Genomic DNA, 57,671 nt, shown 5'->3' with positions numbered 1-57,671 from the left:
CCGCTATGGCGTCAACTCCGGAATTGTTTTAGGAACGGTGGCTTATCCATTCCTGAAGGTGCACGAGGGGAGTCAGTCATACTGGTTGTATACCAACTCGTTTAACCGCATGTCGTATTTTGAATTCATTTCGGATCGCTATGTGGGTGGCTTCCTGGAGCACCACTGGCAGGGCTTGCTTTTCGACCGGATTCCTTTGATCAAAAAACTGAAATGGCGTTTGGTTACGGGAGGGCGTATTACCTACGGGGCAATCAGTACGAGACACACTGCTGCAATGATTATTCCTTCCTTCACGAAGCAGTTCGGAAGTATTCCCTATGCCGAAGCTTCCGTGGGTATCGAAAACATTTTCAAACTGGGCCGTGTAGACCTCGTGTGGCGCATCACACACCTCGAACAGGGAATTCTTCCACTGGGAATCCGTGCAAGGTGGTCGTTTATATTCTAAATTACGAATGTTTGATCAGACCAATTTAAAGATTCAACGAGTTCAAGGTAGTTAAACTCAATTCTGAACATTTGAACATTCGTTTATCAAATTCGAAAAAAGGTTAAGTTCAACAAAGGTTTTCGCTGAAAGACAAATCGCTATTGATTATCCTAAATTACTGCCGCACTAACGTTTGTTGTAATTTAGTCTTCAAAAGCGAAGCTTTTTCTTATTTTCGCAAAGTGAAGTTACATACACACGATATCAAAAAGACCTATAAAGGTCGCCATGTTGTAAAAGGTGTTACCATTGAGGTAAACCAGGGGGAAATCGTCGGGCTGCTCGGGCCAAACGGAGCCGGTAAAACGACCTCATTCTACATGATGGTAGGTTTGGTGAAGCCGGATGAAGGCCACGTATTCCTGGACGACCTGGAAATCACACACTACCCGATGTACAAACGTTCTCAGCTCGGAATCGGTTATTTGCCGCAGGAGGTTTCTGTTTTCAGAAAACTGAGCGTGGAAGACAATATTCTGTCTATCCTGGAACTTTCGGATCTCAACAAAGCTGAACGCAAAGAAAAGATGGAGCAGCTGCTGGAAGAGTTCAGTTTGACCAAAGTGCGCAAAAACTTAGGAAACCGCCTTTCCGGAGGTGAAAAGAGACGAACCGAAATTGCACGCGCTCTTGCAACGAACCCGAAGTTCGTCTTATTGGATGAACCTTTTGCCGGGGTGGATCCGATTGCAGTGGAAGACATCCAGAGCATCGTATCGGATTTACGAAAACGGAATATCGGAATCCTGATCACAGATCACAACGTGCAGGAAACGCTCTCTATTACGGATCGCGCCTATTTGTTATTTGAAGGAAGTATTTTGAAATCCGGAACGGCAGAAGAGCTGGCTTCGGATGAGCAGGTTCGGAAAGTGTATCTGGGTCAGAATTTTGTCCTACGAACGAAAAACAATCAGCCATAAAAAAAGCCTCCGTGGGAAGAGACTTTTTGGTTTGTTTGTTATTTTGACGCTAAATCAGTGTTTTCTGTGTTATTCACACTTCCATAAGCATCACAATGTCCTCTTGATGATCCGCAAGATGCCACAACCACCGCTAGAACTGCAGCCATTGCTGCGTAGGCAAAAAATTTCTTCATAGTTATCCGCTTTGTTTTGAGTTTACAAGTTGTTGTCTTGGGTACAAATCTATCACTTTTAACGAAATAAGACATAAAATATTATTCACATTTCTATTTTTATAACGTTGATTAAATGTGATTTAATTGAAAACCGAACTCTTTTTTTAACATCTAAAATGCAAAACGTAGATAAACCAACGGTTTTACCTACGTTCCGCTCGTCCAAGAACCTTGTTACTCATTCACATTTTTTATCACTTTATTTTGGTGTGTATCGTTCATAGAACTGTAAGCGTCGCAATGAGCTTTGGTTTTACAGGATGCTCCGGCAAGAATCAACAGAGCAAGAGCCAGCATTCCGAGTAATTTCTTCATGATTGTTTGTTTTACAGTGAATATGAATTGTGACTTCTATACAAACTTACTATTTTCATCGTTATATAGCTAAGATTTTTAATTATTCTCAACAGGAAATCATTGATATTGAAGTATTTCAAACGGATTTTACAGCAAAATATCCCCTCTGGTCTGCTGGTCATGCTGGTTTTCTTTGCAATCCCGGTACTTCATGCGCAAAAAAAAATCACTTTTTCCGACCCGGATTTCAAGGAAATCTGCAAGCGGAACAGCTTCACTTACACCGATACGATTTCACTTAAAAACCAGCTCAACGACATCCGCTTTTTAGCATACAAAAAAGGCTACCTGAGTTTCGATATCGATTCCATCATCCGGATTGACAGCTTAAACAGCGAGGGGTATTTCACCCTGGGACTGCGCTACAAAAAGCTCAACCTGTCTATGAGTGCCAAAAGCCGGAGCGCGTTGCGGGAAATCGGGATCAGTCCGCGCACCATCGAGACCCTTCCTCCTACTCCGTTAGAAATTACTAAAAACCTGCAAAATATTCTCAACCAGTTTGAAACATCGGGTTATCCCTTTGCACAAATTTCATTCGAAGATTTGCGGACTGAAAAGGAAGCACTGTATGCAGAACTGATCATCAAACCCAATTCCAGGGTGAAGTGGAACGAAGTAATTGTAAGTGGAAACAAGGTGAAACTTGCCAAAAGATACCTCGAAAACTTCCTGCACATCGAAAAAGGAGACTGGTACGACCAAAGCCAGGTGAAACTCATCGGCACGCGGCTCGCACAACTCACATTCGTCAAGCAAATCAAACCCGCCGAAATCCTGTTTACCCCGGAAGGAGCAAATTTGTACCTGTATATCGAAACCAAACCGGTCTCCCTCTTTAACGGGACCATCGGATTGCAGCAGGATCCTGTGAAACTGAAATACCAACTCACCGGAGACCTGCGTCTGAAATTACAGAATGCCTTCAAACACGGCGAATTGTTCGACCTCAACTGGCGTTCCATTCAACCGGGAAGTCCGCAGCTGAAAATCCAGGCAGCCTACCCGTTTCTCTTCAATACGCCTTTCGGACTCGACGGACAGTTTTCACTTTTCAAACGCGATTCAACTTTCCTGGAACTAAAGACAAGCCTGGGCGTGACCTATTTTGTATCGGGCGGAAAAACCCTCACCGCATTCTATAAAAACCAGCAATCCAACCTGCTTGGAGCCAGCACTACTTCCAGTACGTTGTACGGTACAACCAAAAGCAATGTCTACGGTCTTTCTTTCAAGAATCAAACGGTGGACTACCTTCCCAATCCGCGGAAAGGGTTTATCTGGTACCTGGAAGGAAATGTCGGGAAGCGCTCACTCAAAAAAGATTCCACGACTAACAATTACCTGATCTACGGCGGAAAACTCCAGATCGAGTATTATCAATCCCTCGGGAAGCGTTTTGTGATCAAAGGCGGAATCATCAGTGAAACGTTCTACACGAACAACATTCAGCAGAATGAGTTGCTGCGCTTTGGCGGAAACCTTACCCAGCGCGGGTTTATGGAAGACGAATTGCTAAGTACTTACCGCGCCACTTTCACTATTGAACCGCGTTTCATCATGGATCAAAATTCCTACCTGTTTGTGTTTTACGACCAAAGCTGGTATGAACGGAATGTGCAGAGTTATGTGCACGATGCTCCGAAGGGATTTGGTGCGGGACTTTGTTTCGGAACCAACATCGGGATTTTCTCATTGACCTATGCACTCGGACAACAGTTCTCCAACCCGATTCTGTTCCGGGATTCGAAAGTACATTTCGGCTATGTGGCTTATTTCTAACATTTCATTGTAGAAGGTTAAAAAAGGGGGAATCGTAAAAAGCGTTCAAAAACGTTAATGGATCCGGAATCAATGGAACATTCCCGATCCTGATCGCAAAATTGCCATATTGCCATATCGCAATATTACGATCAATCTCCATCAAAAAAAGACATCTTGCACCAAAATACAGAGAACACGGAAGGTCTTAAACCCTTCACCTCTATTCTCGCACAGAAACAAAACCACCTAACTATTTACAAACTGATCAAAATCAACAAAATCAACACGTGACTCAATACATGGGGTTGTCCATTCCTTTTTTTGCTATCTTACTTCCACTATGAACTACTTATCACTATCAAACAGGTATTGGAAACCCATTGTACGAATGGCTTTCATCCTTTTGTTTAGTCTGAATATAAACGCCCAGAACATGGTGGTTATCGGTACTGTTTCAAACGATCAAAATCAAAAAATAGTTGGTGCAGAAGTCAAACTCGGACAGCAAAACAGCAAAACAAATTCAAAGGGAGCATTTTCATTCAAACTCACTAAGTTTCCTGCTCAACTAACCATTAAACATGCTCTTTACAAAGAATATATCGACGTTGTCCGTGTACCACTACTCAATCAAAAAGACACCATTTTTCTGGATGTAATCCTTGAAAACAACGTGACTGAACTGGAAGAAGTCACTGTGAACTCCTCCCGCGTGATCTGGGCCTACCAGAAACCACACACCCATATTATTGATTTTGCGTTAATGGATGACGAAATCCTGTTGCTTTGCAGCGAAAATCACCAATACTTTTTAAGAAGACTGGATTCTCTCAGCCAGAAAATGACCGACCTTCCAATCAAAAAAAATCCGCAAAATCTGTATGAGGATTGTACCGGTGAAATTCATCTGGTTTATACCGATAGTCTTTTCGAATTAAAATTATTTGGAAAATCTACCATCCTATCGACAGGCTATCCTTACGTTCAGGCGATGGAAATTTTAAGTCCCTGTGTTATTTCCAACGCAAACAATTTCATTGTAAAAGCACTCGGGCCACATAAAAAACTAGTGAAATACACCACTATTGACCGAAATACAAAACAAACGGAATTACTTTACATCACCAGCGACCGGGAGCAAATGCGCGGTCTGGACGATTATGCCAAAGCCAATGACATTCCGGTTCCACTTGCCAATCCGAATTACAAATACAGTCCCCCTATCGCCAGTGGTCTGACCGACAGGCAAAAATGGCAAAACCAGCAATTTTACAGACAAATACTTTCAAAAGAATTGTACACTCCGATCTTTGAGATCAATGATTCCCTTGTCATTTTTGATCATTTCACGGATAGCGCCCTGGTTTTTAAACCGAACGGAGATTTTGTCCGGTCTTTTCAAATCAGTTATCATTATTTTGAAAACTGGAAAAACGAACTGATTGTCAACGAAGAAAAAACAAAAATCTACGCCAAATATGAAACTGACGGTCTGGTAACACTCCGTGAAATCGACCCTTCTACCGGAAAAGTCCTGAATACAACCCTCCTGGAGAAACACATTCATCCCCTGAGCATTCAGATCCGGAACAATAATGCTTTTTACATCTATAAACATTACCTGGATGATAGTATTCACTACTTGTACAAACAGGCACTGAAACACTAATTCCTACCATTGAATTCAACACATCATGAAACAAATCTACCTCATTTCGATCGTCCTTCTGCTCTTCTTCACCGGGTTGATCACCGAAAACAATTCCAGCTGGTCCCAGGCGGAAGTCCTTGTGAAAGGAAAAGTAACTACCGAAACAGGAACTCCTGTAAAAAATGCGATTATCAAATTAGGAAATACCGATGGACATACCAACTCAGATGGTATTTTCATTCTCAGAAACAGCACATTTCCGGCACAATTAACCGTTAAACACCCCTTGTTTTCGGAGTATGTTGACATGATTGCTTTTCCGGAAAGATGGAGAGATACGCTTCAGGTATTGGTTGTCATGCAGGGAAAAGAAACAGCCCTCGATGAAGTGACGGTTACAAACAAACCAATATTCTGGGTTTACCCGAGAAAACAGGCCAATGTGCTGGATTTTATTTTACAGCCCGATGATGGAATCATTCTGTGCTGCAGTGATGAAAAAACATACTTCATGCGTGGTTTGGATGCCCAGGGAGAAAAACTGTTTGAAACTCCCATCCGCAGACACCCAAGACAATTATTCCGTGATTGCATGGATCGAATTCACGTCGTTTACTCAGACAGCATTTATGAGACTTCCATCATCAACAATTCCATCGGTGCTTTCCAAGTCACATCAGCATCCAGGTTATTCGCCTACAATCTCCTGAAAACCTGCGTTTATAAAGACGAAAAAACACTGGTAAAATACAATTACTATGATCAGGATCAACGCATTGAATTCGTCTCCTACAACATTCAAACGCAAAAGAAACAGGTCATGTATGTCGGCGAAGACCGCAAACGATTCAAGCAACTCAGCGAATTCGCGCGGAACAACAGCATCTCCGGAGAGCAGCTATTCCATAGCTTAACCGTAGAAGAACTGAGAGTAGCGCGCAGACTATGGAATAATACAAAGTTTTATGAGCTTGTTTTAACAACACCGGTTTACGTTCCCTTATTTGAATTAAATGATTCTCTTGTCATTTTTGATCATTTAAACGATTCAGCGGTTGTTTTCACCAAAGCTGGTGTCCGCGTGAGGTCTTTTCCCATTCATTATAATCATTTCAAAGGCTGGAAAAACGAGCTTGTTACAAACCTGGAAAAAACCAAAGTGTATGCCCGTTATGAAATCGACGGATTGACCACATTGCGTGAAATCAACCCTATAAACGGGAAAGTGGAACGCAAAATTCAATTGGAAAAGCACATTTACCCGAAACACCTCCAAATTCGCGATGAATTCATTTATTACATCTACGACGATTACCTGGATCAGAGCATGCACTACCTGTATAAGCAGCCAATCAGGTGAATTTAAAAAGCATGCTGATTTTTCCGATTTACGCGAAACAGGAGATTGACGGCCTGATAACGCTCCGTTAAACCGACTTCTCCTACGGGGAAAACCCTGAATACAAACCTTCCGGAAAAGCACCTGCACCCCATGAGCATTCAGATCCGGAACAATTGCGATTTTTACATCTATAAACATTTCTCAGACAACAGGATTCATTATATTTACAAACAAGCCTTAAAAGCATTCAATCCATTCACCTGGAAAATTCACAATTATGTCACCTTGTTCAAATCGATTCAGAACTCTTTTTTTACTGCTTGTTGTAAATTGTGTTTTAGTGACTGATTTCAGTTGGGCACAGCTTGAGATCGTCATCAAAGGAAAAGTGGTGAATGAATCCGGCGCTGCAATCAAAAACGCGTCTGTCCAAATCGACATTCAGAATACCCGAACCAATTCGGAAGGTTACTTCTATGTCCGGAATCAGAATTTTCCGGCGCAGCTTACGGTGAAAAGCAGTTTGTATGACGAATACCAGGACATCCTGCTTTTCCCGGAGAAATGGAAAGACACGATGACGGTTTTCGTGGTGATGGCCCCTAAATCCACCCAACTGGAAGAGGTAACCATCAATGCCAACAGTAAATTCTGGGTTTATCCGCGTAAACAAGCCAATGTCCTCGACTTTAAACTGGAACCAAACGGAAATATCCTGCTTTGCTGCAGCGATAATCATCATTATTTCCTGCGTCATTTGAACGGGTCCGGCGACAACGTCTACGAAACAAGCATCCGGAAACACCCCAAACAGATTCGGTCGGATTGTAACGGGCAGTACCATTTGGTTTACAACGACAGCATCTACGAAACGTCCATCATCGGTGAATCGGTCGGATTTTTTTCTCCCGTGCCTTACAGCAGAGCAATCGGAATGCTGGACAACTGTTCTTACGCAGATGATACTTCGATTATTATCCGCACCTATATGAACCAGAAGCAGCACCTCGAATACATGCTGATAACCAAAAAAACACATGTCCGCAAAGTAATTTATGTGAGTGAAGACCGGCATAAAAAACGCCAGTTGAAGGATTACGAACGGGAAAACAAACCAACCGTACAGGAAATTCTCAAACAATCGGATGCCAACCACAGCGACCGGCTTTCCAACAGAAAAGACGATTTAAAAAAAGCAAAAGATCGCTGGAACACCCAGCAGTTTTATGATCTCATTCTTTTGAAACCGATTTACGCCCCTTTATTTGAGTTGAATGATTCGCTGATTATTTTCGATCATCCGAACGATTCTGCTATTGTCTTCACCAAAACGGGAGTCCGCGTAAGAAGTTTCCCGATTTCCTACCAGTATTTCAAAGACTGGAAAAGCGAACTGATTCCCAATATGGAGAAAACGGCGATCTATGCCCGGTTCGAAAAAGGAGGTATCACCAGCTTGAGAAAGATTAACCTGATGACCGGAAAACCGGAGGAAGAAGTGAAAATCAAGGAACATATTTTCCCGGAGCATATCCAGATTCAAAAGGATTTCATCTACTACCTCTACAAGGATTACCTCGATCTGAGTATGCACTATATTTTCAAACAGCACTTAACGAATCACTAAAGATTGCACGCCAACTTGCAGACTATGCTAATTTTGCATATCTTCAAGTAAGAGATGAAAGAACAAACGGAATCCGTCAGCAATCCCGCTGAATTTACAGAACGATTTATCAATCAGACAAACAGTCCGGTGTTCCTGACCGGGAAAGCCGGAACGGGAAAAACAACCCTGCTCCGGAAAATTGTTGAAACAACCCATAAAAATACGGTGATTGTTGCTCCAACCGGCATTGCGGCGCTGAACGCAGGCGGCGTAACCATCCATTCGTTCTTCCAGCTTCCGTTCAGCTCATTCATCCCGGATTTTGTTTCGGAAGGATTGGTTAGCGGGAACACCAAATTTGAATCGAAAGAAACGCTGAAACGCCATTTTCATTTCAACAAGACACGTCAGAACCTCATTCGTAGTGTCGAACTGCTGATTATCGACGAGGTGTCCATGCTGCGTGCCGACCTGCTGGATGCCATCGACTGGACGTTACGGAATGTGCGCCGAAACAATGATCCGTTTGGTGGCGTGCAAGTGCTTTTCATCGGGGATTTGCTCCAGCTCCCGCCCGTTATCAAACCGGAGGAGTGGAGTTTACTCCAAAAATATTACCGCGGCATTTTCTTTTTCAATGCGCATGTACTGCAGGAACAGGCTCCGGTTTACATCGAACTGGATAAGATTTTCCGGCAGGATGACCAGTTGTTTATCGATCTGTTGAACCACTTGCGGAACAACCAGATCACACTGGAAGATCAGCAACTGCTCGAAAAATATGTCGACCCGAATTTCGATTCCACGAAAGAAGAAGGCTACATTACCCTCACGACACACAATTCGAAGGCTGATCAGATCAATGCGACTGCGTTGCATTCACTCCAGGAAAGATCCCGGACATACTCTGCCGAGATCAAAGGTGATTTTCCGCCGCATTTATTTCCGCTGGAAAAAGACACCGAATTGAAAGTCGGAGCACAAATCATGTTCATCAAAAACGATATTTCCTTCGAAAAGAACTTCTACAACGGGAAGATGGGTGTGATCCAATCGCTCACAGCCGATGAAGTTCAGGTGTTCTTCAAAGATGAAAAACGCAGCATCATTGTAGAGAAATACGAATGGAATAACATCAAATACACGCTCAACGAGCAAAGCGGTGAAATCGAAGAGGAAGTGCTCGGAACCTTCGTCCACTACCCGATCAAACTCGCCTGGGCTATCACGATCCACAAGAGTCAGGGTCTCACATTCGATAAGGCTGTTTTGGATGTATCTCAGGTTTTTGCTCCGGGTCAGGCCTACGTTGCATTGTCGCGACTTCGCAGTTTGTCCGGATTAGTCCTGCTCAAACCGCTTTCCATGAACGGACTGGTCAACGATCAGCAGGTTGTTTCCTATTCTTCCAACAAAGCGGCGGAAGACGTCATGCAACTCTACCTCGATCGTGAAACCGCTCGGTTCATTTACCAAAGTCTGGTTCAGGCCTTCGACTGGTATGATTACACCACCAAATGGGCCACGTTTGAATTGGGGCTCAAACTCCAGGGACCGAAGACCGAAAAAGGGAAAGACAAATCCTGGGCTGCCAACCAATTGCAAACGGTTCAAAGTACTTTTGATGCCGCACGCAAGTTTCAAAACCAGCTGGCAAACCTCTTTTCCAAAGACCAACCGGAATGGGCGTTCATCAACGAACGGGTTCAGGCCGCATATCAATACTTTTACAAGCCGTTGGATGCTCAGGTCTATTCGATCATGAAACGTCGTTACGAGCTCTCTAAAATCAAAAAAACGAAGCAATACGCCGAAGAACTCGAAGAACTCGAACAAGAAGTAGTGACGGTGGTGCACCGTTTGATGAAAGCACGCTTGTTAATGGAAGCGGTTGTGAACCAAAAACCATTTACGAAAGACACGATCAAAGCACCGGAACTGACCAATTACGTTCTTTCGAAAGCACAAAGTATTCAGCAGGAACTGAGCGCAAACCGATCCATGCTGGACGAAATGATCGACGAGGACTACAGTGATGTAGTGAAACTGAGCAAACCCCAAAAAGCGAAAGAAGAAAAACCGGTCAAAAAAGACACCTACGAACACACCCTGGAGCTATTCCGCGAAGGAAAATCGATGGAAGAAATTGCGCGCGAACGCCAGCTGGGAGTTTCCACCATTGAAGGGCATTTTGTGAAACTGATCCGCCAGGAACAGATCGATGTGACGGAAATCCTGGATCCGAAGCGCATCAGTGAGATTGAAACGTACCTGGAAGGCACTGAAGGGAAAACACTTGGAGTGATCAAAGAAGAGTTGGGCGATAAAGTGAGTTATGGTGAATTGAAGTTGGTCCAGGCGTCGAAGATGGTGTAAAATCAGCGCTGCAGCACCTGTAAAATCAGAGGGTTCGCAATATGGCGATATGGGAATTTCGCATCCGGAAAAACAAAAAAATCACAGAGCCCAATACCCTGTGATTTCACCAAATTACCATAAACTTACTCTCCAACAAGTTCAAACCAACAGAACTTATTTTCCTATAGAATACAATCTTCCGAAAAGGTAACAAAAAACCCTGACGTTCCTTTCGGAGGCCAGGGTTTCCAAGCTGTTTAAAGTGCTTCTTACAATTCAAAAGCAGCTTTTACTTTATCTACAAAATCTAATTTCTCCCATGTAAACAACTCAACTTCTTTCACAACTTGAGTTCCATCCGGAGCATTAAATGTTTTCTTCACTACTTCGTTCTTACGTCCCATGTGTCCGTAAGCTGCAGTTTCAGCGTAAATCGGGTTTCTCAATTTCAAGCGCTGTTCGATTGCGTAAGGACGCATATCGAAGATCTCAGCACATTTCTTCGCGATCTCACCGTCTGTCAGATTCACTTTAGAAGTTCCGTATGTGTTGATGAACAAACCACATGGTTGTGCCACACCGATTGCGTAAGAAACCTGTACCAATACCTCATCACACAAACCAGCACCAACCAGGTTTTTAGCGATGTGGCGTGTTGCGTAAGCTGCAGAACGGTCTACTTTAGACGGATCTTTTCCGGAGAACGCACCACCACCGTGAGCACCTTTTCCTCCGTAAGTATCTACGATGATCTTACGACCTGTCAAACCGGTATCTCCGTGAGGTCCTCCGATTACGAATTTCCCTGTAGGGTTGATGTGGTAAGTGATTTGATCGTTGAACAACGCCTGCAATTCCGGCTTCAATTTCGCTTTCACACGTGGAATCACGATGTTGATAATATCTTCGTTGATTTTCTTCAACATTTCTGCTTCTGTTCCAAAGTCATCATGCTGTGTAGAAACTACGATTGTATCGATGCGTTGTGGCACATTGTCATCAGAGTACTCAATGGTTACCTGAGATTTTGCATCCGGACGCAGGTAAGCGATCACATGTCCTTCATTGTTGCGGATATGGGAAAGCTCCTGTAGGATTTTATGCGCCAAATCCAATGCCAATGGCATGTAGTTTTCAGTTTCTTTGGTTGCATAACCGAACATCATTCCCTGGTCACCAGCTCCCTGAGCTTCTGCTTTCGCTTCAAAATCATCGTTTGAAACTTTGCGGTCAACTCCCTGGTTGATATCAGAAGACTGGTCATGAATTGCTGAAAGAATTCCACAAGAATTCGCTTCAAACATATATTCTGACTTCGTATATCCAATTTTACGGATTACCTCACGGGCAATCGTTTGAACGTCCAAATATGTATTCGTTTTTACCTCTCCGGCCAAGACTACCTGACCTGTTGTTACTAAGGTTTCGCAAGCGACTTTTGACGTCGGGTCAAAAGCCATAAAGTTATCAATTAGCGCATCTGAAATCTGATCCGCTACTTTATCCGGGTGTCCTTCAGAAACTGATTCTGAGGTAAACAAGTATGACATAGTCCTTGAGTATAAAAATTATGGGGGCGAAATTAGTGAAAAAAAAGAAAATGATTCCCGAATGTTGAAAAAACAAGTGTTAATATTCTACAAAAGTGATAGACTATTCATTTCATCCCTGATCTGCTTCATTTTATGAGACAACAAATCATTCTTTCCGTTCATCCGATTCAAAAATTGTATCTTCGAATTTCAGAAGTATGGTTTCAGTAGCACTTTTTTCCGTTTCAGTACTCTTCCTGGCACTTGCAGTGTATTGCAGGATGCTCTACCTGAGATTGAAGGAAACCCGGAAAAACAACCGGGAGTTGACACTCAAAAACCACGAACTGAACACCCGGGTTCATTCCAACGAGCTGAGTTCGATCCGCTACAAACTGAACCCTCACCTGTTCAAAAACGCATTGAATTCCATCCAATCCCACGCATACCAGACCTATTATTCGATGGACAAACTGTCGGGCGTGCTCGATTATGTGTTGTATGAAAGTGATCAGCCCCTGGTGAGCTTGCGGGAAGAAATGGATTTTGCAGCCAATTTCATCGAGATTAACCGTTTGAAATTAAGCCCGCTTTTCGACCTGCGCATCCGCAATACGATCAACCTGGACGACGAACGTATCGGGAACCTGAAGATTTTGCCGCTGATTACCATCGACCTGATTGAAAATGCATTCAAACACACTGATTTCCAGAAAAACGAATCATTCATTTCCATTCACCTGGAGATCAACAACGGAGAATTCCTCCTGGAAGTCAGCAACCGGATTTCCGAGCGCGCTCCCCTGAAAAAAGAACGCAGCGGACTCGGTTTGAAAAACCTGGAAGAACGATTGAACATTGCGTATCCCGGAGCATATCAACTCACACTGAACAATGAAAAGCCCGTTTTTCATGCTCAGTTAAAACTGCGATTGAATGGATAAAACACTGCGCGTTGTATTGCTGGACGATGAATTGCTGGCGCTGGGTTATCTCAGAACCTTGTGTGAATCCATTCCCGGAATTGAAGTTGTGAAAGCCTTCGCCGATCCGCTTCTTTTCCTGGAAGCAGTCAAAGATTTGAACTTCGACTTCTGCATTTCAGACATCGTGATGCCGAGCCTCACCGGGCTGGAAGTAGCTGAAAAACTGAAAGCAACACCGATTATTTTCACCACGGCGCACAACGAATATGCCGCAGACGCATTCGACATCGAAGCAATCGATTACCTGCGAAAACCGGTTCAGCGCGAACGCCTGGTGCGGGCAGTGGAAAAAGCGCGCCTGCAGATCGAACAGCAGAAAAAACAAGCTGCCTGGACGGTGAATACCAATAAAGGAAAGCTTTCTATTCAGCAGGCACAGATTGTCTCTTTTTCGACCGATACGTACGACCGGAGAGACAAGTTACTCCTGCTCGAAAACGGAGATCAGCTCGTGGTCAAAAACAAATCATTTGATCAGCTGCTCCAGGAACTCGAAGCCGTTTCATTCATCCGGATTTCCAAATCGGAGGTGATTTCGACGGATTTCATCCAGGGTTACCAGGGTGATTTTGTCATCAGTAAAGTCCGGAATGAAGAAGGAAAATACCTGGAGTTCAACCTGAGTGAAAATTACCGGAAGTCCTTCCTGGAAGCATTCCAGAAGCAGTAAATCCGGACTTGGTACATTAAATCAAGGTTTCAGTACATTCTCTAAATACAGGAACTTCCCTTCCGGATCAAGCACCTTATTTTTGCTAAAAATTTCAAGATTATGCGTAACCTCAAGAATCTGTTATTCTACATTTTGACAATTGGCGGCTTTGCTGCTTTGATCTTTGGTGTCATTGTTTCCGGACAGTCATTGGAACCAGGTAAAGTAACCACTTTCAAACCCCAAGTCACTGCCTCCACCTGGCAGCAATTTACCGAAACGTATTATCACAACCTCACCCATCCGCTGGCAATTTTACTGCTCCAAATTATCACAATCATAGTCGTAGCCCGCATTTTCGGGTTTTTCTGTAAAAAAATCGGACAGCCTTCCGTGATCGGTGAAATCATTGCCGGGATTTTCCTCGGACCGTCATTCATCGGAATGTATTTCCCGGAATTCTCGCATTTCGTATTCCCGGATAAATCCATGGACAACCTGAAATTCCTGAGTCAGATCGGATTGATCTTATTCATGTTTGTTGTTGGAATGGAATTGGAGTTAAAAACCCTGAAAAACAAAGCCAACGACGCGGTTGTCATTAGTCATGCAAGCATTATCTTCCCGTTCACGCTGGGAGTTGGACTGGCTTACATGATCTACTCCGAATTTGCTCCGGAAAATGTCAACTTCCTGTCTTTTGCACTTTTCATCGGGATTTCCATGAGTATCACAGCCTTTCCGGTACTTGCACGGATTGTACAGGAACGCGGACTGAGTAAAACCAAACTCGGATCGATCGTGATTACTTGTGCGGCCGCTGACGATATTACTGCATGGTGTATCCTCGCTGCTGTAATTGCCATTGTAAAAGCCGGTTCCGTTTTGAGTGCAATCTACATCATCTTCATGGCGATTGGTTACGTTCTGATCATGCTGAAACTGGTACAGCCATTCCTGAAACGCATGGGCGACAAATATTCCAACAAGGAAAGCTTGAGCAAACCGGTAGTAGCGATTTTCTTCATTACCCTGCTTATTTCAGCATTTACAACAGAAGTCATCGGGATTCACGCATTGTTCGGAGCATTTCTGGCTGGGGTAATCATGCCTTCCAACATGAATTTCAGAACCATTTTCATTGAAAAGATCGAAGATGTTTCTGTTTTATTACTCCTTCCGCTCTTCTTTGTATTCACCGGGTTGCGTACACAAATCGGCTTGCTGAACGACTGGCATTTGTGGTCGATTGCCATCCTGATTATTGCAGTTGCAACTATCGGAAAATTCCTGGGTTCTGCGCTTGCAGCCAAATTTGTGGGACAAAACTGGAGAGACAGCCTCATTATCGGAGCCCTGATGAACACCCGCGGACTGATGGAATTGATCGTTCTGAACATCGGGTATGACTTAGGAGTTCTTTCTGACGAAATCTTCGCGATGCTGGTAATTATGGCTTTGATCACCACATTTATGACCGGTCCGATGCTGGATCTCATCAACCGATTTCTTCCTGAGAAAAAATCACAGGAAGAAATCAGCAGTACACAGGAACTTTCCACGAAATACTCTATCCTGCTTTCATTCGGAAGTCCGGAAAGAGGCAGAACCCTGCTGCGTCTGGCAAACAGTTTCATCCGCAAATCACCGGAAAACGCCAATGTAACTGCACTTCACGTTTCACTGAGTAACGACCTGAACCAGTTCAATGCAGAAGAATACGAACGGGAAAGTTTCGCACTGATTACGGAAGAATCCCAAAAACTGCACATGCCGGTTGTGACCTTGTTCAAACCTACGGTTGATATCGACAAAGAAATTACTGATACGTCAAATGCGGGGAATTTTGACCTCTTGCTCATCGGGATCGGAAGATCGGTGTTTGAAGGATCGCTTTTGGGAAGAATTCTCGGATTCACGACTAAACTCATTAACCCGGAGCGTTTGTATGAAACCATTACCGGTAAAGAACCGCTTTTTGAAAACACCATTTTCGACGAACGCACACGCCAATTGATCAAAAACGCCAAGCTTCCGGTGGGAATCGTCATCGACAAAAACCTGGAAAAAGTGGAGAATGTCTTCTTACCGATCTTTTCCATTCACGACAGCTTCCTGCTGGTATATGCACAAAAATTGATTCACCACAGCGATGCACGTGTAGTCATTATCGATTCTTCCGGAATTGTAAAAACACACCCGGAACTGAAAGAATCCATCCGCATGATCGAACAAGTAGCACCCAACCATATCTCGCTTCAAACAGAACCGCGCCTCGACAAAGAGTTCATGGTACAACAGGATCTGATGCTGATCAGCCACGACAGCTGGAAAAAAGCAGTTGAAACGCAGAGTTTATGGCTAACAAACACCCCTTCAGTACTTATTCTGAAACCTTAACCGGTTATTCAAAACAGTCATATTAGAGGAAAACGCAGTTTTAAATTCATCAGAATAAGGCTGAAGGGGATTTTTTCGATTTCCATCATTTCAACAAAAAAAGCCATCCGTCAATGGACGAATGGCTTTTCAATTTTATCGTGTTTCGGATTATCTCGTAAATCCGCTGGTGTACTCATTCAGCTCTTCAATACTTGATTCAAATTTGAACGCATCATTCAACTGGTAGTAATTCCCGATATCGTATGTATATCCGTAAGCATATTTCGCCAAATCCAAACGCGTATCTTCGAAGCTGAACAACATCATCAGGCGTTTTACCTGGCTGCTTTTCATACAGTTGGTATTGATCACTTGTTTCGCCATAGTCAGTTTGGAATCGTCAAAGTTTTTGGCTTCGATAGACTGTACAACCTGGTTGAAACGGGTTTCATCCATCGGGTAACCGTTACATCCTACATTTCCGCTGTATCCAGGCATCACATATCCTGTTTGCTGCACTGTTCCAACCGTCCCAACTGTTCCTGTATTGGTATTCGTTGAAGTGGTCGTCGTCGAATACGTGGTAGTCGTGCTTTGACTTTGTGTATTCATTCCGTTTTCACTCACCTGGATATTCATGTTGATGTTTCCACCACCATAACCCGGGTCATTCACATTGATTCCCATGTTGATTCCGCCGGCATTTCCAGGATTGTTCGTTGTTGTAGAAGAGCTGGAAACAACAGTTGTTTGAGTAACGGTTGTTGCAGGAGGCGTGGTGTGATAAACAATCACTTGTTGATTCGCCATCGGACGCGGAGCTTGTGCAATCGGAACTTCACTCATCCATCTCAACACCACTTCACCTTTGTTATTACTTTTAATGGAGTAGGTTGTTTCCGTACCTTGTTCGAAGTTGATTGTTTTATCAATTTCCGGCGTAATTCCATCCGTGAACTTCACTTTCACTTTGTAAAAAGGCTGGATCAGGTTCGTAACACGTACATTCGTTTCAGGATTCGCATTCTGCTGAATTCCGTTCAGGATGATGTAAAACTGCTGACCTTGTTCGGAGAAGAAAACCAGGTTGGTGTTCTGTTGCGCCTGCGTCAGCTGCGAAATAAATAATAGAGCAAAGAGGGTAAAAAAGTGTTTCATTGTTATACGTTTAATTTAAATGCGCATTTCAAAAACGATGCCAAAAGCATGCTGTCAAGTTGTAGCATTGGTTTAAAAGGCGTGCAAAAATAGTAAAAACAATGTGTTCTTCTCCGGGCCGGACAGCAATTTACGAACGGACATTATGCTCTGCTTTTCAATTTTAGCCAGAAGATTTTTTGATTTCAACAAACGAAACCGTTAATTCGCCAAAATTGCGATTACTTTTGTATCGTTATTACCTGGAATAAATGAGTGGATTATTTGAGCAATTTTCGAAAGAATTCCAACACCTGATCGGTCAATTCAAATTGCCGCTTGAAAATCCAATCCTTACATTTTCCATCCTGCTCCTGATTATTTTGTTCTCTCCGATCATTCTCAGAAGAGTCAAAATTCCGGCTTTGATCGGTTTGATTATTTCCGGAGTGATCATCGGGCCGAATGGGTTTCAGCTCATTTCGGAAGCAAATATGAAAACGGGATTCGTGAATATGTTTGCGAAAATCGGCTTGCTCTACATCATGTTCATGGCAGGATTGGAACTCGATATGCAGGAATTCAGACGCTACCGGAACAAATCACTCGCATTCGGGGCACTGACCTTTTTCATTCCGCTTTTGCTGGGTTACCCGACCTGCCGGTACGCACTGGGCTTAAGTGAAATGGCCAGCTTGCTCACCGCAAGCATGTTTGCAACACATACGCTGGTTGCCTACCCGATCGTTTCCAAATTCGGAATTTCCAAAATGCAGGCCGTTGCGATTGCAGTGGGTGGAACGATTCTCACCGACACTGCCGTTTTGATCATTCTTGCGGTCATTTCGGGTTCCGATAACGGCGTGATCAACACCAGTGTATTGATTCACCTCGCCATTACGCTTTCCATCTTCAGCCTGATCATGTTCTGGGGAGTTCCGAAAGTTTCCCGCTGGTTTTTCAGCAAACTGGAATCCGAAAAATCTTCGCAGTTCATCTACGTACTTTCCATTTTGTTTTTCGCGGCATTTTTGGCAGAAGTAGCCGGAATCGAAGGTATTATCGGGGCGTTTGTGGCCGGCTTGGTGATGAACCGGCTCATTCCGCATTCATCTACCTTGATGAACCGCGTGGAGTTTATCGGGAATGCGTTGTTCATTCCGTTCTTCCTGATTTCCATTGGGATGGTGGTGGATGTGAACGTTTTGGCAAACAACCCGTGGGCATGGGCAGTAGCCGGAATCCTGAGCACTTTTGCCATTTTCAGTAAATTCCTTGCTGCCCTGATTACACAACTCATCTTCCGTTTGAGCCGGCCGGAAAGACAAATCATTTTCGGACTCAGCACGGCACATGCGGCGGCAACGCTGGCGGTAATCAATGTCGGGTATACGATGGGAATTCTGAACATCGAAATCGTGAACGGAACCGTGATCCTGATACTCATTACCAGCATGACGGCTTCGTTTGTAACGGAAAATGCCGGAAAAAAGCTCCGCATCGCCCAAACGAAAAACGAACCGCTCGAAGGTCCTTCCATGCGGAGCCAGCATGTTTTGGTGGCTGCCAACGAATTGAAAGGAAATGAATCATTGCTCGATTTCTCCGTCCTGATTACAGATAAATCCGTGATGAACCCGATCTCCGTGGTGAGTGTTCTTGAAAATGACGAAGAAGCTGAAATGCGCATCCGGCGTTCCCGCAAACACATCGATGATTTCATTACGCACTACAACAGCGGCGAAATCAATGTGCACGCCATGGCAACGATCGATCACAATCTTTCCAGCGGAATTGCGCGCGTTTCAAAAGAACTGGTAGCGGATATCGTATTGATCAATGACAACTCCAAAATCAATTTCCTCAAGCGCCTGATCAGTGATGACCGGGAACATTTGCTGAGCGTCTGTGAGAAAACCGTTTTCTTCTGCCGCTTAAATCACGCTTTTTCGAGTTACCGCAAAATATCCGTAGTTTGTCCGGTTTATGCGGAATTGGAAGAAGACTGCAAGCAATGGCTGGAGCGCGTTTTACGGATTTCGAAAGAACTGAATCTCGACATCGACGTATACAGCACGCGGGAAACATTTGAAAAACTCAAGGCGTACCGCACACATCGAAAATACAATGCCGATCTGACACATTATCCGGTCGAATCGCCGGAAGATATTCTCCCGAAACTGGCTCATTTCGGCGAATATCACTTGTTTATTTCGGTGTTTGCCCGTTCCGGGTCGGTTTCTGCTTTCACCGGAATGGAATCGCTTCCGCAACGCATCGAGAAGGAAAACCCGAACCTGGATCACGTGTTTGTTTATCCATCGCAAAGTCTTTCTGATTTGTCGTATGCCGCATATGATGATATGAACGGAAGTCCACTGGCTGCCGGTGTTGAAACCATTCAGCGCATTTCCAAAGAAGTTGGCGGCATGTTTAAGAAAGGCGAAGAGTAACGTATTTTCGATACTTTTCTTATTATTGTCAGAACCAAATCACCGCTTATGTTTCGAATAACAATCCTGGCAGTCATTTCCCTTCTGATCCTGGCATCGTGCGACCAAAACAACCCCGCACAAAAAACAATCCCGGCAGAAAAACAACTTGCTTTCCCGCAGGTTTTCGATACCTTTCAGATAGATCAATTCTTCCGTCATTTTCACGAGGAAAATCCGGTTTGGTGTTCAACTGCAGCGTATCGGTTTCACTACATCGGGCAGCGAAAAGACAGCATTTACCTCCTTCCCATGGTTCGTTTTCAACTTCCGATCTTACCTCCGATTGATGAAATAGAACAGCAAACCGAACCCGAAGAAACACCCTTTTCAAAATACTACATTGAATGGGATGATGAACGTGATTCCAAATACACGTTGGGAACCGAAGCCGACATTGAGATTCGCTTCGATACGAAACGGAAAATTGCCGGTTCGCACCCTGTTTTACTGACCAATACAAGCAAAGACACTTGTTTGATCGGGTATGGAGATTACCTGCCATTGATCCTGGAAGCAAGGAACATCCATGGGGAATGGAAACCGATTCAACAACGGTTTATGTACATGTGTGGAAACGGTGTCGGATCGATTCTTTTACCTCCGGGCGAAATGGTCCTGACTTTAGCTCCGGTGTTTAACGGAGAATATCCCACCCAGCTCCGGTTTTGCTTCGGAAAAAACTATTCGAAACCTTTCCCGGGAAACATTCATTACACGCAATTTGACTTCAAACCTTATTAAGCAATGAAAAAATACCCGGACATCGCCCGAAAGACTTGTGAACTACTGGAACAATTGCACGAAGCGAGCAGCGATGCGGAAATAGAAATCTTGCTAACGGAGTTGCACGGCATTCAGTACGGTTCGAACGCGATGAGTGTTTTCCAGTTCTATCTTCCGCTGGTTGCTCATTTACTGTATTACAAACCCGCATGCGAAAACGAGGTATTGAAATACCTCATCGGGCCACTTTTTGCGCTGGGCGTTTCAGAAGCAGACGATTTTATAGCCATCATTCAATCCGAAGCTAAAAACCCGGATCAGTTATCGGATGAAGGGCAGCGTTGGGCAATCCATGCTCTACCCGAATTAAGGGACGCGATCAACCGGGAAATTGAAATCTGCGAATGGGAATTAGGTGAAGAATAAGCCGGAAATCAAAATACTCCGCTCCACCACTTTCCCAGTGGGATAAAAACAAGCGGTGAAAACAACAGAATCAATTGAAAAAACAGGTCGAGCCATTCTCCTTTAAATCCAGCGTAATTCCGATGAAACACAATGTGCAGATGCCTGTCGTACCGCTTCCGGATGATGCTGTCAAAAAGCTTGTACAGCATCATAAACGATAGTGGAATAAATGTCGCTCCCAGGTAGTACGGATCATTCCAGCTTCCCAAATCATTGATGATCAATTCAAAGGTGATCCAGGGAAAAAGCAGCGAGATCAACAGAAACAGCACATACATAAAATACGCTCTCAGGAGGTAATGTGCAGGTGTCAGGCTGAAAATCACCACAAACAAAAAGGCGATGCAAAAGATTTGGTACATGTAAATTCAAAGGTATTCATTTCAATGAGGTTTAATGTAGGAATTCCAGTGATTTTGATGGAAAACACCAGATGCTTTTCAATAAATCCGAAATTGAAACGTTATGATCTGTAACACCGAATCCAATAAACAACCCAGCCCATGAATGCCATCCAGCGATTAGCACGACACCTCATCCTGAAAACGTTTGATCTCACCGTAAAAACCATTCAGAAACTGCACGATGAGCAGTCTGCATACGAACAAAAGAACGAGTGGATCCGGACTCTTCCGGAAGGTACGCTCGGAGCAGACATTGCACGTTGTCTCGATCAAAACGGGGTCAAACTCGTTCCGGGTTTCGAAAGCCACGATCTGAAACACGTACTCCTCGGTTACCAGATGACCCCGGTCGATGAAATCAGGTTGCAGGCGTTTATGATCGGGAACCGCAATTACAGCCTGGTTAGTTTCGCTATCCTGGTTTTTGGGGCTTCCCTGCTCCCGGATGAATGGAGAAATCTATACCGCGATTTCAAAAAGGGCAGAAAAGCGCTTCCGATCCGCACCTGGACGATTGAACAATATGCTCACCGCAATACCCTCGAATTGAGAACCCAACTGATGGAAAACAGCACACAAAAAGCGGAACGACCGGCTCTCAAAAACCTTGTGATGTATGGAGCTGTTTGTTCCGTCGCGGCGGGAATTTCCGGCATGTTGTTCTGCCTGCCGTTTTTGTTTTCTTCCGATATTGCAGACCTTATCGGTGCAGGGTTTTCATTCGTGGGCGGAGCTATTTTAACAGTCGGTGGACTCCTGGCGCTTGCAAACCTGAGTAAAAAATCAGTTATTTCAGAATCATGATTGCAATTGTTCTCAACTTCATGGCCTTTGCCGGATGTGTTTTCTGGTTCCACAAAATCCTGAATAACGAAAAGCGGCCGCTGATTATTCCTGTCGTATTGAGCTATCTGGGAAGTGTCCTGGTCTGCCTGTTTTTGTCATTCGCGGCACAACACGATTACCTCGACGGCGCGATTCAACTTGTTGTGGCGGGAATTTTCCTGGTTCTATTCTGGCTTTGGACAACGATTGCCATCATTGTAAAACACATTCAAACCGGCAATCCCAAACGGATTTGGATTGATCTCGCTCAAAACAGTTTGTTGGTGGTCTTTCCCTTACTGATTGCATCAGTGATCAGCAATATGTCTTTTAAAATCGGGGGATAAAATTTCCCGCTGATTCCGCAGGTTTCAAACAAAAAACCTCGTACCCTTCGCGATCTTAGTGGTTTTTACCACCAGGTACACGAAGAGCACGAGGATCGTTTTTTACAATCAAATCAATGACCGCCAGGCTTACAACACGCCGGTAGTTTATCGAAGGCTGCCTGATCTGCTTTGACTTCATCAGCCTGGTAACCTAACTGGCTCACCTGCTTCTTGATTTCGTCCAGCGTGATCACATCATTTTTGAATTTCACAGTCAATTTTCGCGAATCCACATCTAATTCTGCGAATTTAATCCCTTTAGTATAATTCAACGCTCCTTCGATACGTTCTTTACACTCACCACATTCAGCACTGGTCTGGATCACAACGGTTTCTGTTTTTCCGCTTGGTTTCTGGCCGAATCCGAAACTGCTCATCAGCAGAATTGCAAATAATAATAAACTGGTTTTCATCTTTTCTATTTTAAGTTTTACATATTTTATTTTCTCCGAACGTCCTGGTTCTGGAAGTTTTTGATTGAAAATTTCGTCAATCAGTTCAAAGGGGTGAAAGCCTTCAAAGCGTTTAAAATCAAATTTGAACTCTTGAACTCTTGAACTCTTGAACTCTTTTAATATCTTAATTTTCAAACAACTATTTAAATCTTTACTATTCTATTAATAAGAGTATTCCCCTCCTACTTTTTCTCTGTTTTTCGTTTAATTTCATATCTGAACCCGGCATAAACAACCGTTCCCATCACCGAAGCCCACACACGCGTTGCATCAAAGGTCGGATCGTATGGATTGTTGGCACTGATGATCGGATTTTTCTGTTTGAAGTTAAACAAATTCTCTCCGCCCACATACACATCCCAGCGCTTGAAGTGGCGTGTAACCTGCGCCAATCCAACCGGCACTACCTGGCTTTTCTCGTTGGTTAAACGGGTTCCGTCGGGAAGTGTCACATCCGGCAAACGCATCGGACTGTATACAGAAACCGTACCATCGATCTCCCACTTTTTGTTTCTGCTGGCAAACGCCACATTGAACAAACCGCGGTGCTGCGGAATCATCACCTGCTGGCGCAAACTTCCGGCATAATCTGCTTTTACCTCCAGGTATTTGTATGCCAAACGGAATGTAACTGTTCTCCAGGGCATGAAGCTAAGTTCGGCCTGAAAGGTGCTGCTTCGCGAGGTATTGGACTGGAAACCGAAGAAGATCGAATCGGTTGATTGTTCGCGGTCAATGATCAGCTGGCGGCTGAAGCGCGCGTGATAGAAATCGGCAGAAATGCTTGCCGCACGGTTCCACCATCTCATGGAGCGGATCACTGAAATTCCTGAATTCCACACTTCTTCCTGCTGGTTGCTTCCGTTTACCACCCAGGTTTTGGATGTGGCAAGCAAAGAGGAATTATCCATGATGATCGTTGGCAAACGCCATGCTTTCCCGGTCGTAACGCGCACGTCTGTGTATTCATCCAATGCGCATTTCGCATGAACGCGCGGCGAGAACTGGAATTTCGCTTTCTGATCGCTGAATGCCGTTTGATAATCCGCACGCATTCCCGCAACTAATGTGAGACGCGTTCCGGTGTAGGTGTATTCGAAAAAGGCTCCCGGTGTAATCACATTCCGGTTGAAGTTGACCGAATCCAGGTGCTGCTGCAAATCCTGACCCACGGCAGACAATCCGACTTTGTATTTATGAGCCGTTGTCCCGATAATTCCGTCAAAAATGGCATTGATATACCCGCGCAGTTCTCTTCCTCCGAAATTTCTCAGGCCGTACAATCCATCCGATTGATGGTATTTGAACTGGTAGACAATTCCGAGACTCTGATAGGGTTTGTTCGGGAACAAAAAGCCGGTTTTGGCAAAGAATTCGGCATGCTGATTGGTCGTTTCTGCTTGATAGCGGTTCGCGATTCCATACAACTGCCCTCCCTGGCGCTGATCGTAATAGGCATTTACGCCAAAACGCGATTCGAACTTTTTCCCGTTGTATTCCCAGCGGTTCATAAACGACCCGGATTTACTCAAAGGCGCATCGCGGAATCCATCTTTGTTCATGTCCCATTCGCTTTGCAGCGTTGAAACGTGCGCAAAGGTTCCGGTGCTCCATTTGTCGTTGATGATTTGTCCGCCGTGGACATTGAGTTCTGCTCTTCCGAGTGTATTTCCGTAACCGTTTACAAAGAAACGCTGCATGGTAGCCGGTTTCCGGAATTCCACATTGATAAGTCCGGCCATCGATTCGTAACCGTTCACAACCGATCCTGTTCCTTTGGTAATCTGGATGGATTCTACCCAGGTTCCCGGCACGGAATTCAATCCGAAACTGCTTTCCAAACCGGTCAGGAAGGGGATATTTTCCATTTGTAATTGGGTGTACACACCGTCCAGTCCGAGCAACTGGATCTTTTTCGCCCCGGAAACGGCATCCGTAAAATTCACATCGACCGTGGCGTTGGTTTCAAACGATTCGGACAAGTTACAGCAGGCAGCTTTTTTCAACTCACCTTCGCCCAGGTTTTCTACCTGCAGTGGTTTCAGGCGTGAAAAGGTTTTGGAATCCTGTTTGAATTCCACCACCACTTCATCCAGTTCATCGATTTCAAACAGGTCAATTTCCATTCCGGAAAACCGATCGTCTTTGGTAACTGTCACCGAATCGGGTTCGAAACCGGGTGCAGAAACGACCAGTACATCCGGCAGTTCTTTTGATAATATGATTTCAAAGCGCCCCTTTTCGTCTGTATAGACCTGGATTTGTGCTTTTCGCAAGATCACTTTTGCTTGTTTCAGCGGTATTTTCCCTCCGTTTTTTATTCCAAACACGATTCCCTGCAATTGGGCGTGACTGAAGGATATAACAAACAGGAAAAAACCGGAAAGAATGTATTTCATTGGTTTTAACGTTTAATTCTACTTCACTTTTTAGTCAAAAGGAAGTTTCTATAAACGCCAGATACACCATTTAGTTAACCGTTCGAGAACCGATAAGACGGTGGGGGGATCAGAACCGGAAAACAGCTGCTGATCTTCGTTGGTCAGAATAATTTCAAACGGGGAAAAGAATGATAAAACGGATAGTTCTTCAAAGGTTTCGGTAAAAACCGGGTGTACGCTCTGAAAGAAGAAAAAGGAGAACTGCCAATTGGACACTTCGTCCACGCAACACTGCCCTTCCACGCTTTCCTGGTGTTCTTCCACCACTACTTTCGGTGCGGAACAACAAGCAGGTTTCACTTCTTTTTCGTGTTCCTTCGCGCACTCATGAGAAGCTACAAAAACAGATTGATGAACCTGATTTGCACTGAAACAGGTATGTTGATAGAATGGAATACCGATGGTTCCCATCAGCACGACCACAATCATTCCTATTTGTAAAATTCGCTTCACGTGAATCCAAAAGTACGAAAAAAGAACTTCGTTTAATTTCATAAAAAAGATTTATCTTGAAATGCCAACGGATTAAACTTCGTACCTTTGTTACCTGTAAAATCACAATGAAGACAACAAGAAATACAGCTGCCCGGAGTGCCATTTTGGAATTAATCAACGATTCGAATGTGGCACTGTCCCAACCTGCTATTCAGCACAAGCTGAATGGGTTGTGTGACCGTGTGACGATTTACCGCGTGCTCGACCGCCTGCTGGATGACGGGTTGATTCATAAGATTGTCAATGTCAATGGCGTGGTGAATTACGCTGCTTGCAGTTCCTGCAATCACAAACACGAGCATGGACACGAGCACGAGCACATTCATTTCAGTTGCCGCATTTGCAGTGAGCTGACTTGCCTCGACCAGGTCATTCCCTCCTTCGCACTTCCGGAGGGTTTCCAGGCGGAAGAGACGTTCTTCACGATTTCCGGTATTTGTAAAAACTGTCAAGATTCCCCGGCATGAGTGAGAAGCATGATAAGGCTGAAAAAACAGCCTGGTTCAGCCTGATAGGAAATTTCCTGATGGCGGCGATGAAAGCAATTGTGGGGTATTTCGGAAACTCTTATGCACTTATTGCCGATGCGATTGAATCTACCGGAGATGTTTTTTCATCTGCTTTGGTCATTATCGGGTTCCGCTATGCCAAACGTCCACCGGACGAAAATCATCCGTACGGTCACGGGAAGGTCGAGCCGCTGATCACTTTCGTGGTGGTTGGATTTCTCGTTGCTTCCGCTACCCTCATTATTATTGAAAGTATCCACAACATTCAGACACCTCACAAAGCGCCTAAATCCTACACCTTATGGTTCATTGCTGCGGTTGTCCTGACGAAGGAATTGTTTTTCCGCTTCGTGTCCAAATCCGGGAAAGAGGTCGGAAGTTCGTCTCTCGAAGCCGATGCCTGGCACCACCGCAGCGATGCCATTACTTCTGCGTGTGCTTTTGTCGGTATTGCCATTGCCGTATACATGGGTGACGCGTGGGCACAGGCAGATGATTGGGCTGCTTTAATTGCGTCCTTTATCATTTTTTACAATGCGTACAAAATTTTCCGGCCTGCCTTGGGTGAAATTATGGACGAACACCGCTACGATGATTTCATTGCTATTATCCGTGAAAAAGCGATGGAAGTGGAAGGAATTCACACCACTGAAAAATGCTGGGTACGCAAATCAGGTATGCGTTATTGGGTAGATTTACATATTCACGTAGACGGAAACCTGAGCGTACACGAAGGACATACCATTGCCCACAACCTCAAAGAGCACCTGATCCAGGCCTTGCCGGAAATTGAAGATGTTCTCGTACACGTAGAGCCAGCTGAACATAATTGAGAATGGAGCATTGAAAAGTAGGTTTCGGATAAAATTCTCCGCCCTTTTCAATTTTACATTTTCACTTTTCAATTTAGAGTATCTTTGTAGAAATAAAATTGACAAACATCATGACATCAGTTCCAGTTACAGTATATGTTGAAATGACTCCCAATCCGAACACGATGAAATTCGTCGCGAACAAGTATTTATTGATTAACGGAGAGTCTGTAGAGTTTCATTCAGGTGCTGAAGCCAAAGGCTACTCACCGCTTGCTGAAGAGTTATTTCATTTTCCTTTTGTAAAAACGGTTTTCATCACGGCAAATTTTGTGACGATTGCTAAAAACGACACCATTTCCTGGGATTTCGTAACAATGGAGTTGCGTGAATTCGTGAAAAACTGGATTGTTGAAGGAAAAGATATTTTGATCCAAATGCCGGCTCCAAGACCGAAAGCAGCTGACGAAGACAATGCGAAACCGGTTAAAGAGTACGCTCCTTCCGAATACGATGATGCCATTCGTTCGTTGTTGGATGAATATGTACGTCCGGCAGTCGAAGGTGACGGAGGTGCAATTGATTTCGTAGGTTTCGAAGAAGGAACCGTTACCGTTGCTTTGCGCGGATCCTGCTCCGGTTGCCCGTCCAGTACGGCAACTCTGAAAGGTGGGATTGAGAATTTATTGAAGCAGCACTTACCGGATGTGAAGGAAGTGGTTGCTGAATCTTTGTAATTAAGAAGAAGTTTAAAAAAGAGGGGACGCGATGCATCGCGTCCCCTCTTTTTGTTTTTATTTTCTGGACGTAATATTGCGGAATTACGCCCCACAAGCATCTCACTTCCACCCAAATTCGGTCGCCACCAATTCCCAGTTTTTATAATCCAAATTTAAAAACAAAGGTTTCTTTTTTGCCCCGTGAAGAATAATCGTCGGGCCGTAGATATCAAGATTGTATTTCTGCATCATGTAATTGCTATCGACAAAAATGCGTTGGTTTTTCAATTGATCCAGTTCTTTGGTAAAGGCCGTTGCTAATTCAGGTTTTCCGCCCAGGATGACTGTTCCTTCATGATTATTCCTGATTAATGATCTAAAAACGGTCTGAACACATTTATCGCAGCTATTTAACGGAACAAAGTACAGTGTATCAAAAGCAGCATCCGAAACTTCGGCAGAAAGTTCTTTCCGTACATACAGCGACAATTCCTTTTTTCGCTGATAAGCATCAAAGTGAAATTTATATGGAGTTGATTCAACAGCCGTATCTGGTTCATTTTGACACGCTCCTAAAAATAAGATTGAAAAAATAAGCAGTTTAAAAAAATGCATAATAAGTAAACGTTTTATGATTTTTAGCGGATAAGATGTAAACCGTTTTATTTGTCGTGATGACATTGGTAAACACATATTCATTAGGATTGAAGTAATGAATGTGTCCTTTTTTTGATTTTAAGTCCAGCACTTCCATACTCCATCGCGCATTCAGCATCGTATTTTTTAGTCCCGAAGCAGTATTAAAAAACGGCTGCTGATGTTTCGCTATCCGCACTAATTTTTCAGAAGTGGCATGTAGCCCGATCACGTAGGGATTCACCACATATTTTTCATCAAGCACTTTAAAATCACCAAGCTCACCCCTGGCAATATCCTTTTTTAGAATCTTCGCCAATTGGCTTGAAAAACAAACAGGAATACTTTCGTGCCTGTTCGTCTTCAGATTGAATTTGACAGCACCATTTACAACACTGGATGATACAAAGAACTCATCATTTTGAATGCGGGATGTAATAGGGGAATCGGAAAACGGGGCAAACAATTCGGCATCGTGATTCTCATAATTCGCTAACCCTTTCAAATAGTTCAGGTCTTGATCAAACAGCCCGAAGACATTGTTTTTGGCAGAAGCATCATCATATGAGACAATAGGAAGCAGCAAGTGTCCTGTATACGCCGTTAATCCGAAGTTCAGGAACGGAGCAATCTTCCCGACCGAACTTTTACTAAATCTCAAATCGATGTGTTTACCTGTTTGCGGATTATACCAGGTGAAAATTTCCGGGTTGTCGTTCCAGGTAATCAACATGCGATTATCACCGGTAATTAAAAAATCAGAAACGGATTCATGAATAGGCGGCAATTGAAGCACGTGTTCTATTGGGCGGAAGTTCTTTCCATCCACCGATTCATAATAAACCAGATAGTTTTTTTCCGTAAACAATATCATCGAATGACCGATCTGTTTGGGCGGAATATTGGAACTTAACTCTCCCAGGGAATCTCTTCTTTCAAAAGAAATGGAATCAACTGCAGTGTTCGCTTGAACACGTTCGAATTCAACAGCTTCACATTGGTTACATGTTTCAACTATTGTTAATGGATTTGATGAGCAGGCAGTAAACAGAAATGGGGAGCAAAACACTCCCCACTTTAAAAAATTAAAGACCACGGTTGCAAGGGTATTCTGTAATGTTGCAACCTCCATTTACCCCTCCGGCACTTACCCGATAGCAATCCGGAGAATCAATGGTTCCGGTTGTACTGCATTTGTAATAAGCTACTCCGCTCGGACAAAATAAGATTGTCTTTTTACACGGCTCAAGCTTCTTTTTAGAAGAAGTGGTAGAGGAAGAAAATGAATACAGGGCTCCGGCTAAACCAATAGCCAGTACTCCGAAGAGAATTGATTTTTTCATGATTAAATTATTTGGTTACAGCAATATAAAAAAAATAAAACAGCTTCTCCAGGTATGAAATGTTAAATTCAGGGTAATCCGGAGTGATTTAACACTTGAATCAATTCATTTTTCGTTGATTTTCGCGAATTAATCTCTCGTGAACGTCCTATTTATGAACCACACTCGGATGATAATCAACAACTTAAACCCAACATTCATTTTTTTCTTCCTCTTTTTATGGAATCTCCTCCCTACCCACATCTCTATAGAAATCAATTAAAATTTCAATCATGAAAACAATCACATGTATCGCAGCGTTGTTTCTGACAGGAATGACTTTCGCTCAAAACACATTCGGAGATATCATCGGAACTTTTGTAACACCCGACAAAAAAGAAGGCGTTTTCGGAGCATTTGTTATCACCTCCCGTGGAGACCAGGTTTTCAAAGCCGTAACCGATGAAGATGGAAGGTTCCGCATCTCCGCAGTTCCTGCAGGATCTTACAAGGTCTACTTTATTTTTGAAGGAGATACTACGTATGCACCGGAAATGGTCGAAGTAGCGCCAGATGGTTACGGGAACACGGGAATTGTTGCTCAGGCAAATGTAAACGAACTAGACGTTTTTGAAGTTATTGCCGGTCCTCCGAGTTTAAGACTGGGAGTTACACCGGAGGTAAAACTCACCGCTAAAGACATCAAGCACATGTCCGTTAAATTCGATGCCAAGCAAATGGTTACTGCCATTTCATCCGATGTGAAGCTTTCCAATGACGGAGAACTCATCTTCCGCGGAGCACGTAAAGGCGATGTCATCAACTACATCGACGGGGTAAAAATGACCGATGTTCAAAACGTACCAAGTGCTGCTTTAGGCTACATCATGGTGTACTCAGGAGCTATTCCGGCAAAATACGGTGACACAACCGGCGGAGTAGTCGTGATGGAAACTTTGAGCTATTTCGACTTGCTTCGCGAATACAACAACAGACCTTAACATCTTAGAACCAAATCCACCCGATGAGATCAAAAAAATGGGCGCGATACATCGCGCCCATTTTCTATTTATTCAAATTTCTGTTATTTCTTGAAAAACTCCGGGCTGGATTCTTCCATCGGAGCCATGTATTTTTTCAAATTCTGCTCGTCATGCTGATTCAGGATCATCAGCATATTATCTGATTCCACGATAATGTAGTTCTCCAATCCCTGGATCAAAGCCAGTTTATTACTTGGCAGATTCACGATACAGTTTTCCGAGTTGATCATGTGTACATGGTCTCCGATCACTGCATTTCCGTTGTAGTCTTTTTCCAGGTGCGTGTACAAACTTCCCCAGGTTCCCAAATCGGACCAATCGAAATTTGCCAGAACCACATCGACGTTTTTCGCATTTTCCATCACCGCAAAGTCAATCGAAATGTCTTCACAAGCCGCAAAAGAAGCATTGACATAGGACTGCTCCTCCGGTGTGTTGTATTTCTCCGACTGATCGGTAAACAAATGATACAATTCCGGTTTGAATTTCTCCAGAGCATTCAGAATCGTTTTTGCACGCCAGATGAAAATTCCCGAATTCCAGTAGTAATTTCCGCTTCTCAGGAAAATTTCTGCCAGTTCGCGGTTCGGTTTCTCGGTAAAATGCTTCACATCTTTCACCTGTCCCGGAAGAATATCACCGTCTTCAATGAACTCAATGTAGCCGTAACCGGTATCAGGGCGCGTCGGTTTGATTCCCAACGTCACCAAACGATCTTCTTTATTTGCCGCTGAAATAGCCGTGTTGACAATTTCAGTGAATTTATCTTCTTTCAGGATCAGGTGATCCGACGGAGCAACAATCAAAGTCGCATCCGGGTTGCAGGAATAGATCTTCGCTGCGGCATACGTGATGCACGGAGCGGTGTTTTTGCGTTCCGGTTCGGTCAGAATCTGCCCGTCTGTCAATTCAGGAAGTTGTTCTTTTACCAGCGAAGCATAGTTTGCATTGGTAACAATGTAGATATTTTCTGCCGGAGCAATGTGTAACAACCGCTCAAAAGTCATCCGTAAAAGGGATTTCCCGATTCCAAGCACGTCTAAAAACTGCTTCGGACGCTGCGCGGTTGACATCGGCCAGAACCGGCTTCCGATTCCCCCGGCCATAATTACACAATAATTATTTTTCATAGTTGTTTTCTAGAAGTTGAACTGTTGCAAGTGAATGAATTAAAAATTGGCGCTTTGAAGGCACTTCGGTACACAGAAAACGGGTTCGTCTCAATTCTCCTTTCACAAAGGTTTTTCCCTGCAAAACAAAAGTAGCATTTTTTGGGATTTCCTCCAGTATGATCTCCCCTCCCTCCCGTTTATCGTACTGGCGCAATACGCGTGAAAGCTGGGTATCTGTGCAGGATGAAGCCTTCATATTGGTCAGGCTGGTCATCAACGCAATTTCAATATCCTTCGGAAGCAACCCGGTTTGAATAGCCGGCCAAAGCAATTTCCGGAATTCGGCTTTCCATTCCTCGCCATGCGGTTTGACCCGGAATCCGAATTGAACGTATACTTTCAGATGAGCAAATTCGTGCAGTGTGGTGATCAGGAAATTGTACGGATTCATGTTTCCATTGACCGAAATCCGGTGGAAAGATTCTCCCGACTGTGGCGCACGGTAATCTCCCAATTTGGTTGCCCGCGGATTGGTGATCGCAAAACGAACCGGATGACTCGTCAGCAGATCAGCCACCATGGACTCAAATCCAGCCGGTAAATAAGGCTTCAGCTGTTGTTCGTATCGTTCTTTCTTTGTCAAAGTATCTTTCCGGTCTACAAAAATAAGGGTATTTCCGGCCCGAAGTACTGCGCAACCCAACAAGTTATCAGTCCGATGCGGTGGATAAACCACTTTTTTAATTGAAAGTTACAAGGGAGAATTGAAAAGAATTTATACTGACTTGATTCTTGATCATTCATCATTATCAATTGCAAATGATCAAGAAACACCCTTTTAACTTTTCCCTTTTAACTTTTACATTTTCAATTTTCAATTCTCCCTTTTCAATTTTGCATTTTCAATTTAGCCCCCTCTATTCCTTTTTTTTTAACTTTATATCCGAAATGGCGATCATACAAAACATTGGCAAGTATTTCATGATGATGTACATCGTGTTTTCGAAGCCGGAGAAGTGGAGAATATTCCGCAAGCGTTTTTTTGAGGAAATGGAACTCATTGGAGTCAAGTCGATTCCGATTGTTGCCTTGATGTCTGCCTTTATGGGAGCGGTCATTTCCCTGCAAACGGCATCCAACATGGATAATCCGCTGCTTCCTTCTTACACGATCGGTTACATCACCCGTTCTTCTACGATCCTGGAGTTTTCTCCAACGATTATTTCATTGATTTTAGCCGGAAAGGTCGGTTCCAATATCGCTTCCGAAGTGGGAACCATGCGTGTAACGGAACAAATCGACGCACTGGAAATCATGGGGGTCAATTCCCTGAGCTACCTCGTGCTGCCGAAAGTGACCTCCGCTATGGTATTCTTTCCGATCCTGATTATTTTCTCCATCGGCTTGAGCTTGATGGGAGGCTGGTTGTCTTTGCTGCTTTCCGGACTTTCTTCTACAGAAACATACGTTTACGGAATCCGCTTCTTTTACAGAGACAGCGATATTGTTTATGCATTGACCAAAACAGTGGTGTTCGCATTCCTGATTACATCCATCGCATCATATAAAGGTTACTACACCAAAGGAGGTTCCCTGGATGTCGGGAGATCTTCCACGGAAGCCGTAGTAAGTTCCAGTATCGCGATCCTGATTGCCAATTTCTTCCTCACTCAAATGTTCCTGTTGTAATGATCCAAGTTATTCACGTTAATAAAACATTTGGGGAAAACCAGGTACTGAAAGACGTTAGTGCTACGTTCGAAAAGGGAAAGGTGAACCTCATCATCGGGCAATCCGGTCAGGGAAAGTCCGTTCTGGCAAAATGCATCGTAGGACTTCACGAAGTGGATTCAGGAGAGGTGTTGTACAGCGGACGGGATTTCACGAAGATGGATCGTCTGCAACGCAAAGAAATCCGACAGGAAATCGGGATGTTGTTCCAGGGATCGGCACTTTTCGATTCGATGACGGTGGAACAAAACATCATGTTCCCGCTCACCATGTTTACCAAAATGAGCAAAAAGGAAATGCTTGATCGTGTAAACTTCTGTCTGGAACGCGTAAACCTTGCGGGAAGAAACAAATTGTACCCGGCCGAATGTTCGGGAGGAATGCAGAAGCGGATCGCTATTGCACGCGCTATTTCCATGAACCCGAAATATTTGTTCTGTGACGAACCGAACTCCGGGCTTGATCCGCAGACCTCAATCCTGATCGATAACCTCATCCGTGAGATTACTTACGAATACGGAATTACCACCATTGTGATTACACACGATATGAACTCCGTTATTGAGATTGGCGACAGCGTGGTTTTCATCAACAAAGGTCAGAATTGGTGGCAGGGCGACCGCAAATCAATCATCACGACAGATAACAAGGAAATCAACGACTTCGTTTTCGCTTCAGACTTTATGAAGGAAATCAAAGAGAAAATGAAAGAGCAATAGAGAATTATGAATCCCTAATGCCTAATGCCTAATGCCTAATGCCTAATGCCTAATGCCTAATGCCTAATGCCTAATGCCTAATGCCTAATGCAAAAATAATCCTCTCGCATTCGTAATTCGTAATTCGTAATTCGTAATTCGTAATTCGTAATTATCAATAATAAATCTTCAGGATCATCGGCTTTGATTCTCCATCAATAATCGGGATCAATTCTTCGAAGTAATTTTCGGAAAGCATGGCACAGCCCAAACTGTTACAAATCGGGGAATACTGTTCCTCATCCGGAACGCAGCTGTAACGGTGCAGCACGATGGCACGGGCCAGCGCTTTATCGTTTGATTTTTCCAACCCGAGGAGTTTATACGATTTCCCGAAATTTCCCTGGTACGCATTTCCGATTTGATACATGCCAAGCGACGTCATATAGGAATTCGGCGTATTACTGAACTGAAGGGAATCTGTTCCGGGAATTTCCGACCCGGCTCCATGAGCACATAATCCTTTGGAGAGAATCTCGTTCGTTTTCAAATCCACGACAAAAAAGCGGTAGTATTTCGATGGAATTTTCATATCCACCAGGATGGCTTTCCGTTGGGAATAAACCGTTCCCCGGCTCTGAACATATTTTTTGACGGCTTCAATCTGCCGGGGCAATACATGCTGAATCCGGAGAGAATCGTAATCAGATGCAACACTTGCTGCTTCAGCTTCGATGGAATTCAGCTGTGATTTGGATGATTGGGAAAATGTGCAAGCTCCGCCGATCAGGAGACTGACAATAAAGTACAATTTGGTCATGCTCAGTTTTTTGTTCTAAACGCTCAAAAATCAATTTTGGTACAAAATACAAATCCTATTGAAACGAGTAGTGAAAATGAATCGTGATAATTCCCTTTTCAATTTTAACTTTTCAATTTTCAATTGATATATTTACATAAATACGTTTGATATGAATAGAAAAACGATCGCTATTGTACTTGGAATAATTATCGGTGGACTTTTTGTTGCTCTGGGAGACAGTTTGAGCCTCTATCTTTTTCCTCCCTCCAAACCATTTCCCATTGACCGTGCTTTGATGGCTGAGTTTGTTGAAACAGAAGTACCGTTCGGCGCGAAACTGATTATCGTCAGCAACTGGGTATTTTCTGCTTTCGTAGCCGGAATCGTGAGTACCTTCATTTCGGGCAGAACTTCTTTCAAACCCATGCTTGCTTCAATCGTTGTGCTCAACGTACTGGCACTGATCAAACTCATGCTCGGTTATTACCCGAACTGGATGACCATTACCTGTTTACTGGCATTTATCCCGACCGGATTCATTGCCTATTTCCTCATTCGTAAAAAGAAGACCGATGAAGCAGCAGGATGATCGCATCACAGCTTATATTGAAAAATCTGCAGATTTTGCACAACCGATCTTAAAACAATTACGCGAAACCGTTCATGCTTTCTGCCCCGACGTAGAGGAAGGCTGGAAGTGGAGCTTTCCGCATTTCATGTACCGTGGTAAAATCCTGTGCAGCATGGCTTCTTTCAAAAAACACTGTGCTTTCGGTTTCTGGCTTCAGCCTGAAATGAGTGATTCCTATGGGATCTTCAAGCGTGCAGAAGAAGGCGGCATGGGTGCGCTCGGAAAAATGACTGCTCTTTCGGATTTACCGGACCGGGAACAATTGGGAGCTTACATCCTGGAAGCTATGGCACTCACCGAACAGGGAGTGAAACCGCGCGTTTTGACCGGAAAAGCGGAAAAACCGGCATTGAAAGTTCCGGCAGAACTCCAGGAATTGCTGGATCAAAATCCACAGGCGAAAAGCGTTTTCGAATCCTTTCCGCCATCCCACAAAAAGGAATACATCGTGTGGATTGTGGGAGCAAAAAGACCAGAAACCAAACAACGGAGACTGGAACAAACGCTTGAAAATCTGAAAGAAGGAAAGTCAAAAGAGTGGAAATACGGACGTTAACCGATTTTCGTCCACCATTGACCGATTTTGACTGGTGAACTGCTGATCCTTCCCGTACCTTTGTCATGTAAATCGTTCAGATTATGGAAACAGATAACATGAATATCCGCACGGAAATCGAACACGAAATCCTAAAAGCACAAAAAAGTCACCGACGCGGAAAGATAGCAGGAGGCCTTGCCATTATATTCTTTGGTATCGTATACCTGCTAAAACAACTGAAATATGAAGTTCCCGAGTACCTGCTCAGCTGGCAAATGATCCTGGTGGTGATCGGAATAGTTGTACTTGTTAAGCACAAGTTCCGAAAAATGCACGGCTACATCCTGATTGTGATCGGGTATACCTTTCTGCTCACGGAATGGTACCCGAAACTCATCGATGTCAAGTTGATTCTACCGGTTGGCTTAATTATCGTTGGCCTCTTCATGATCCTCACCAATAAGAAATTCGGGAGAAGACACAGAAGACATCACCGGTTTACGAGGGAAAACTGGAAACACATCCACGAAGCACACCAACGCGGTTACGGTTCGTACAAATACAACGAAAACGACTTCATCGACAGCGTGAGCTTCTTCGGTGGAATTACCAAAACGGTTGTGAGTAAAAACTTCAAGGGAGCAGATATTGTTTCCATCTTCGGAGGATCGGACATCAATCTTTCACAGGCAGATTTTGAAGGTCGTGTAGTGGTCGACATGACTACCATCTTCGGAGGAACGACCCTTACTATTCCGAATAATTGGGAAGTTATTTCTGAAATAGCCAGTGTCTTCGGAGCATTTGAAGACAAAAGACCGGTCTACACCCGTGAAGCAGGAGAACCGAATAAAGTCATTATCCTGAGAGGAACCTGCATGTTCGGGGGAATCGAAGTCAATAGTTTTAGCAAATAAACAATAACCAATCCGATGTTTATCCGAACAAGTACAAGAGTTCAATTGCTGTTCATAGGCTGTACAGTACTTGCAAGTCTTGTACTTTTCTGTTTGTTGCTGGTTAATCATTTCCCATTCGACATCGCCTGGAAAGACGCCTTGTTTTCCGGATTGATTATCTCAATTCTTTCACAGGTTCTGTATTTCATTCAAACCTATTACCACGCAAAAAGTCAGGTCAATTTTTCCAATTTCGGTTTGATTTTCATGCTGACCGCTTTTTACCAGATCATGATCAACAGTGCGTTCAAACTGGTTTTAGGTAACGAACGCTGGACACACTACATTCTCCCATATGAAGGGCCGCGTGCCTGCATTGTTTTCTTCATCCTGATTGCGATCAGCCAGTATTGGTGGATCAATAAAAATCAGCAGATCCAGTCGCAGGTGCAGCAACAACTCATCGAACAGGAACGTGCCTTAACAAAGGCAGAGCTGGATAACATCCACCAGCAGTTGCAGCCGCATTTCCTCTTCAACAGTTTGAACTCGATAGCAGCACTTACGGAACTCAATCCGAAGGAAGCCAACCGCATGATTTTGCTCCTGAGTGATTTTCTCCGCGGAACCTTGCGGAAAGACATCCAGACACTCGTTCCCATTTCGGAAGAAATCGAACAGGTGAAACGCTATCTTGAAATTGAAAAAATCCGCTTCGGACACCGCCTGAAAACAGCATTCGATATCACGGATGACTGTCTTCAAACTCCGGTTCCGCCCCTGTTGCTTCAACCGCTCATTGAAAACGCCATCAAATTCGGCTTGTACGGTTCAACCGGTGAAGTAACGATTTCGATCCGTGTTTCAACAAACGAATCCGGAGTATCCATCGAAGTGCAAAACCCATACGACCCGGATTACGTGCAATACAAAACCGGAAAAGGATTCGGACTCACCAGTGTCAGAAGACGGCTTTCCCTGCTCTACAATCAATACGATCTGCTCACCACCGAAAAGCAAGACAGACTATTCATTACAAAAATTTTGATCCCACAATGATAAAGGCATTTATTGTAGACGATGAACCTTTGGCAAGAGAAGTTGTCAAGAAACACTTGCAGAAGTACAGTGATATTACCCTGGTTGGTGAGGCCAGCGACGGATTTGAAGCATTGAAGCTGATTCCTGAACTGAAACCGGATCTACTTTTTCTCGACATTCAGATGCCGAAAATCAGTGGTTTCGAATTGCTGGAGCTCCTCTCTGATACGCCATCGGTGATTTTCACGACCGCCTTTGACGAATTTGCCCTGAAAGCATTCGAGGTCAATGCGCTGGATTACCTGTTAAAACCCTTCTCTGAAGAGCGTTTTGACGCGGCTGTCAGCAAAAAAAGGAATTCAGAACTCAGTCATACGACCCAAAAAGCAGATATTCCGCTTCAGATTATCCACGAGCAAAACCGCATTGTGGTGAAAGACGGAACGGAAATTAAAATCATCCCGATCCAGGACGTGGATTACATTGAAGCATACGACGATTACGTCAAGATTTACCAGGACAAAAAGTATATCCTGAAAAAACAGACCATGAATCATTTTGAACAGGTGCTTCCGAAAGATCAGTTTATCCGCATTCACCGCTCGTATATTCTGAACGTCAATCAGCTGACGAAGATTGAATCCTACGAGAAAAACAGCTACGTAGCAATCCTGAAAAGCGGAACAAGTATTCCCATTTCGCGTTCTTCCTACAGCGATTTGAAAGCACGATTGGGACTTTAACAAATCCATCCTGTTTTAGTTAATATTGTCATTTTTTGAATACTTTATGTTAATAATCAAACATGAAGCATCCTTTATCTATTCTCTTCGTTAACTTTGATGTACTTACATCTACGACGCTGATTAATTAGGGTCTACTACTAACAAGCTTATTGTGAAGGCAATAAGTTATTTTTCGTGTATTGAGCCAATCGCCATCCAGTGCATTGGTTTAAACCCGAATCGTTGATCTCTCCCAAACGATTTCGAAAAAACTTCAGGGTATTTCCTTCCTTCTCAGGAAGTAGATGAGTATGGTCTTGCGCGTTTTCCGCAGGGTCATTGATTTCATTATTTCCCAAAAAAGCCTGCATGAAAAAGTGTCTGCTACTACTATTACTCACACCATTCCACTATTCCGTGGTGTCTGCTCAATGCGACATCAACGCTTCCGCCAGTTCGACCACGATTACCTGCGGACAAAGTGTAAACCTCACTGCTTATGGTTCTTCAACCGGGCAGATGGTTCTGAATGAAACGTTCAACACCGGAGGGTTTGGTTCCGGATGGAGCTCCACTCCCGGTTCCACGAATTTCAACAATCCCTGTTCTTCCAACGGAGTGGACGGGACAACGCATGCCTGGATGGGAAGTTCCACCAGCGTTCCCAGAACCTTAACTTCTGCTCCGTACAACCTCACTTCAGCAACCGCAGGAGTGTCGATTTGCTTCGACCTGCTTTTTGCCGAACAAGGCGATGCCGCTCCATGCGAAGGTCCGGACGAACCGGATGAAGGTGTCTACCTGCAGTATTCCATCAATGGCGGTGCTACCTGGATTGACATTCATTATTTTGATCCGAACGGTGGAAACGATCCGCAACTGACGAACTGGAACAACTGGTGTTTTGCACTTCCGGCAGCAGCAATTACATCCAATACGCTAATCCGCTGGCATCAAACGGCAGACTCCGGTGCGGATTATGACCACTGGGGCATTGACAACGTGCAGATTTTCCAGAACGACATCAATGCAGAAGTGATCTGGCTTCACGACAACTACTCATACGGAATCGGAAACCCGGGCGGCGTGAACCCCAATCCTGTAACTCCGACAACAACTACGACTTATACGGCTCAGATCACAACCGGAACCGGGCAGGTTTGTACCACCACCGTTACGGTCAATGTACTTGCACCTGTTTACGACGTACAGGTTGCTGCTAATCCGACAACGGTATGCGCCGGAAGTTGTTCTACCATTTCCGGAACCGGGCAAATCATCCTGGATCCGGGAGGAATCGAAACCTATGAAAACAACGAATTTTCCGTTGTTGCATCCGGAAATGCATCCGTCAATATCAATGTGCAGGGAATCAACACCTCATCCATTTCCAACGGACTGATCCAGAACGTGACGATCAACGGATTCAGTTTTTCCGGGTCGTTTTTCTGTACGTCTTTCGGTGGATGCAACTGCAACGGAACCAATATCGGGTTCGGGTCGACCTGTAACCTGACGGCAAGCGGATTTACCGTTACCCTCACTTCACCGGGAGGATGTTCCATTGTATTAGCTCCGGCAGGAGCTGCTTCCGGGAATTACAACTCTACGGTGTTCGTTCCGGTTGGAGGGACAAACATCGGAACCGGTTTTCCGACAGGAGGTCCCTGGAACCCCAATCAGCCTTTTTCAAATCTGAATGGCTGCGATCCGAACGGAGTATGGACTTTGTCATTCAATGCGCCGGGATTGGGACTTGGAATCGGGACATTGCAAGGCTGGTCGATCACCTTCAACGATCCTCCGATTTATGCGCCGGTAAATTACTCCTGGTCGCCCACAACCGGACTTTCCAACCCCAACAGCATTAACACGCAAGCCTGTCCGACTTCCACAACGAATTATGTACTGACCGTTTCCAACGGAACGCCAGGCTGCCCTACGCATACCGAAAATGTTCAGATCACTGTTGATCCATGTGGAGGATGTATTCCTCCGGCAGTCAACGTAAACCCGATCACCACCTGTTCACCGGTAATGATCAATCTGAACTCGGCTATCGCCAGCGGATCTGCTCCTGCTACCTTAAGTTATCATGCTACGCAAACAGACGCACAAAACAACACAAGCCCAATTTCACAGACCGTAGCAAGTAGCGGGACTTACTGGTTGCGCTACGAAGATCCAGGCGATCCGATCTGTTTTGGAACAGCTCAAATTGTTGTCACAATCAATCCGGCAGATAATCCGGCATTTATAGTGACCAACTTCTGCCCGGGAACCAGCAACCAGGCTTCGGGAATTGCGACTCCGGGCGGAACATTCAGTTTCAATCCCGTTCCTGGCGACGGAGCTACGATCAATGCTTCGACCGGGGCAATTTCGAATGCCACTTCCGGAACAACATATACCGTTCAATACACGACAAACGGAGCTTGCCCGGCTACCGCTACCCAAACAGTAACGGCTTCCGGTTTTTCATTCTCAACAACGGTTATTCCGGAGAATTGTGGAAATGCCGATGGTGAAATCAGCATTACTCCAACAGGAGGAACACCAGGCTACACTTACAGTATCAACGGAGGAACTGCTCAAAATTCGGGAACTTTCACGACGCTTACCGCGGGTTCCTACTCCATTACCGTAACAGACAATACCGGATGCCAAAGCAGCGGCAGTGCAACAGTTGGAAGCGTCGGCGGGCCGGTGATTGATAACTTGCAAATCATTCAGCCATCTTGCGGCACGGGGTGTAACGGTTCTATCACAGCAACTGTTTCGGGAGGAAGCGCTCCTTATACCTATGCATGGTTCGACGCTTCCGGAAACGCAATCGGAACCAATGTGGCAAGTAGTTCAAATCTATGTCCCGGAACCTATTCACTTGAAGTTTCAGATGCATCGGGCACTTGTCCGACGATTGATTTCGCAACTTTAAATGCTCCGTCCGGAGGAGAAGATGCCTCCTTCACGCTCACAGATTTTTGTGAAGGAACGACCAATGCGGCAAGTGGAATTGCCACTCCGGGAGGGTCGTTTGTCTTTAACCCGCTTCCAACAGACGGTGCGGTCATCAATCCCGCAACAGGTTCGATTTCCAACGGAATCGGAGGAACAACATATACAGTCGAATATACAACCGGCGGAGCTTGCCCGGGAACAGACACTCAAACGGTGACGGTACACGAATTACCTGTTATCTCAGGAAGTGAAGTCTGCATTGGGACAACGATTCCATTCAGTGCAACAGGAACACCGGCTTCCGCTTCTCCCTGGAGTTCATCTGATCCGGCAATCGCAACAATCAGCAATACAGGCATGGTAAACGGAATTGCGGGAGGTACGGCGGTTATTACGTTTACAAATGCAAACGGCTGCTCTTCCACTTACACACTCCAGGTTGTCGGCGCACCTGCCATTTCCGGAAACACAACCGTTTGTAACGGAACCAACTCTTCTTTATCCGGAAGCGGAACACCTGACCCGGTGAATCCATGGGCATCCTCCAATCCGGCGGTTGCAACGATCGACAACAACGGATTGGTTTCCGGAATCGCTCCCGGAACAACGACCATTACGTATCAAAACAGCGGCGGATGCAGTACTTCCGTTTCGTTTACCGTGGTTGATGCTCCACAGGCTTCATTCACCAGCAACCTGACCGAAGGATGTGCTCCTCAAAACATTGTCTTTACGAATACCGGAGGCGCTTCTTCCGGATGTGTCTGGACGTTCGAAGGTTTGGGCACGCAAAACGGCTGTGGTTCGGTGACTCAAACCTTTCAGCAGGAAGGAATTTACGATGTCACGTTAACCGTTACGAATGCCTACGGCTGTACCAATTCAGCAACTATTGCAGATATGATCACCATTCACCCGGCAGTCATTGCAAGCTTCAATGCCGATGTTACGGAACAAACCGTATTGAACCCGGTGTTCCAGTTTACCAATACTTCAACAGGAGCAAACAACTATACCTGGAATTTCGACGACGGAACCGTTTCCACATCGACCAACACGGTTCATGTGTATGAAGGCACTGCTTCTGTTTACACGGTCGTATTAGCTGCAACAAATGATTTCGGATGCCGCGATACCGCCCGAATAGTCATTTCCGTGACGGACGAATTGTACTGGTACGTTCCGAACAGTTTCACTCCTGACGGAAATGAGGTCAATAATTACTTCGTTCCGGTCTTTAGTCCCGGTTTCGACATCAAGGATTTTTCGTTCCTGATTTTCAACCGCTGGGGAGAAATTGTTTTTGAATCCAAAGACATGTACACCGGATGGGACGGAACCTATGCCGGGACGATCTGCAAAGAAGGAATTTACACCTATAAAATCACGCTGAAAGAGCGAAACATGGATAAACGTTATGAGATCACCGGACACGTGAATCTCATCAAGTAACACAACTATAAACCAATACAAATGAAAACAATTGCATTTTTATTCGTCGCCACACTGTTTGCTTTTCATTCGAAAGCGCAGGAATGGCAGACTTACTACGAAGAAGCGGGAGTTGTCATTCAGTACCAACTGACTGAAATCAACGATCCGCAACAAGGAATTCACCATGCCCGGATCGTATTCCGGTATGAAAACCAAACCAACCGGGAAGTACAGCTGAGCTTTAACCGGCTCGTGACGTATTCCGATAGTGAAACGGCGAAACCCCAGGAAAAAGAATTCAAGGTGGTGATTCCGGCAAATTCGAGTGTCGGGTACAACACCTCCACTACAAGCGACAAGACTTTTTACCTGTTTGCACAAGATAAGAAAAACACAATCAAACGTTCTCTGGTGAGCTTCGACCTCCGGAATGTTACAATAAACTAGGTCATGAAATTCTTACTACTACTGATTACTACCATGTTCATGGTAGCGGAAAGTGTATTCGCCCAATGCGACATCAATACTTCCGCCACTTCGACCACGATTACCTGCGGACAAAGTGTAAACCTCACTGCTTATGGTTCTTCAACCGGGCAGATGGTTCTGAATGAAACGTTCAACACCGGAGGGTTTGGCTCCGGATGGAGCTCCACTCCCGGTTCCACGAATTTCAATAATCCCTGTTCTCCTGGCGGTGTAGACGGAACGCCGCATGCCTGGATGGGAAGTACCACCAGTGTTCCACGAACCCTGACTTCTGCTTCCTACAACCTTACTGCAGCAACTGCCGGAGTGTCGATTTGTTTCGATTTGCTTTTTGCAATCCAGGGAAATGCGGCTCCGTGCGAAGGCCCGGACGAACCGGACGAAGGTGTCTACCTGCAGTATTCCATCAATGGCGGTGCTACCTGGATTGACATTCATTATTTTGATCCGAATGGCGGAAACGATCCGCAGCTGACGAACTGGAACAACTGGTGTTTTGCACTTCCGGCAGCAGCAATTACATCCAATACGCTAATCCGCTGGCATCAAACGGCAGACTCCGGTGCGGATTATGACCACTGGGGCATTGACAACGTGCAGATTTTCCAGAACGACATCAATGCAGAAGTCATCTGGCTTCACGACAACTACTCGTACGGAATCGGAAACCCGGGCGGGGTCAATCCAACTGCGGTAACTCCAACAACGACTACTACTTACACCGCTCAGATCACAACCGGAACCGGACAGGTTTGTACTTCCAGCATCACGATTACAGTGGTTGATCCGGTATACGACGTACAGGTTGCTGCCAACCCGACAACACTTTGTGCAGGAGAATGTTCCACGATTTCAGGAACGGGACGAATTGTTCTGGATCCGGGAGGAATCGAAACCTATGAAAACAACGAGTTTTCACTGGTGGCTTCCGGAAGTGCAGCCGTAAATATCAATGTGCAGGGAATCAACACCTCATCCATTTCCAACGGACTGATCCAGAACGTGACCATCAACGGAGTCAGTTTTTCCGGGTCGTTTTTCTGTACGTCTTTCGGTGGATGCAACTGCAACGGAACCAATATCGGGTTCGGGTCGACCTGTAACCTGACGGCAAGTGGATTTACCGTTACCCTCACTTCACCGGGAGGATGTTCCATTATTCTTGCTCCTGCAGGTGTGGCCTCCGGAAACTACAACAGTACAGTGTTTGTTCCGGTCGGAGGAAGTGCTTTGGGTGGAACTTTCCCAGCTTCCGGCGGACCATGGAATCCCAATCAGCCCTTTTCGAATCTGAATGGCTGCGATCCGAACGGAGTATGGACTTTGACATTCAATGCACCGGGATTGGGACTTGGAATCGGAACGCTACAAGGTTGGTCAATCACCTTCAACGATCCTCCGATTTATGCGCCGGTAAATTACTCCTGGTCGCCCACAACAGGACTTTCCAACCCAACCAGCATTAACACGCAGGCCTGCCCTACTTCCTCTACAAATTATGTATTGACAGTTTCCAACGGAACTCCGGGTTGTGCTACACATACTGAAAATATCCAATTGATTGTTGATCCGTGCGGCGGATGCGTTCCTCCCGCAGTCAGCGTAAATCCAATCACCACCTGCGCTCCGGCAACAGTCAATCTCGCTACAGCTATCACAAGCGGATCTGCTCCTGCAACCTTGAGTTATCATGCTACGCAAACAGATGCGCAAAATGATGCCAGCCCGATTTCTTCGACCGTGACCAGCAGTGGAACCTACTGGCTGCGCTATGAAGATCCAAATGATCCGACCTGTTTTGGAACAACTCAAATTGTTGTCACCATCAATCCTGCAGATAATCCAGCATTTACCCTGACCAACTTCTGCCCTGGAACCAGCAACCAGGCTTCGGGAATTGCTACTCCGGGCGGAACATTCAGTTTCAATCCCGTTCCTGGCGACGGAGCAACAATCAATGCTTCGACCGGTGCGATTTCGACTGCCATTTCCGGAACAACGTATACCGTTCAATACACAACGAACGGAACTTGTCCGGCATCAGAAACACACACTGTTACTGCAAATCCGCTCCCCAATCCGGTTATTTCCGGGAATCTGACTTACTGTACCGGAAACCAAACGGTGCTCAGTGCGGGCGGGCCTTATGCTTCCTATTCCTGGAGCACGGGAGCCAGCACTCAAACGATCAGTACAGGTGCTCAAAACGGAATCACGGTAACAGTCACCGATAATAACGGCTGCCAGGCAACGAGTCCGGCGGTAAACGTCACCGAAGTGGCCCAGATTGTTACCAACTCATCGGTTTCTGTCTGCCAGGGACAAAGTATTTCGATTCATGGAATTCCTCAAAACACCGCAGGAACGTATACGCAAACTTTCCCTTCATCCGGAGGTTGCGACAGTATTTCAACCGTAACGCTGACGATCAATCCAAACCCGGTTCCGGTGATCAGCGGAAATCTCTGGTATTGTGAGGGAGACCAGGCGGTGCTAGATGCCGGCGGGCCTTATGCGACATACTCCTGGAGCACGGGAGCAAGTACGCCAAGCATCCAGACCACGACATCTGCACCGATTACTGTTACGGTGACTGATGCAAACGGTTGTACGGGTACAAGTGCAGCAGTGACTTTAACACCTCCGCCAATTGCGGTTGTTCATGCCAATCCATCGAGCGGAACTGCTCCACTGGTCGTGAACCTGAGCAACGGAAGTCAGCATGCAAATAGCTATTACTGGTCTTTCGGAAACGGCATCGATCTGCACACAGCCAATCCAAACGGCCAGACACAGACATACGACAGCACCGGAACTTATACCGTGATCCTGGTTGCTTCTCAAAACGGCTGTTCAGATACGGCGTATGTGACGATCGTGGTTACCGAACCGGAGCAGTTGCTTCCGATGGTGATCGAATTCCCGAATATTTTCACGCCAAACGGCGATCACACCAACGATTTCTTCGAATTTGCAGGTTTCAACATCGCTACTTTGGAGGTAACTGTTACCAACCGCTGGGGCAACAAGCTATTCCAATCTTCCGATATTGATTTCAAATGGGACGGAACGTTACCGAACGGAGATCCGGCTTCGGAAGGAGTTTATTTTTACCAGTACAAGGTGACAGGAGTTCTGGGAGAACAACTGGAAGGACAGCAATTTGTGCACCTGATCCGGTAGCGTTTTGTGACCAAAAACGACAGGCAGTTCCTTCAAAGGGGCTGCCTTTTTTGTTTTTATCAGTTACGTTCTTCTCTCTTAACCTTTTAATTTCTTTACGATATTGGTGGTGCTGAAGCCTTCCACCAGGCTCACGGTTTTCACTTCGCCGCCGTTCTCCAGGATGATTTCCCGGCCAACGATGTACTTTTTATCCACCGGATTGGTTTCAGCCGCATCGTAATCGGCTCCTTTTACCAAAACAGAAGGAAGCAGCGTTTCGATGACATGCAACGGCGTATCTTCATCAAAAAGCACTACGCCATCTACAAAACCCAATGCAGCAATCAACAAGGCTCGGGAACTTTCCGGGTTAATCGGCCGTTCCGGGCCTTTCCCCTGTCTTCTGACAGAAGCATCCGTATTGAGAGCAACAACCAGGCGGGAACCCAAATCTGCCGCTTTCGATAAATAAGTGACATGTCCTTCGTGCAGGATATCGAAACAGCCGTTGGTAAATACCACTTTCTCACCGGCCTGTTTCCAGTCGCGGATGCGCTGCGCCATCTCTTCCAGGGAAGTTACTTTATTCCTGATCTGTTCGAATTTCCCCATCTTTTGAGTAATTTTTTGGTAAGAGAAAGAAGGATAAAGCTCCCAGTACAATAATCAACAGCGTTTGGGAAGACCAGATAATCGCTCCGAGTGCACAGCCGATTCCCCAAGCCTGATCGCCGTACTGATCTTTCAGGTAGTAATCAATCACCAGACCAACTACGAGCGGGAAAACCCCGATTCCACCATTCGTGAGCGTAATTCCGATGGACCCCGCCAAGAAAGCAAGCAACATTCCTGTTGGCGGTACGCCGGATGTCTCCGGAAGTGCGAAGAAGCAGATTCCGAAGTAAACCACATACGACACCCAGATAAACAAGGTGTGCCCGATAAATGAAAACGGATGTTTGGTTTTGAAGACAGACAATACGCCGGCAAACAACCCCTTTACAAACCCGATCAGTTTGTCCCGAATCTTTTTAATCAGGAAGACAACGGCAAAAGCAAGTACAACCAAACCGATGATTCCCCATTTGATCCACTGCAGGGTTGCAGCAGAATTGGGATTAGCGGAAAATTTCGCTTCAATCAACCCTTTGATTTTCCAGAAATCGCCGGCTCCCACAAACGAAGCAAGCAATACCACCGAAAACAGCATCATCAGGTCGAAAACGCGTTCTGCCAGGATCGTTCCGAAAGATTTTGCAAAAGGCACACCATCCGAACGGTAGAGCATTCCGGCACGCGAAGCTTCACCCGCACGCGGAATTGTCAAATTCACGATGTAACCGATCATGATCGCGTGATACCGGTTCCACAAAGACGTTTTGTAACCCATTGGCTCCAACAGGTATTTCCAGCGGTAAGCACGGGACAAAAGCGCAAAGAAACTCAGTAAAAGAGAAAGGAAAACCCAGAAATAATTGGCTTCGCGAAGTGCCTTGTAAAAGTACTTCCGAACTTCCGGGGTCATCGAGTCAAAAAAGAACCAAATCAGGTAGACACCCAAAGCCAGTGGAAGCACTGTTTTTAGAATGATACCTGCCGTTTTTTTCATCAGACTATCAAATTAGTCATTTCATTCGGGAAAACCAAAGACGGTTTGAACAATCTTGCTTCTTCGGAAGTCATGTAACCGTAACCGATGATAATGATCATGTCTCCAACCGCTACTTTTCGGGCTGCCGGACCGTTCAAACAAATGGTTCCGCTGTTTCTGTCGCCTTTAATAACGTATGTTTCGAGCCGCTCACCATTATTGATATTGACCACCTGCACACGCTCACCTTCTACCAGGTTGGACGCTTCCATCAACGCTTCATCAATGGTAATACTTCCGACGTAATTCAATTCTGCCTGTGTAACGCGTACGCGGTGAATTTTTGATTTGACTACTTGTATCAACATGTTTGTAAAAATCGAGGTGCAAAGATAGTACTATAATTACGAATTATGAATGCTTCATTACGAATTTAAGATTCGTATTTCCAGATCAAAGCCCCTTCATTCGGCATTCTGAATTAGTAATTCGTAATTATGCAAGAGGGCTTACTCAAAATAATCTGTCTTCTCAATTTTCAATTAAAGAAAGATTATCAATCAACCGGACTTCTCCGCAAAAGCAGGCAATACACATCGTTGCTCCGGGAACCCAGTGACCGGTCAGATCTTCCAGCGTATCAGGATGAACAATATTCAGGTATTCCAGTTTCAGCGTTCCGGTTTCAAAAAGTTCCAGGGCTCTTTTCAATGTTTCGGCAGGAGAAAACTGTTTTGCATCCTCTCTTGCTTTGGAAAGCGTTTTGAAAATAATCAAGGCTTCTTCGCGTTGTTCTTCCGTCAAACGTTTGTTACGGCTACTCATGGCAAGTCCCTTCTCTGTCCGGGAAGTTTCACAGGCAATCACCTGAACCGGCATTTTCAGTTCGGAAACCATGCGCTTCACCACCGCAACCTGCTGAAAATCTTTCAATCCGAAGAATGCTTTTTCCGGTTCCACAATCTGGAAAAGGCGTGAAACCACCTGAACGACTCCGTTGAAATGTCCCGGTCGGAATTTTCCTTCCATCACGGTGTCCAATCCGCCTAAATCTACCCGGGGAACTATCCAGTTTTCGGGATAAATTTCCTCCACGGAAGGAAAAAAAGCGAAGTCGCAGCCAAATTTTTTCAACAACCCGGCATCGGCTTCCGGAGTGCGCGGATAAAGTTCCAGATCGGAGGAATTATTGAACTGGGTCGGGTTCACAAAAACACTAGCCACTACCACGTCACATGCAGCACCGGCGCGACTTATCAGATCCATATGCCCCTGGTGCAGGGCTCCCATAGTTGGCACAAAACCAATACTTTTACCTTCTTTCCGGAGTGAGTCCAGAGCCTGTTTCAGCCCGTCAACCGTGTTTATTATTTCCACATTTATCCCCTTTCGTTCAAAACAAGCAGGCAAAACTATATTAATATCTTGAAGATTCCGTCTTTTTTTCTTAATTTTGCACTTGTAATATTCAAAAATTCCCCTATTGAATTCTATGGAAAAGAAAAGAATTCTCTTCGTTTCACAGGAAATCTATCCGTTTCTTGCGAAAACAGAAATTTCTCACAACGCTCGCAAACTTCCGCAAGGAACTCAGGAGAATGGTAAAGAGATCCGCGTTTTCACACCTCGCTTTGGCAGTATTAATGAGAGAAGACACCAGCTTCACGAAGTAATCCGCCTTTCGGGAATGAATATCATTATCGATGACAACGACCATCCACTAATCATCAAAGTAGCGTCGATTCCTGCAGCCCGCCTACAGGTTTATTTTATCGACAACGATGAGTTTTTCAAGCGTAAAACCAACGTGATGGATGAGAAAGGTACCGATTTCAACGACAACGATGAAAGAAGTATGTTTTTCTGTCGCGGCGTTTTGGAAACAGTGAAAAAACTGGGTTGGAAACCGGATGTGATCCACTGTCACGGCTGGATGACTTCTTTGATGCCTTTGTACATCAAAAAGATCTACAACAAAGACCCTCATTTTGCTGATACCAAAGTGGTTTACAGCATTTATGATCACAACGAAGGGTTCCAGTCTTCCTGGGACGAACGTTTTCATGAAAAACTGAAATTCGACGGTTTTGATGAGGAAGTCACAAATTTAGTTAAATCGCCGAGCCTCGACGCAATAACTAAGGCTGCTGTGACGTTCTCTGACGGGGTTGTTCAAAGCAGTGAAGTAATTCAACCGGAATTACAGAAAGTGTACGATGAAGCAACTTGTCTGAAATTAAATTACTTACCGGAAGAACACTTAACAAAAGGACTGTCAGAGTTCTTTGACAAAGTCATAGAAGAAGGCATTTTGATACAATGATGAATCTGAAAAAACTCACTAATAACTGGCGGAAAGCAACTTTACTTTCCGCTTGTTTTGTCTTAACTGTTTCCGTTTTACCTTCCTGCAAGAAAAAATCCTCCTCTCTGGGAACCCAGGTTCTTAGCGTGGATGAACTGTTGAAAGCAGGCGGTGTAGACACGTTTAAATTAAAAACATACACCATCGACGAAGACTCCATTCCGACGGATAACCAAACCTACGGAACACTTGGAGCCTGCCATGATCCGAAATTCGGGATCATGAACAACTCGGTTTACACCCAGTTGTCTATCGAAGGAAAAGTAACTCTTCCAACAGGTGCCGCGCTGCAGCAAATCGATTCGGTGGTACTCAGTTTGTCTTACGGAGGTTATTACGGAAAATTATCTCCGCAAACATTCGAAGTATACGAATTGGACGACACCCTTTCGATCAGTTCCATGTATTTCCGCAACAATACCAAACCGGTAACGGGTTCAGACCTGGTAGATCCTTCTTCAGCAACACAAACCCCCAATACGACGGCGGAAGTTTTGGTTCACAGCAATACCAGCAGCAGCGGATACGATACATTAAATCCGCAGTTGAGACTGAAATTGGTGAATTCCCTCGGACAGCGCTTTGTAGAAGATGCCATTGCAGGAAACGTTGCCTTCAACAGCACGTCCGAATTCTTAAGTTCCAATTATTTCAAAGGGATCAGAATCAGTGTTGCCAATGCCAATCCAGGACCCGGTTCGGGCGGAATCCTGTACCTCAAAATGGGGAACCAGGAAACCAAATTAACGGTTTACTTCCACCTCTCCGGGGAAACAGACCAACGCAGTTTTTCCCTGAGACTGAACGGAAGCAGTGCTTACTTCAACCATTCGGATATTGATCACAGCGGATACCATGTAGCAGATGTACTGGCAAACCCGGACAACGGACAAAGCAATTTCTACGCACAGTGTTTCGGACTTTGGGGAGCAATCGACGTTCCGGGTCTTGCGAATCTTTCGAAAAAATCGCTGATCAACAATGCATTGCTCTATCTTCCGATTGCGTACCAGACTGGAAACGTATACAGTCCGAGTCAAACCATTACACTGGTGTATAAAGACGACGACGGAAACAACATTGTGATCCAGGGATCTGCAACAACATACGACAACAACCAAAAAGGATTCATCATTAACCTGAGATCCTACATCCAGGATGTGGCTTCCGGAAAGCTTCCGAACAAAACCATTTACGTGATTCCTTCTCCCGATTTGTTTTCAAGTACTGCAGAACGCCTGATTTTCAACGGGCCGTCAACTTCTTACAAAACAAAACCTAAATTGGTTATTAAATACACTGAATTCAATTAGACATGTGTGGAATTGTAGCATATATTGGAAAAAAAGAAGCTTATCCTATTTTGATTAAAGGATTAAAGCGCCTGGAATACCGTGGTTACGACAGTGCGGGGATCGCGCTTTTGGACTCAGGAAAGATCAATTTATACAAACGTCAGGGGAAAGTATCTAACCTGGAGGAATTTGCTGCAGGTAAAAACATTGCCGGACACGCAGGAATCGGGCACACCCGCTGGGCAACTCACGGAGCTCCGAACGATGTCAATGCACATCCTCATTTTTCAAACAATGAGAACATTGCATTGATCCACAACGGAATCATCGAGAATTACAACAGCCTGAAAGAAGAGCTGATTGTTCGCGGATACCACTTCAAAAGTCAGACCGACACCGAAGTATTGGTTCACCTGATCGACGATATTCAGAAAAAAGAAAATGTAGATTTGGCAGAAGCTGTCCGCATCGCGTTGCAAAACGTCATCGGGGCTTACGCCATCGTCGTGATTTCTTCCGACAATCCGAATCAATTGATTGCCGCACGGAAGAGTTCACCGCTGGTGGTTGGAATCGGGAAAGAAAACGAATTCTACCTGGCTTCCGATGCTACACCGATCATTGAATACACGAACCAGGTTGTTTACCTGGAAGACGAAGAAATCGCAGTCGTAGACCTCGTAAACGGGTTGAACATTACCAACCTGCGCAACCAGGCAAAAACACCTTATGTTCAGGAACTGGAAATGCAACTCGAAGCCCTGGAGAAAGGTGGCTACGAACACTTCATGCTGAAAGAAATTCACGAACAGCCACGTTCAATCAAAGATTGTTTCCGCGGACGTTTGAATGCAGCTGAAGGATGGGTTTCCCTTGGTGGAATCAAAGACTACGAACAAAAAATGATCAATGCCAAGCGCATTGTCATGGTAGCCTGTGGAACATCCTGGCACGCTTGTCAGGTGGGAGAATACCTGATCGAAGACCTGGCACGTATCAATGTAGAAGTCGAATACGCTTCGGAATTCCGCTACCGCAACCCGATTATCGGTGAAAACGATATCGTGATCGCAGTATCTCAATCCGGTGAAACGGCAGATACATTGGCAGCTTTGGAACTCGCAAAATCAAAAGGAGCAACAATTCTTGGAATCTGTAATGTGGTTGGTTCATCCATTTCCCGCATTACCGATGCAGGTTCGTATACGCACGCCGGCCCGGAGATCGGGGTAGCGTCCACCAAAGCGTTTACCGCACAGGTAACCGTTTTGACCCTGATGGCACTTTCCCTGGCGCACAGAAAAGGCACTTTGAGCGAATCCAAATTCAGAACCATGCTTTCCGAACTGGAAGTGATTCCGGAAAAAGTGAAACGTGTGTTGGAGCGCAATTCAGAGATCGAAGAAATTTCGAAAATCTACAAGGATGCAACCAATGCCTTATACCTTGGACGCGGAAGTTCATTCCCGGTTGCACTGGAAGGAGCTTTGAAACTGAAAGAGATTTCCTACATCCACGCAGAAGGTTACCCGGCAGCAGAAATGAAGCACGGACCAATCGCACTGATCGATGAAGAAATGCCGGTTTTTGTCATCGCAACGAAAGGAACTTCTTACGAAAAAGTAGTGAGCAACATCCAGGAAGTAAAAGCACGCAAAGGAAAAATCATTGCAATCGTAACGGAAGGTGACACGGAAGTACGCGCAATGGCAGACCACGTGATCGAAATTCCGGACACGGATGAGCACCTGGTCCCAATCCTGGCAACCATTCCGCTTCAGCTATTGAGCTACCACATTGCCGTGATGAGAGATTGTAATGTGGATCAGCCAAGAAACCTGGCGAAGTCGGTTACAGTAGAGTAAACAAATAGAAATTATAACAAGAAAGGGACGTGATGCATCACGTCCCTTTCTTGTTTGTCATATTGGAGGTTTTGGTAATATCAATTTAATAGCGCAATTTTCCTTTGACCGTACCTCTTGCACTTCTTTTGCTCAACGTAACCACCAGGTTTTCGAATGATTGCAGCCTGCTGAAATAGATTGTACGGGGATAACAGCCCGGAGCAGCCACACGGATTCCGGAAGGATTTTGGCTCCAGTCCAGCGGAATTTGAAACTTTCCGTCTCTGTCTGAAGTAACCGAAAGCAATTCTTTCGAATTTTCGTCGAATAACGTGATCTGCGACAGCTTAGAACTTTTACCCGAAATCTGAACAGTTCCTGAAACGGCCTTTGCCGAACCATGACTATAAGCCGTCGTGATATTTCCCTGAACCACGATCTTAATGGTTGAATCCAGCTCAATAGCCGGTTTTTCCTGTGCCTGGGAAGGCAACGCTGAAAACGTACTCAGCGCCAAACCCAAAGCAACCGCTTTCAGATCAAAATGAAACGGACTTACATGCGGTTTGGTCCACACATAGGTTTTATCCAGCTGATCCTCAGCAAAACGCCCGCAAACAGACTGATGCCTGTTATTTTCCAGGTAATTTACAATCGAGAAATCCGACATTTCGCTGAAATCTACCACCACTTTGCTGCACTCGGAACAAAAACGTCCCTGAGCTTCCGGCTTCATGGTGTCCCAATCGGCATGACACGGCTCATCAATATGGTATTGGATCTTTTTAGTTTTCATCTTTCAAAAGGTTCAATCGCATCTTATTTATTCAGTCTTTGGTGGCAAACTGTTCGTGGGTTTTACTTTTACCAACGAAACCTTCAGCTTTTTTAAATCCGGTTGATTGTGCAGCCAAAGTTTTTCAGAAACGTATCCGTAGGCATAAATCCAAAGAGAAGCGGGTTGTTTTGACCAATCCAGTTCAATGGTGAATTTGCCATTTCGATCAGGTTTTACGGTCAAAATCCCGGCATCACCACTTCCAAGTAACTGAATGGTGACCTGTTCGTAATTCCCGTCTGGAACCACCACCACTCCACTCAGCATTTTTTCACCGGAATGATTTACATCAATTGCATATTTAGCCGTATTCATTAACATCAACGAATCATACAGATGTATTAAAGAATCATTCTTCCGGTGATCGGGTGTTCTTGAAGCTTGTGCAAAAAGGGGATTTCCAACTAACGAAAATATCAGGAAAGAAGCAACTAAGAGGCTATTTATTAAAGGGCGCATTTTCATCATCGTACTTTGAATCAAAACAGTTAAACTACTCCGGATCAACCTGGATTACTTCTCCGACAATCATGAATTCTTCTTTCTCAAGCAGTTCAACCCGGATTCCGGATAAGGAGTTCAGAGAAGAGAAAGTGCGCACGGCTGTTTCAAAGCCAACACCCGAAATCTCAATATATGCCGGATTGCGCTTCCAGTTCAGTTCGATTTCAAAGTTTCCTTTTTCATCGGGCTGCACGGTTTTCAATACATGCCCTTTTGCATTTTTCAGCTGCACATAAATTCCCTGGTACGAACGCAGTTGATTCGTAATGGTTCCTTTTACCAATTTCTCGGATAAATGATTGACTGGAGGTGGCAGAACGGCAATTTTTCCCATAATCACAGGCTCTACCTGTACCATCGAATCAATTTTCACCGGTTCCTGGGGTTCGGACTGTGCAAAGGTATGAACAGCCGAAAAGGTAGTCAGTGCCAAACCAAGTACCACTGCCCGCAGATCAACTACCGGCGAAGGAACAGTTGTTTTCACCTGATATACCCGTTCCAACTGCGGCTTCGTGAACCGGCCGCACACTTTATCGTGTTTGTGGTTTTCCAGATAGGAAACAATGGAGAAATCTGACATGTTCGTGAAATCTACCACTGATTTTTCACAAGAACCGCAAAAACGCCCTTGTTTTTCGGGCTGCATATCGTTCCATTTCTTATCACACGGATCCTGGATAGCGTATCGGACAGTTGTTGATTTCATAACCTCTTTTTTTTACAATACAGTAAATAACCCCAAAAGTTCAACCCTATTTTGTTTATTTATTCACTTTAACAATCAGGCATTGCTTTTTTAGTTAAATTTCACTCAAAACCAGATTGTTAATGATTCGAATAAAACGTTTTCAGCGGACACTGATTCTTTTGCTTGCAGCCATTAATTCGCTTTTTTACTGCTATTCACAGGCGTATTCATTTGCACAAACGCTTTCAGTCACATGCATCTTTACAGGAATCCTTGCTTTGCTTGTTTTCACTTATGCTTACTTTCTAAAGCATTCCCGGCGCAAAAAGCCCAGACTCAAATCATAAGGAAAGCCGTATTTACTTGTCTTTTATAGTCTTCTTCTTGACTTTTTTAGGTATTTTTGAGCAACTTGAAAAATATCTATGGGTAAACTATCATTTTTACTTGTACTGATTACAAGCTCTTTACTGCAACTCCAGGCAGCAGCGCAAGAATTTACTCCTGAAAAACTGTGGTCTCTGAACCGGGTTTCCGGAGCTGCAGGATCGCCCAACGAGGAGTGGATGCTGTATCAAAGTACAAAATACGATTACACCATCAACAAAGGAAAAACCAGCACCCGTTTGGTTGAGTTGAAAACAGGAAAAACGCACCCTCTCGAAGTGGACGGAGCATGGAATTTTTTCTGGAATGCTGAAAATCAGTTGATCTTTTTGCAACCGGTTGGTTCGGATTTGAAACTTCAAAGCCTGAATCCGGCAACCAAAGCGGTGAAAACACTACACACTTTCGGACCTTTATCCGTTGAAGGGTTGGTGATGAGTCCCGATGGAAAGCGTTTTGCTACGCTGGAATTCCTGAAAATCAAACAAACAGTTGCTGAAAAATACCCGGACTTGCCGCAAACATCCGGCCGCGTGGAAACGGACCTGATGTACCGCCACTGGAACCAATGGTCTTCACCGGAAGTCATGCACTTATACTGGTATGAATTTGCTTCGGAAGGAAACTTCACCAAAAAGGCTGACGTGATGCAGGGAGAAAATTTCCCTTCCGTAACGGGTCCTTTCGGTGGAATTGAAGGTGTGTGTTTCAGCAAAGACGGACAAACGATTTTCTACTCGACCAAGAAACTGGCGGGAAAAGCATTTGCACAGTCTACCAACTCCGA

The 57,671-nt window shown here is 44.8% G+C and carries 53 protein-coding genes (2 of these 53 only partly in view); 33 read left to right on the top strand and 20 right to left on the bottom strand.

Annotated elements, in window-relative coordinates:
- Both ABDV94_RS09245 and lptB read left to right on the top strand, forming a co-directional pair.
- A protein-coding gene (locus tag ABDV94_RS09245) for a DUF5686 family protein (protein ID WP_343606746.1) crosses the window boundary here: on the top strand, positions 1 to 451 show its 3' portion. The gene continues 2,009 nt to the left of window position 1, outside the view; the window shows 451 of its 2,460 coding nt (coding positions 2,010-2,460); its start codon lies beyond the left edge, outside the window; its stop codon occupies positions 449 to 451.
- 224 nt (positions 452 to 675) lie between these two features.
- Complete coding sequence (gene lptB, locus ABDV94_RS09240) at positions 676 to 1,416, top strand: LPS export ABC transporter ATP-binding protein (protein ID WP_343606744.1); 741 nt, start codon at positions 676 to 678, stop codon at positions 1,414 to 1,416.
- A gap of 392 nt (positions 1,417 to 1,808) precedes the next feature.
- Here the strand turns inward: lptB and ABDV94_RS09235 are convergent, their stop codons facing one another.
- Positions 1,809 to 1,949: a hypothetical protein gene (locus tag ABDV94_RS09235; protein ID WP_343606742.1), complete on the bottom strand. Its 141-nt coding sequence runs from the start codon at positions 1,947 to 1,949 to the stop codon at positions 1,809 to 1,811.
- 108 nt (positions 1,950 to 2,057) lie between these two features.
- Between ABDV94_RS09235 and ABDV94_RS09230 the strand changes: the two genes are divergently transcribed.
- From ABDV94_RS09230 to ABDV94_RS09210, 5 genes are all read left to right on the top strand, one after another.
- On the top strand, positions 2,058 to 3,773 hold the full coding sequence (locus ABDV94_RS09230; RefSeq protein ID WP_343606740.1) for a hypothetical protein: 1,716 nt from the start codon (positions 2,058 to 2,060) through the stop codon (positions 3,771 to 3,773).
- 370 nt (positions 3,774 to 4,143) lie between these two features.
- Positions 4,144 to 5,424 carry a hypothetical protein gene (locus ABDV94_RS09225; RefSeq protein ID WP_343606739.1) on the top strand — a complete coding sequence of 427 codons (1,281 nt, stop codon included), beginning with the start codon at positions 4,144 to 4,146 and terminating at the stop codon, positions 5,422 to 5,424.
- Between the two features lie 25 nt (positions 5,425 to 5,449).
- A complete protein-coding gene (locus ABDV94_RS09220; RefSeq protein WP_343606737.1) occupies positions 5,450 to 6,766 on the top strand; it encodes a carboxypeptidase-like regulatory domain-containing protein in 1,317 nt (438 codons plus the stop codon).
- Between the two features lie 322 nt (positions 6,767 to 7,088).
- Positions 7,089 to 8,375 (top strand): carboxypeptidase-like regulatory domain-containing protein, encoded by a 1,287-nt coding sequence (locus ABDV94_RS09215; RefSeq protein WP_343606735.1) that lies wholly within the window; start codon positions 7,089 to 7,091, stop codon positions 8,373 to 8,375.
- Between the two features lie 54 nt (positions 8,376 to 8,429).
- Entirely contained in the window at positions 8,430 to 10,733 is a 2,304-nt protein-coding gene (locus tag ABDV94_RS09210) for a helix-turn-helix domain-containing protein (RefSeq protein WP_343606733.1), read from the top strand.
- Positions 10,734 to 10,984: 251 nt separating this feature from the next.
- Here ABDV94_RS09210 and metK read toward each other — a convergent pair whose 3' ends face one another.
- Positions 10,985 to 12,265, bottom strand: coding sequence for a methionine adenosyltransferase (gene metK / locus ABDV94_RS09205; RefSeq protein WP_343606731.1), 1,281 nt, complete (start codon positions 12,263 to 12,265; stop codon positions 10,985 to 10,987).
- Between the two features lie 200 nt (positions 12,266 to 12,465).
- Here metK and ABDV94_RS09200 point away from each other — a divergent pair, with 200 nt between their 5' ends.
- The 3 genes from ABDV94_RS09200 (at position 12,466) to ABDV94_RS09190 (ending at position 16,285) form a co-directional block, all read left to right on the top strand.
- Positions 12,466 to 13,191: a histidine kinase gene (locus ABDV94_RS09200; protein WP_343606729.1), complete on the top strand. Its 726-nt coding sequence runs from the start codon at positions 12,466 to 12,468 to the stop codon at positions 13,189 to 13,191.
- Entirely contained in the window at positions 13,184 to 13,903 is a 720-nt protein-coding gene (locus ABDV94_RS09195) for a LytTR family DNA-binding domain-containing protein (protein ID WP_343606727.1), read from the top strand. Before ABDV94_RS09200 ends, ABDV94_RS09195 begins: the two co-directional genes overlap by 8 nt.
- A 102-nt stretch (positions 13,904 to 14,005) precedes the next feature.
- Entirely contained in the window at positions 14,006 to 16,285 is a 2,280-nt protein-coding gene (locus tag ABDV94_RS09190; protein ID WP_343606725.1) for a cation:proton antiporter, read from the top strand.
- Between the two features lie 150 nt (positions 16,286 to 16,435).
- Here ABDV94_RS09190 and ABDV94_RS09185 read toward each other — a convergent pair whose 3' ends face one another.
- The gene (locus ABDV94_RS09185; RefSeq protein WP_343606724.1) at positions 16,436 to 17,425 is read right to left on the bottom strand and encodes a DUF4476 domain-containing protein; all 990 of its coding nucleotides are present in this window, start codon (positions 17,423 to 17,425) and stop codon (positions 16,436 to 16,438) included.
- A gap of 251 nt (positions 17,426 to 17,676) precedes the next feature.
- Here ABDV94_RS09185 and ABDV94_RS09180 point away from each other — a divergent pair, with 251 nt between their 5' ends.
- The 3 genes from ABDV94_RS09180 to ABDV94_RS09170 are packed head-to-tail and all read left to right on the top strand — an operon-like array spanning position 17,677 to position 21,048.
- Positions 17,677 to 19,857: a cation:proton antiporter gene (locus tag ABDV94_RS09180; protein WP_343606722.1), complete on the top strand. Its 2,181-nt coding sequence runs from the start codon at positions 17,677 to 17,679 to the stop codon at positions 19,855 to 19,857.
- A gap of 48 nt (positions 19,858 to 19,905) precedes the next feature.
- Entirely contained in the window at positions 19,906 to 20,640 is a 735-nt protein-coding gene (locus ABDV94_RS09175; protein WP_343606721.1) for a hypothetical protein, read from the top strand.
- 3 nt (positions 20,641 to 20,643) lie between these two features.
- Positions 20,644 to 21,048 (top strand): hypothetical protein, encoded by a 405-nt coding sequence (locus tag ABDV94_RS09170; protein WP_343606719.1) that lies wholly within the window; start codon positions 20,644 to 20,646, stop codon positions 21,046 to 21,048.
- Between the two features lie 8 nt (positions 21,049 to 21,056).
- Here the strand turns inward: ABDV94_RS09170 and ABDV94_RS09165 are convergent, their stop codons facing one another.
- Positions 21,057 to 21,452 (bottom strand): hypothetical protein, encoded by a 396-nt coding sequence (locus tag ABDV94_RS09165; protein WP_343606717.1) that lies wholly within the window; start codon positions 21,450 to 21,452, stop codon positions 21,057 to 21,059.
- Positions 21,453 to 21,593: 141 nt separating this feature from the next.
- Here ABDV94_RS09165 and ABDV94_RS09160 point away from each other — a divergent pair, with 141 nt between their 5' ends.
- Both ABDV94_RS09160 and ABDV94_RS09155 read left to right on the top strand, forming a co-directional pair.
- Complete coding sequence (locus tag ABDV94_RS09160) at positions 21,594 to 22,298, top strand: hypothetical protein (RefSeq protein WP_343606716.1); 705 nt, start codon at positions 21,594 to 21,596, stop codon at positions 22,296 to 22,298.
- Entirely contained in the window at positions 22,295 to 22,666 is a 372-nt protein-coding gene (locus ABDV94_RS09155) for a hypothetical protein (protein ID WP_343606714.1), read from the top strand. Before ABDV94_RS09160 ends, ABDV94_RS09155 begins: the two co-directional genes overlap by 4 nt.
- A 113-nt stretch (positions 22,667 to 22,779) precedes the next feature.
- Here the strand turns inward: ABDV94_RS09155 and ABDV94_RS09150 are convergent, their stop codons facing one another.
- Genes ABDV94_RS09150 through ABDV94_RS09140 form a run of 3 tightly spaced genes read right to left on the bottom strand, consistent with a single transcriptional unit; the run spans position 22,780 to position 26,099 of the window.
- Positions 22,780 to 23,298, bottom strand: a complete 519-nt coding sequence (locus ABDV94_RS09150) for a heavy metal-associated domain-containing protein (RefSeq protein WP_343606712.1) — start codon at positions 23,296 to 23,298, stop codon at positions 22,780 to 22,782.
- Between the two features lie 47 nt (positions 23,299 to 23,345).
- The gene (locus ABDV94_RS09145; RefSeq protein ID WP_343606710.1) at positions 23,346 to 25,562 is read right to left on the bottom strand and encodes a carboxypeptidase-like regulatory domain-containing protein; all 2,217 of its coding nucleotides are present in this window, start codon (positions 25,560 to 25,562) and stop codon (positions 23,346 to 23,348) included.
- A gap of 48 nt (positions 25,563 to 25,610) precedes the next feature.
- Positions 25,611 to 26,099, bottom strand: a complete 489-nt coding sequence (locus tag ABDV94_RS09140) for a hypothetical protein (protein WP_343606708.1) — start codon at positions 26,097 to 26,099, stop codon at positions 25,611 to 25,613.
- Between the two features lie 65 nt (positions 26,100 to 26,164).
- On the opposite strand from ABDV94_RS09140, the gene ABDV94_RS09135 reads away from it, so the two are divergent.
- From ABDV94_RS09135 to ABDV94_RS09125, 3 genes are all read left to right on the top strand, one after another.
- Positions 26,165 to 26,566 carry a Fur family transcriptional regulator gene (locus ABDV94_RS09135; RefSeq protein ID WP_343606706.1) on the top strand — a complete coding sequence of 134 codons (402 nt, stop codon included), beginning with the start codon at positions 26,165 to 26,167 and terminating at the stop codon, positions 26,564 to 26,566.
- Positions 26,563 to 27,441 (top strand): cation diffusion facilitator family transporter, encoded by an 879-nt coding sequence (locus ABDV94_RS09130; protein ID WP_343606704.1) that lies wholly within the window; start codon positions 26,563 to 26,565, stop codon positions 27,439 to 27,441. The genes ABDV94_RS09135 and ABDV94_RS09130 overlap by 4 nt, the downstream gene beginning before the upstream one ends.
- 110 nt (positions 27,442 to 27,551) lie before the next feature.
- On the top strand, positions 27,552 to 28,157 hold the full coding sequence (locus ABDV94_RS09125; protein WP_343606703.1) for a NifU family protein: 606 nt from the start codon (positions 27,552 to 27,554) through the stop codon (positions 28,155 to 28,157).
- A 102-nt stretch (positions 28,158 to 28,259) separates the two neighbouring features.
- Here the strand turns inward: ABDV94_RS09125 and ABDV94_RS09120 are convergent, their stop codons facing one another.
- The 3 genes from ABDV94_RS09120 to ABDV94_RS09110 form a co-directional block, all read right to left on the bottom strand.
- The gene (locus ABDV94_RS09120) at positions 28,260 to 28,754 is read right to left on the bottom strand and encodes a hypothetical protein (protein ID WP_343606701.1); all 495 of its coding nucleotides are present in this window, start codon (positions 28,752 to 28,754) and stop codon (positions 28,260 to 28,262) included.
- A complete protein-coding gene (locus tag ABDV94_RS09115; protein ID WP_343606699.1) occupies positions 28,741 to 29,649 on the bottom strand; it encodes a hypothetical protein in 909 nt (302 codons plus the stop codon). The genes ABDV94_RS09120 and ABDV94_RS09115 overlap by 14 nt, the downstream gene beginning before the upstream one ends.
- A 211-nt stretch (positions 29,650 to 29,860) precedes the next feature.
- The gene (locus ABDV94_RS09110) at positions 29,861 to 30,118 is read right to left on the bottom strand and encodes a hypothetical protein (RefSeq protein ID WP_343606697.1); all 258 of its coding nucleotides are present in this window, start codon (positions 30,116 to 30,118) and stop codon (positions 29,861 to 29,863) included.
- Between the two features lie 272 nt (positions 30,119 to 30,390).
- Between ABDV94_RS09110 and ABDV94_RS09105 the strand changes: the two genes are divergently transcribed.
- On the top strand, positions 30,391 to 31,098 hold the full coding sequence (locus tag ABDV94_RS09105) for a carboxypeptidase-like regulatory domain-containing protein (RefSeq protein ID WP_343606695.1): 708 nt from the start codon (positions 30,391 to 30,393) through the stop codon (positions 31,096 to 31,098).
- Positions 31,099 to 31,181: 83 nt separating this feature from the next.
- Here ABDV94_RS09105 and ABDV94_RS09100 read toward each other — a convergent pair whose 3' ends face one another.
- Together ABDV94_RS09100 and ABDV94_RS09095 are read right to left on the bottom strand one after the other, a co-directional pair.
- Positions 31,182 to 32,270 carry a mannose-1-phosphate guanylyltransferase gene (locus ABDV94_RS09100; RefSeq protein ID WP_343606693.1) on the bottom strand — a complete coding sequence of 363 codons (1,089 nt, stop codon included), beginning with the start codon at positions 32,268 to 32,270 and terminating at the stop codon, positions 31,182 to 31,184.
- Positions 32,260 to 32,895 (bottom strand): SprT-like domain-containing protein, encoded by a 636-nt coding sequence (locus ABDV94_RS09095; protein ID WP_343606691.1) that lies wholly within the window; start codon positions 32,893 to 32,895, stop codon positions 32,260 to 32,262. Before ABDV94_RS09095 ends, ABDV94_RS09100 begins: the two co-directional genes overlap by 11 nt.
- 305 nt (positions 32,896 to 33,200) lie before the next feature.
- On the opposite strand from ABDV94_RS09095, the gene ABDV94_RS09090 reads away from it, so the two are divergent.
- Together ABDV94_RS09090 and ABDV94_RS09085 are read left to right on the top strand one after the other, a co-directional pair.
- Positions 33,201 to 33,941, top strand: a complete 741-nt coding sequence (locus ABDV94_RS09090) for an ABC transporter permease (RefSeq protein WP_343606690.1) — start codon at positions 33,201 to 33,203, stop codon at positions 33,939 to 33,941.
- The gene (locus ABDV94_RS09085) at positions 33,941 to 34,702 is read left to right on the top strand and encodes an ATP-binding cassette domain-containing protein (protein WP_343606689.1); all 762 of its coding nucleotides are present in this window, start codon (positions 33,941 to 33,943) and stop codon (positions 34,700 to 34,702) included. The genes ABDV94_RS09090 and ABDV94_RS09085 overlap by 1 nt, the downstream gene beginning before the upstream one ends.
- Positions 34,703 to 34,856: 154 nt before the next feature.
- Here the strand turns inward: ABDV94_RS09085 and ABDV94_RS09080 are convergent, their stop codons facing one another.
- On the bottom strand, positions 34,857 to 35,501 hold the full coding sequence (locus ABDV94_RS09080) for a murein L,D-transpeptidase catalytic domain-containing protein (RefSeq protein WP_343606688.1): 645 nt from the start codon (positions 35,499 to 35,501) through the stop codon (positions 34,857 to 34,859).
- 151 nt (positions 35,502 to 35,652) lie between these two features.
- On the opposite strand from ABDV94_RS09080, the gene ABDV94_RS09075 reads away from it, so the two are divergent.
- From ABDV94_RS09075 to ABDV94_RS09040, 8 genes are all read left to right on the top strand, one after another.
- On the top strand, positions 35,653 to 36,072 hold the full coding sequence (locus ABDV94_RS09075) for a hypothetical protein (protein WP_343606687.1): 420 nt from the start codon (positions 35,653 to 35,655) through the stop codon (positions 36,070 to 36,072).
- Positions 36,056 to 36,670, top strand: coding sequence for a YdeI/OmpD-associated family protein (locus tag ABDV94_RS09070; protein WP_343606685.1), 615 nt, complete (start codon positions 36,056 to 36,058; stop codon positions 36,668 to 36,670). The genes ABDV94_RS09075 and ABDV94_RS09070 overlap by 17 nt, the downstream gene beginning before the upstream one ends.
- A gap of 83 nt (positions 36,671 to 36,753) precedes the next feature.
- On the top strand, positions 36,754 to 37,569 hold the full coding sequence (locus ABDV94_RS09065; RefSeq protein ID WP_343606683.1) for a DUF5668 domain-containing protein: 816 nt from the start codon (positions 36,754 to 36,756) through the stop codon (positions 37,567 to 37,569).
- Positions 37,570 to 37,584: 15 nt separating this feature from the next.
- Complete coding sequence (locus ABDV94_RS09060) at positions 37,585 to 38,610, top strand: histidine kinase (RefSeq protein WP_343606681.1); 1,026 nt, start codon at positions 37,585 to 37,587, stop codon at positions 38,608 to 38,610.
- Positions 38,607 to 39,335, top strand: a complete 729-nt coding sequence (locus tag ABDV94_RS09055; protein WP_343606679.1) for a LytTR family DNA-binding domain-containing protein — start codon at positions 38,607 to 38,609, stop codon at positions 39,333 to 39,335. The genes ABDV94_RS09060 and ABDV94_RS09055 overlap by 4 nt, the downstream gene beginning before the upstream one ends.
- A 351-nt stretch (positions 39,336 to 39,686) precedes the next feature.
- On the top strand, positions 39,687 to 43,730 hold the full coding sequence (locus tag ABDV94_RS09050; protein WP_343606677.1) for a PKD domain-containing protein: 4,044 nt from the start codon (positions 39,687 to 39,689) through the stop codon (positions 43,728 to 43,730).
- Between the two features lie 21 nt (positions 43,731 to 43,751).
- Positions 43,752 to 44,159, top strand: a complete 408-nt coding sequence (locus ABDV94_RS09045; protein WP_343606675.1) for a hypothetical protein — start codon at positions 43,752 to 43,754, stop codon at positions 44,157 to 44,159.
- Between the two features lie 3 nt (positions 44,160 to 44,162).
- Positions 44,163 to 47,384, top strand: coding sequence for a gliding motility-associated C-terminal domain-containing protein (locus ABDV94_RS09040; RefSeq protein WP_343606673.1), 3,222 nt, complete (start codon positions 44,163 to 44,165; stop codon positions 47,382 to 47,384).
- A gap of 78 nt (positions 47,385 to 47,462) precedes the next feature.
- On the opposite strand, the gene ABDV94_RS09035 is transcribed toward ABDV94_RS09040, so the two are convergent.
- The 4 genes from ABDV94_RS09035 to panC form a co-directional block, all read right to left on the bottom strand.
- Entirely contained in the window at positions 47,463 to 47,978 is a 516-nt protein-coding gene (locus tag ABDV94_RS09035) for an adenylyltransferase/cytidyltransferase family protein (RefSeq protein WP_343606672.1), read from the bottom strand.
- Positions 47,950 to 48,975: a lysylphosphatidylglycerol synthase transmembrane domain-containing protein gene (locus ABDV94_RS09030; RefSeq protein WP_343606670.1), complete on the bottom strand. Its 1,026-nt coding sequence runs from the start codon at positions 48,973 to 48,975 to the stop codon at positions 47,950 to 47,952. The genes ABDV94_RS09035 and ABDV94_RS09030 overlap by 29 nt, the downstream gene beginning before the upstream one ends.
- A complete protein-coding gene (gene panD / locus ABDV94_RS09025) occupies positions 48,975 to 49,325 on the bottom strand; it encodes an aspartate 1-decarboxylase (protein WP_343606668.1) in 351 nt (116 codons plus the stop codon). The genes ABDV94_RS09030 and panD overlap by 1 nt, the downstream gene beginning before the upstream one ends.
- 163 nt (positions 49,326 to 49,488) lie before the next feature.
- Entirely contained in the window at positions 49,489 to 50,334 is an 846-nt protein-coding gene (gene panC / locus ABDV94_RS09020) for a pantoate--beta-alanine ligase (protein WP_343606666.1), read from the bottom strand.
- 115 nt (positions 50,335 to 50,449) lie between these two features.
- On the opposite strand from panC, the gene ABDV94_RS09015 reads away from it, so the two are divergent.
- From ABDV94_RS09015 to glmS, 3 genes are read left to right on the top strand one after another with little or no spacing between them, the layout of a single operon-like run.
- A complete protein-coding gene (locus ABDV94_RS09015) occupies positions 50,450 to 51,280 on the top strand; it encodes a glycogen/starch synthase (protein ID WP_343606664.1) in 831 nt (276 codons plus the stop codon).
- Positions 51,277 to 52,635, top strand: coding sequence for a DUF4270 family protein (locus tag ABDV94_RS09010; protein WP_343606662.1), 1,359 nt, complete (start codon positions 51,277 to 51,279; stop codon positions 52,633 to 52,635). The genes ABDV94_RS09015 and ABDV94_RS09010 overlap by 4 nt, the downstream gene beginning before the upstream one ends.
- Positions 52,636 to 52,637: 2 nt before the next feature.
- A complete protein-coding gene (gene glmS / locus ABDV94_RS09005; RefSeq protein ID WP_343606661.1) occupies positions 52,638 to 54,482 on the top strand; it encodes a glutamine--fructose-6-phosphate transaminase (isomerizing) in 1,845 nt (614 codons plus the stop codon).
- 85 nt (positions 54,483 to 54,567) lie between these two features.
- On the opposite strand, the gene ABDV94_RS09000 is transcribed toward glmS, so the two are convergent.
- From ABDV94_RS09000 to ABDV94_RS08990, 3 genes are all read right to left on the bottom strand, one after another.
- The gene (locus ABDV94_RS09000) at positions 54,568 to 55,260 is read right to left on the bottom strand and encodes a hypothetical protein (RefSeq protein ID WP_343606659.1); all 693 of its coding nucleotides are present in this window, start codon (positions 55,258 to 55,260) and stop codon (positions 54,568 to 54,570) included.
- Between the two features lie 27 nt (positions 55,261 to 55,287).
- Positions 55,288 to 55,617, bottom strand: a complete 330-nt coding sequence (locus ABDV94_RS08995; protein ID WP_343606658.1) for a hypothetical protein — start codon at positions 55,615 to 55,617, stop codon at positions 55,288 to 55,290.
- Positions 55,618 to 55,795: 178 nt separating this feature from the next.
- Positions 55,796 to 56,515 (bottom strand): hypothetical protein, encoded by a 720-nt coding sequence (locus ABDV94_RS08990; protein WP_343606656.1) that lies wholly within the window; start codon positions 56,513 to 56,515, stop codon positions 55,796 to 55,798.
- 407 nt (positions 56,516 to 56,922) lie between these two features.
- On the opposite strand from ABDV94_RS08990, the gene ABDV94_RS08985 reads away from it, so the two are divergent.
- Positions 56,923 to 57,671, top strand: the 5' end (the start) of a protein-coding gene (locus tag ABDV94_RS08985; protein ID WP_343606654.1) for a S9 family peptidase. It continues 1,282 nt past the right edge of the window; 749 of the gene's 2,031 nt are visible here — the first part of the coding sequence; the start codon lies at positions 56,923 to 56,925; its stop codon lies off the right edge, out of view.

The organism is Fluviicola sp., assembly GCF_039596355.1.
Lineage (GTDB): Bacteria > Bacteroidota > Bacteroidia > Flavobacteriales_D > Crocinitomicaceae > Fluviicola.
The sequence above is the reverse complement of the archived record's forward strand: the minus strand, read 5'-3'. Positions and strand labels throughout refer to the sequence as shown.

Coding starts and splice junctions, on each gene's coding strand:
- ABDV94_RS09235 (WP_343606742.1), bottom strand. CDS start 1,949: ATGAAGAAATTACTCGGAATGCTGGCTCTTGCTCTGTTGATTCTTGCC.
- ABDV94_RS09225 (WP_343606739.1), top strand. CDS start 4,144: ATGGCTTTCATCCTTTTGTTTAGTCTGAATATAAACGCCCAGAACATG.
- ABDV94_RS09220 (WP_343606737.1), top strand. CDS start 5,450: ATGAAACAAATCTACCTCATTTCGATCGTCCTTCTGCTCTTCTTCACC.
- ABDV94_RS09210 (WP_343606733.1), top strand. CDS start 8,430: ATGAAAGAACAAACGGAATCCGTCAGCAATCCCGCTGAATTTACAGAA.
- metK (WP_343606731.1), bottom strand. CDS start 12,265: ATGTCATACTTGTTTACCTCAGAATCAGTTTCTGAAGGACACCCGGAT.
- ABDV94_RS09200 (WP_343606729.1), top strand. CDS start 12,466: ATGGTTTCAGTAGCACTTTTTTCCGTTTCAGTACTCTTCCTGGCACTT.
- ABDV94_RS09195 (WP_343606727.1), top strand. CDS start 13,184: ATGGATAAAACACTGCGCGTTGTATTGCTGGACGATGAATTGCTGGCG.
- ABDV94_RS09190 (WP_343606725.1), top strand. CDS start 14,006: ATGCGTAACCTCAAGAATCTGTTATTCTACATTTTGACAATTGGCGGC.
- ABDV94_RS09185 (WP_343606724.1), bottom strand. CDS start 17,425: ATGAAACACTTTTTTACCCTCTTTGCTCTATTATTTATTTCGCAGCTG.
- ABDV94_RS09180 (WP_343606722.1), top strand. CDS start 17,677: ATGAGTGGATTATTTGAGCAATTTTCGAAAGAATTCCAACACCTGATC.
- ABDV94_RS09175 (WP_343606721.1), top strand. CDS start 19,906: ATGTTTCGAATAACAATCCTGGCAGTCATTTCCCTTCTGATCCTGGCA.
- ABDV94_RS09170 (WP_343606719.1), top strand. CDS start 20,644: ATGAAAAAATACCCGGACATCGCCCGAAAGACTTGTGAACTACTGGAA.
- ABDV94_RS09165 (WP_343606717.1), bottom strand. CDS start 21,452: ATGTACCAAATCTTTTGCATCGCCTTTTTGTTTGTGGTGATTTTCAGC.
- ABDV94_RS09160 (WP_343606716.1), top strand. CDS start 21,594: ATGAATGCCATCCAGCGATTAGCACGACACCTCATCCTGAAAACGTTT.
- ABDV94_RS09155 (WP_343606714.1), top strand. CDS start 22,295: ATGATTGCAATTGTTCTCAACTTCATGGCCTTTGCCGGATGTGTTTTC.
- ABDV94_RS09145 (WP_343606710.1), bottom strand. CDS start 25,562: ATGAAATACATTCTTTCCGGTTTTTTCCTGTTTGTTATATCCTTCAGT.
- ABDV94_RS09140 (WP_343606708.1), bottom strand. CDS start 26,099: ATGAAATTAAACGAAGTTCTTTTTTCGTACTTTTGGATTCACGTGAAG.
- ABDV94_RS09135 (WP_343606706.1), top strand. CDS start 26,165: ATGAAGACAACAAGAAATACAGCTGCCCGGAGTGCCATTTTGGAATTA.
- ABDV94_RS09130 (WP_343606704.1), top strand. CDS start 26,563: ATGAGTGAGAAGCATGATAAGGCTGAAAAAACAGCCTGGTTCAGCCTG.
- ABDV94_RS09125 (WP_343606703.1), top strand. CDS start 27,552: ATGACATCAGTTCCAGTTACAGTATATGTTGAAATGACTCCCAATCCG.
- ABDV94_RS09120 (WP_343606701.1), bottom strand. CDS start 28,754: ATGCATTTTTTTAAACTGCTTATTTTTTCAATCTTATTTTTAGGAGCG.
- ABDV94_RS09115 (WP_343606699.1), bottom strand. CDS start 29,649: ATGATATTGTTTACGGAAAAAAACTATCTGGTTTATTATGAATCGGTG.
- ABDV94_RS09110 (WP_343606697.1), bottom strand. CDS start 30,118: ATGAAAAAATCAATTCTCTTCGGAGTACTGGCTATTGGTTTAGCCGGA.
- ABDV94_RS09105 (WP_343606695.1), top strand. CDS start 30,391: ATGAAAACAATCACATGTATCGCAGCGTTGTTTCTGACAGGAATGACT.
- ABDV94_RS09100 (WP_343606693.1), bottom strand. CDS start 32,270: ATGAAAAATAATTATTGTGTAATTATGGCCGGGGGAATCGGAAGCCGG.
- ABDV94_RS09090 (WP_343606690.1), top strand. CDS start 33,201: ATGGCGATCATACAAAACATTGGCAAGTATTTCATGATGATGTACATC.
- ABDV94_RS09085 (WP_343606689.1), top strand. CDS start 33,941: ATGATCCAAGTTATTCACGTTAATAAAACATTTGGGGAAAACCAGGTA.
- ABDV94_RS09080 (WP_343606688.1), bottom strand. CDS start 35,501: ATGACCAAATTGTACTTTATTGTCAGTCTCCTGATCGGCGGAGCTTGC.
- ABDV94_RS09075 (WP_343606687.1), top strand. CDS start 35,653: ATGAATAGAAAAACGATCGCTATTGTACTTGGAATAATTATCGGTGGA.
- ABDV94_RS09070 (WP_343606685.1), top strand. CDS start 36,056: ATGAAGCAGCAGGATGATCGCATCACAGCTTATATTGAAAAATCTGCA.
- ABDV94_RS09065 (WP_343606683.1), top strand. CDS start 36,754: ATGGAAACAGATAACATGAATATCCGCACGGAAATCGAACACGAAATC.
- ABDV94_RS09060 (WP_343606681.1), top strand. CDS start 37,585: ATGTTTATCCGAACAAGTACAAGAGTTCAATTGCTGTTCATAGGCTGT.
- ABDV94_RS09055 (WP_343606679.1), top strand. CDS start 38,607: ATGATAAAGGCATTTATTGTAGACGATGAACCTTTGGCAAGAGAAGTT.
- ABDV94_RS09050 (WP_343606677.1), top strand. CDS start 39,687: ATGAAAAAGTGTCTGCTACTACTATTACTCACACCATTCCACTATTCC.
- ABDV94_RS09045 (WP_343606675.1), top strand. CDS start 43,752: ATGAAAACAATTGCATTTTTATTCGTCGCCACACTGTTTGCTTTTCAT.
- ABDV94_RS09040 (WP_343606673.1), top strand. CDS start 44,163: ATGAAATTCTTACTACTACTGATTACTACCATGTTCATGGTAGCGGAA.
- ABDV94_RS09035 (WP_343606672.1), bottom strand. CDS start 47,978: ATGGGGAAATTCGAACAGATCAGGAATAAAGTAACTTCCCTGGAAGAG.
- ABDV94_RS09030 (WP_343606670.1), bottom strand. CDS start 48,975: ATGAAAAAAACGGCAGGTATCATTCTAAAAACAGTGCTTCCACTGGCT.
- panD (WP_343606668.1), bottom strand. CDS start 49,325: ATGTTGATACAAGTAGTCAAATCAAAAATTCACCGCGTACGCGTTACA.
- ABDV94_RS09015 (WP_343606664.1), top strand. CDS start 50,450: ATGGAAAAGAAAAGAATTCTCTTCGTTTCACAGGAAATCTATCCGTTT.
- ABDV94_RS09010 (WP_343606662.1), top strand. CDS start 51,277: ATGATGAATCTGAAAAAACTCACTAATAACTGGCGGAAAGCAACTTTA.
- glmS (WP_343606661.1), top strand. CDS start 52,638: ATGTGTGGAATTGTAGCATATATTGGAAAAAAAGAAGCTTATCCTATT.
- ABDV94_RS09000 (WP_343606659.1), bottom strand. CDS start 55,260: ATGAAAACTAAAAAGATCCAATACCATATTGATGAGCCGTGTCATGCC.
- ABDV94_RS08995 (WP_343606658.1), bottom strand. CDS start 55,617: ATGAATACGGCTAAATATGCAATTGATGTAAATCATTCCGGTGAAAAA.
- ABDV94_RS08990 (WP_343606656.1), bottom strand. CDS start 56,515: ATGAAATCAACAACTGTCCGATACGCTATCCAGGATCCGTGTGATAAG.